Origin of the sequence: Aeromonas sp. A04 (assembly GCF_047780465.1) — a bacterium.
GTDB lineage: Bacteria > Pseudomonadota > Gammaproteobacteria > Enterobacterales > Aeromonadaceae > Aeromonas > Aeromonas bestiarum.
In genome coordinates, this window is the sequence record NZ_JBLNHP010000006.1 from 1 (window position 1) to 55827 (window position 55827).

At 59.5% G+C, this 55827-nt stretch carries 56 protein-coding genes, 3 tRNA genes and 2 pseudogenes (1 of these 61 only partly in view); 33 read left to right on the plus strand and 28 right to left on the minus strand.

Going from position 1 to position 55827, the window contains the following annotated elements:
• The 5 genes from ACM3N8_RS16810 to ACM3N8_RS16830 form a co-directional block, all read left to right on the plus strand.
• The coding region (locus ACM3N8_RS16810; RefSeq protein ID WP_416016397.1) for a bacteriophage T4 gp5 trimerisation domain-containing protein at positions 1-532 on the plus strand (532 nt) is incomplete at its 5' end.
• Positions 533-566: 34 nt separating this feature from the next.
• Positions 567-3110 (plus strand): hypothetical protein, encoded by a 2544-nt coding sequence (locus tag ACM3N8_RS16815; RefSeq protein ID WP_416016398.1) that lies wholly within the window; start codon positions 567-569, stop codon positions 3108-3110.
• Positions 3107-3475: a hypothetical protein gene (locus ACM3N8_RS16820; RefSeq protein WP_290019108.1), complete on the plus strand. Its 369-nt coding sequence runs from the start codon at positions 3107-3109 to the stop codon at positions 3473-3475. Before ACM3N8_RS16815 ends, ACM3N8_RS16820 begins: the two co-directional genes overlap by 4 nt.
• Positions 3476-3629: 154 nt before the next feature.
• Positions 3630-4034: a lysozyme inhibitor LprI family protein gene (locus ACM3N8_RS16825; RefSeq protein WP_290019109.1), complete on the plus strand. Its 405-nt coding sequence runs from the start codon at positions 3630-3632 to the stop codon at positions 4032-4034.
• A gap of 369 nt (positions 4035-4403) precedes the next feature.
• Positions 4404-4802, plus strand: coding sequence for a hypothetical protein (locus ACM3N8_RS16830; protein WP_348686520.1), 399 nt, complete (start codon positions 4404-4406; stop codon positions 4800-4802).
• 122 nt (positions 4803-4924) lie between these two features.
• On the opposite strand, the pseudogene ACM3N8_RS16835 reads toward ACM3N8_RS16830, so the two are convergent.
• Positions 4925-5062, minus strand: a pseudogene (locus ACM3N8_RS16835) (IS5/IS1182 family transposase); the annotation flags it as partial.
• A gap of 27 nt (positions 5063-5089) precedes the next feature.
• Between ACM3N8_RS16835 and ACM3N8_RS16840 the strand changes: the two are divergent.
• Positions 5090-5605, plus strand: a complete 516-nt coding sequence (locus ACM3N8_RS16840; RefSeq protein WP_290019111.1) for a hypothetical protein — start codon at positions 5090-5092, stop codon at positions 5603-5605.
• Between the two features lie 164 nt (positions 5606-5769).
• Here ACM3N8_RS16840 and ACM3N8_RS16845 read toward each other — a convergent pair.
• The 4 genes and pseudogenes from ACM3N8_RS16845 to ACM3N8_RS16860 all read right to left on the minus strand — a co-directional run.
• Positions 5770-6520 (minus strand): annotated as a pseudogene (locus ACM3N8_RS16845) (IS481 family transposase); the annotation flags it as partial.
• Between the two features lie 83 nt (positions 6521-6603).
• Positions 6604-6679: transfer RNA gene (locus tag ACM3N8_RS16850), tRNA-His, on the minus strand.
• A gap of 52 nt (positions 6680-6731) precedes the next feature.
• Positions 6732-6808, minus strand: a tRNA-Arg gene (locus ACM3N8_RS16855).
• 37 nt (positions 6809-6845) lie between these two features.
• Positions 6846-6922, minus strand: a tRNA-Pro gene (locus ACM3N8_RS16860).
• 203 nt (positions 6923-7125) lie between these two features.
• Here ACM3N8_RS16860 and folD point away from each other — a divergent pair.
• On the plus strand, positions 7126-7989 hold the full coding sequence (gene folD / locus ACM3N8_RS16865; RefSeq protein ID WP_098983861.1) for a bifunctional methylenetetrahydrofolate dehydrogenase/methenyltetrahydrofolate cyclohydrolase FolD: 864 nt from the start codon (positions 7126-7128) through the stop codon (positions 7987-7989).
• A 110-nt stretch (positions 7990-8099) separates the two neighbouring features.
• On the opposite strand, the gene cspD is transcribed toward folD, so the two are convergent.
• The gene (gene cspD, locus ACM3N8_RS16870) at positions 8100-8318 is read right to left on the minus strand and encodes a cold shock-like protein CspD (RefSeq protein ID WP_005300025.1); all 219 of its coding nucleotides are present in this window, start codon (positions 8316-8318) and stop codon (positions 8100-8102) included.
• A 229-nt stretch (positions 8319-8547) separates the two neighbouring features.
• Here cspD and clpS point away from each other — a divergent pair, with 229 nt between their 5' ends.
• Entirely contained in the window at positions 8548-8865 is a 318-nt protein-coding gene (gene clpS, locus ACM3N8_RS16875) for an ATP-dependent Clp protease adapter ClpS (RefSeq protein WP_005310725.1), read from the plus strand.
• A gap of 60 nt (positions 8866-8925) precedes the next feature.
• Positions 8926-11178: an ATP-dependent Clp protease ATP-binding subunit ClpA gene (gene clpA, locus ACM3N8_RS16880; protein ID WP_043556842.1), complete on the plus strand. Its 2253-nt coding sequence runs from the start codon at positions 8926-8928 to the stop codon at positions 11176-11178.
• A 67-nt stretch (positions 11179-11245) separates the two neighbouring features.
• On the opposite strand, the gene infA is transcribed toward clpA, so the two are convergent.
• The 3 genes from infA to aat all read right to left on the minus strand — a co-directional run bounded on the left by infA (position 11246) and on the right by aat (position 12953).
• Positions 11246-11464, minus strand: a complete 219-nt coding sequence (gene infA / locus ACM3N8_RS16885) for a translation initiation factor IF-1 (RefSeq protein ID WP_005300033.1) — start codon at positions 11462-11464, stop codon at positions 11246-11248.
• A gap of 68 nt (positions 11465-11532) precedes the next feature.
• On the minus strand, positions 11533-12249 hold the full coding sequence (locus ACM3N8_RS16890; protein ID WP_043135946.1) for an arginyltransferase: 717 nt from the start codon (positions 12247-12249) through the stop codon (positions 11533-11535).
• Entirely contained in the window at positions 12246-12953 is a 708-nt protein-coding gene (gene aat, locus ACM3N8_RS16895; RefSeq protein ID WP_241279052.1) for a leucyl/phenylalanyl-tRNA--protein transferase, read from the minus strand. Before aat ends, ACM3N8_RS16890 begins: the two co-directional genes overlap by 4 nt.
• Positions 12954-12972: 19 nt before the next feature.
• Here aat and ACM3N8_RS16900 point away from each other — a divergent pair, with 19 nt between their 5' ends.
• Complete coding sequence (locus ACM3N8_RS16900) at positions 12973-13443, plus strand: glycine zipper 2TM domain-containing protein (RefSeq protein WP_043135952.1); 471 nt, start codon at positions 12973-12975, stop codon at positions 13441-13443.
• A gap of 104 nt (positions 13444-13547) precedes the next feature.
• On the opposite strand, the gene ACM3N8_RS16905 is transcribed toward ACM3N8_RS16900, so the two are convergent.
• From ACM3N8_RS16905 to ald, 3 genes are all read right to left on the minus strand, one after another.
• Positions 13548-14795, minus strand: coding sequence for a diguanylate cyclase (locus ACM3N8_RS16905; protein WP_043135955.1), 1248 nt, complete (start codon positions 14793-14795; stop codon positions 13548-13550).
• Between the two features lie 57 nt (positions 14796-14852).
• Entirely contained in the window at positions 14853-15803 is a 951-nt protein-coding gene (gene trxB, locus ACM3N8_RS16910) for a thioredoxin-disulfide reductase (protein ID WP_043135959.1), read from the minus strand.
• A gap of 181 nt (positions 15804-15984) precedes the next feature.
• Positions 15985-17100, minus strand: coding sequence for an alanine dehydrogenase (ald, locus tag ACM3N8_RS16915; protein ID WP_290019112.1), 1116 nt, complete (start codon positions 17098-17100; stop codon positions 15985-15987).
• Between the two features lie 150 nt (positions 17101-17250).
• Here ald and lrp point away from each other — a divergent pair, with 150 nt between their 5' ends.
• The 8 genes from lrp to miaE all read left to right on the plus strand — a co-directional run bounded on the left by lrp (position 17251) and on the right by miaE (position 27422).
• Complete coding sequence (gene lrp, locus ACM3N8_RS16920; protein WP_005300047.1) at positions 17251-17742, plus strand: leucine-responsive transcriptional regulator Lrp; 492 nt, start codon at positions 17251-17253, stop codon at positions 17740-17742.
• Positions 17743-17943: 201 nt separating this feature from the next.
• Positions 17944-20466 carry a DNA translocase FtsK gene (locus tag ACM3N8_RS16925; RefSeq protein WP_290019113.1) on the plus strand — a complete coding sequence of 841 codons (2523 nt, stop codon included), beginning with the start codon at positions 17944-17946 and terminating at the stop codon, positions 20464-20466.
• Between the two features lie 73 nt (positions 20467-20539).
• The gene (lolA, locus tag ACM3N8_RS16930; RefSeq protein WP_290019114.1) at positions 20540-21148 is read left to right on the plus strand and encodes an outer membrane lipoprotein chaperone LolA; all 609 of its coding nucleotides are present in this window, start codon (positions 20540-20542) and stop codon (positions 21146-21148) included.
• A 76-nt stretch (positions 21149-21224) separates the two neighbouring features.
• Positions 21225-22562, plus strand: coding sequence for a replication-associated recombination protein A (locus ACM3N8_RS16935; RefSeq protein WP_290019115.1), 1338 nt, complete (start codon positions 21225-21227; stop codon positions 22560-22562).
• Between the two features lie 387 nt (positions 22563-22949).
• Positions 22950-24245 carry a serine--tRNA ligase gene (gene serS / locus ACM3N8_RS16940; protein ID WP_241279059.1) on the plus strand — a complete coding sequence of 432 codons (1296 nt, stop codon included), beginning with the start codon at positions 22950-22952 and terminating at the stop codon, positions 24243-24245.
• A gap of 187 nt (positions 24246-24432) precedes the next feature.
• Positions 24433-24921: a CvpA family protein gene (locus ACM3N8_RS16945; RefSeq protein WP_042869859.1), complete on the plus strand. Its 489-nt coding sequence runs from the start codon at positions 24433-24435 to the stop codon at positions 24919-24921.
• Positions 24922-24942: 21 nt separating this feature from the next.
• A complete protein-coding gene (gene purF, locus ACM3N8_RS16950) occupies positions 24943-26463 on the plus strand; it encodes an amidophosphoribosyltransferase (protein ID WP_042869861.1) in 1521 nt (506 codons plus the stop codon).
• Between the two features lie 200 nt (positions 26464-26663).
• Positions 26664-27422 carry a tRNA isopentenyl-2-thiomethyl-A-37 hydroxylase MiaE gene (miaE, locus tag ACM3N8_RS16955; RefSeq protein WP_378081944.1) on the plus strand — a complete coding sequence of 253 codons (759 nt, stop codon included), beginning with the start codon at positions 26664-26666 and terminating at the stop codon, positions 27420-27422.
• A 157-nt stretch (positions 27423-27579) separates the two neighbouring features.
• Here miaE and ACM3N8_RS16960 read toward each other — a convergent pair whose 3' ends face one another.
• The 8 genes from ACM3N8_RS16960 to pspF form a co-directional block, all read right to left on the minus strand.
• The gene (locus tag ACM3N8_RS16960) at positions 27580-28365 is read right to left on the minus strand and encodes an ATP-binding cassette domain-containing protein (protein WP_043556852.1); all 786 of its coding nucleotides are present in this window, start codon (positions 28363-28365) and stop codon (positions 27580-27582) included.
• A 55-nt stretch (positions 28366-28420) separates the two neighbouring features.
• The gene (locus ACM3N8_RS16965) at positions 28421-29419 is read right to left on the minus strand and encodes an oligopeptide/dipeptide ABC transporter ATP-binding protein (protein ID WP_043136052.1); all 999 of its coding nucleotides are present in this window, start codon (positions 29417-29419) and stop codon (positions 28421-28423) included.
• 82 nt (positions 29420-29501) lie between these two features.
• Entirely contained in the window at positions 29502-29630 is a 129-nt protein-coding gene (locus ACM3N8_RS16970; RefSeq protein WP_290065634.1) for a hypothetical protein, read from the minus strand.
• The gene (locus tag ACM3N8_RS16975) at positions 29630-29758 is read right to left on the minus strand and encodes a hypothetical protein (RefSeq protein ID WP_416016399.1); all 129 of its coding nucleotides are present in this window, start codon (positions 29756-29758) and stop codon (positions 29630-29632) included. Before ACM3N8_RS16975 ends, ACM3N8_RS16970 begins: the two co-directional genes overlap by 1 nt.
• The gene (locus ACM3N8_RS16980; protein WP_274454114.1) at positions 29758-30651 is read right to left on the minus strand and encodes an ABC transporter permease subunit; all 894 of its coding nucleotides are present in this window, start codon (positions 30649-30651) and stop codon (positions 29758-29760) included. Before ACM3N8_RS16980 ends, ACM3N8_RS16975 begins: the two co-directional genes overlap by 1 nt.
• Before the next feature lie 35 nt (positions 30652-30686).
• On the minus strand, positions 30687-31646 hold the full coding sequence (locus tag ACM3N8_RS16985) for an ABC transporter permease (RefSeq protein WP_043136056.1): 960 nt from the start codon (positions 31644-31646) through the stop codon (positions 30687-30689).
• Between the two features lie 2 nt (positions 31647-31648).
• Positions 31649-33244 (minus strand): ABC transporter substrate-binding protein SapA, encoded by a 1596-nt coding sequence (gene sapA / locus ACM3N8_RS16990; protein WP_274454364.1) that lies wholly within the window; start codon positions 33242-33244, stop codon positions 31649-31651.
• A gap of 209 nt (positions 33245-33453) precedes the next feature.
• On the minus strand, positions 33454-34485 hold the full coding sequence (pspF, locus tag ACM3N8_RS16995) for a phage shock protein operon transcriptional activator (protein WP_416016400.1): 1032 nt from the start codon (positions 34483-34485) through the stop codon (positions 33454-33456).
• Positions 34486-34680: 195 nt separating this feature from the next.
• Between pspF and pspA the strand changes: the two genes are divergently transcribed.
• The 11 genes from pspA (at position 34681) to ACM3N8_RS17050 (ending at position 44170) form a co-directional block, all read left to right on the plus strand.
• Positions 34681-35355, plus strand: a complete 675-nt coding sequence (gene pspA, locus ACM3N8_RS17000) for a phage shock protein PspA (RefSeq protein WP_042872202.1) — start codon at positions 34681-34683, stop codon at positions 35353-35355.
• Positions 35356-35358: 3 nt separating this feature from the next.
• On the plus strand, positions 35359-35595 hold the full coding sequence (gene pspB, locus ACM3N8_RS17005) for an envelope stress response membrane protein PspB (RefSeq protein ID WP_042872204.1): 237 nt from the start codon (positions 35359-35361) through the stop codon (positions 35593-35595).
• Positions 35592-35996, plus strand: coding sequence for an envelope stress response membrane protein PspC (gene pspC / locus ACM3N8_RS17010; protein WP_241325815.1), 405 nt, complete (start codon positions 35592-35594; stop codon positions 35994-35996). The genes pspB and pspC overlap by 4 nt, the downstream gene beginning before the upstream one ends.
• 114 nt (positions 35997-36110) lie before the next feature.
• Complete coding sequence (locus ACM3N8_RS17015; protein ID WP_416016401.1) at positions 36111-37517, plus strand: YcjX family protein; 1407 nt, start codon at positions 36111-36113, stop codon at positions 37515-37517.
• Between the two features lie 65 nt (positions 37518-37582).
• Positions 37583-38626, plus strand: a complete 1044-nt coding sequence (locus ACM3N8_RS17020; RefSeq protein ID WP_416016402.1) for a YcjF family protein — start codon at positions 37583-37585, stop codon at positions 38624-38626.
• Positions 38627-38795: 169 nt separating this feature from the next.
• Positions 38796-39590: a phenylalanine 4-monooxygenase gene (gene phhA, locus ACM3N8_RS17025; protein WP_241325818.1), complete on the plus strand. Its 795-nt coding sequence runs from the start codon at positions 38796-38798 to the stop codon at positions 39588-39590.
• Positions 39591-39644: 54 nt separating this feature from the next.
• Positions 39645-39983, plus strand: a complete 339-nt coding sequence (locus ACM3N8_RS17030) for a 4a-hydroxytetrahydrobiopterin dehydratase (RefSeq protein WP_290019120.1) — start codon at positions 39645-39647, stop codon at positions 39981-39983.
• Between the two features lie 134 nt (positions 39984-40117).
• Positions 40118-41665: a transcriptional regulator TyrR gene (tyrR, locus tag ACM3N8_RS17035; RefSeq protein WP_043136086.1), complete on the plus strand. Its 1548-nt coding sequence runs from the start codon at positions 40118-40120 to the stop codon at positions 41663-41665.
• 200 nt (positions 41666-41865) lie between these two features.
• Positions 41866-42414 carry a YfiR family protein gene (locus ACM3N8_RS17040; protein ID WP_290019121.1) on the plus strand — a complete coding sequence of 183 codons (549 nt, stop codon included), beginning with the start codon at positions 41866-41868 and terminating at the stop codon, positions 42412-42414.
• Positions 42411-43679, plus strand: a complete 1269-nt coding sequence (locus ACM3N8_RS17045; protein WP_416016403.1) for a diguanylate cyclase domain-containing protein — start codon at positions 42411-42413, stop codon at positions 43677-43679. Before ACM3N8_RS17040 ends, ACM3N8_RS17045 begins: the two co-directional genes overlap by 4 nt.
• Positions 43680-43681: 2 nt before the next feature.
• The gene (locus tag ACM3N8_RS17050; protein WP_098983874.1) at positions 43682-44170 is read left to right on the plus strand and encodes an OmpA family protein; all 489 of its coding nucleotides are present in this window, start codon (positions 43682-43684) and stop codon (positions 44168-44170) included.
• Positions 44171-44229: 59 nt separating this feature from the next.
• Here ACM3N8_RS17050 and ACM3N8_RS17055 read toward each other — a convergent pair whose 3' ends face one another.
• The gene (locus ACM3N8_RS17055; RefSeq protein WP_043136098.1) at positions 44230-44961 is read right to left on the minus strand and encodes a TerC family protein; all 732 of its coding nucleotides are present in this window, start codon (positions 44959-44961) and stop codon (positions 44230-44232) included.
• 108 nt (positions 44962-45069) lie between these two features.
• Between ACM3N8_RS17055 and ACM3N8_RS17060 the strand changes: the two genes are divergently transcribed.
• From ACM3N8_RS17060 to ACM3N8_RS17070, 3 genes are all read left to right on the plus strand, one after another.
• Positions 45070-46185 (plus strand): ATP-NAD kinase family protein, encoded by a 1116-nt coding sequence (locus ACM3N8_RS17060; protein WP_290019123.1) that lies wholly within the window; start codon positions 45070-45072, stop codon positions 46183-46185.
• Positions 46186-46308: 123 nt separating this feature from the next.
• Positions 46309-46587, plus strand: coding sequence for a YfcL family protein (locus ACM3N8_RS17065; protein ID WP_042872229.1), 279 nt, complete (start codon positions 46309-46311; stop codon positions 46585-46587).
• Positions 46588-46684: 97 nt separating this feature from the next.
• Positions 46685-48349 (plus strand): AMP-binding protein, encoded by a 1665-nt coding sequence (locus ACM3N8_RS17070; RefSeq protein WP_098983876.1) that lies wholly within the window; start codon positions 46685-46687, stop codon positions 48347-48349.
• Positions 48350-48416: 67 nt separating this feature from the next.
• Here the strand turns inward: ACM3N8_RS17070 and cdd are convergent, their stop codons facing one another.
• From cdd to ACM3N8_RS17085, 3 genes are all read right to left on the minus strand, one after another.
• On the minus strand, positions 48417-49310 hold the full coding sequence (gene cdd, locus ACM3N8_RS17075; RefSeq protein WP_416016404.1) for a cytidine deaminase: 894 nt from the start codon (positions 49308-49310) through the stop codon (positions 48417-48419).
• A 187-nt stretch (positions 49311-49497) separates the two neighbouring features.
• Entirely contained in the window at positions 49498-50184 is a 687-nt protein-coding gene (locus ACM3N8_RS17080) for an LrgB family protein (protein ID WP_378081955.1), read from the minus strand.
• Positions 50181-50537: a CidA/LrgA family protein gene (locus tag ACM3N8_RS17085; protein ID WP_042035460.1), complete on the minus strand. Its 357-nt coding sequence runs from the start codon at positions 50535-50537 to the stop codon at positions 50181-50183. Before ACM3N8_RS17085 ends, ACM3N8_RS17080 begins: the two co-directional genes overlap by 4 nt.
• 191 nt (positions 50538-50728) lie before the next feature.
• On the opposite strand from ACM3N8_RS17085, the gene ACM3N8_RS17090 reads away from it, so the two are divergent.
• Positions 50729-52438 (plus strand): glycoside hydrolase family 36 protein, encoded by a 1710-nt coding sequence (locus ACM3N8_RS17090; protein WP_416016405.1) that lies wholly within the window; start codon positions 50729-50731, stop codon positions 52436-52438.
• Between the two features lie 74 nt (positions 52439-52512).
• Here the strand turns inward: ACM3N8_RS17090 and ACM3N8_RS17095 are convergent, their stop codons facing one another.
• The 4 genes from ACM3N8_RS17095 to ACM3N8_RS17110 all read right to left on the minus strand — a co-directional run.
• Entirely contained in the window at positions 52513-53019 is a 507-nt protein-coding gene (locus tag ACM3N8_RS17095) for a hypothetical protein (protein ID WP_416016406.1), read from the minus strand.
• 152 nt (positions 53020-53171) lie between these two features.
• Positions 53172-54599 carry an exodeoxyribonuclease I gene (sbcB, locus tag ACM3N8_RS17100; protein WP_416016407.1) on the minus strand — a complete coding sequence of 476 codons (1428 nt, stop codon included), beginning with the start codon at positions 54597-54599 and terminating at the stop codon, positions 53172-53174.
• 200 nt (positions 54600-54799) lie between these two features.
• The gene (locus tag ACM3N8_RS17105; RefSeq protein ID WP_416016408.1) at positions 54800-55525 is read right to left on the minus strand and encodes a metallophosphoesterase; all 726 of its coding nucleotides are present in this window, start codon (positions 55523-55525) and stop codon (positions 54800-54802) included.
• Positions 55526-55787: 262 nt separating this feature from the next.
• Positions 55788-55827: the 3' end of a transporter substrate-binding domain-containing protein gene (locus ACM3N8_RS17110; RefSeq protein WP_416016409.1), read on the minus strand. 731 nt of this gene lie beyond the right edge of the window; the window shows 40 of its 771 coding nt (coding positions 732-771); the start codon falls outside the window, past its right edge — the gene reads right to left on this strand; it ends in the stop codon at positions 55788-55790.

A 55827-nucleotide genomic window follows, 5' to 3' on the forward strand; every position in this document is an offset into this window, starting at 1 on the left:
AGACCTGAACGTACTCATCGAGAACGATGCGGCCTGGCACATCAAGCACGACCAGCACACCGATATCGACAATGAGCGGGTGACTCGCATCAAGGCCAACGACCACCTGAGTGTTGAAGGGGAGAAGCGCGACCAGATCAAGGCGGACTATTCACTCACCGTCGATGCATCCATGCACCAGAAACTAGGGCAGTCCCTCCTGGTAGAGGTGGGCCAAGAGGTGCATATCAAGGTGGGCGACAAGCTGGTGCTGGAAGCCGGGGCTGAAATCACCCTCAAGGGCGGCGGCAGCTTTGTGAAAGTGGATCCGAGCGGCATCAAGCTGGTGGGTCCCGCCATCAAGCTCAATGCCGGCGGCAGCGCAGGTTCAGGCTCCGGCTGGGCGGGTCAGGCCCCCGTTGTGCCCAAGGGGGTAGAAGTGGTCAAGGCTCCCGAACTGGTCGAACTCATCATGGCCATCCCCACCGAGAAGGCGATGGAGGCGTTGCTCAAGGCGCTGGAGCCAGATAGCGATTATCAGCCCTCCGCTTGATGTTCGACGAATAACACAGGATTGAATAGCAAAGATGAAAATCGTCTATCCCATGCAGCTGGAAGGTGAGAACGGCCCTAGCGAGGTTCCATCCCTCGATGCCTTTATCGAGAAGATCAACAGTCTCAAGAGCGGCACCTTCTTGATTGGTCGCAACCGCATCTGGCACGGCGGCATCCACCTCAGTGAGAAAGGGGGCTGGCACCCGAGTGGCGCTGTACGCGCCATTACGGATGGGGAAATCGTGGCCTACCGGCTGGCGACCGAACCCGCCAAGGCGACCCGCAGCCCCGAAGCAGGAAAACCGGGGGAAGGCATTGACTTGTATACCTCCCCGTCGTTTTGTCTGGTACGCCATCACTACGAGGCGGGTGAGCAAAACAAGAACCGTCTGACCTTTTACTGCCTCTACATGCACATCGCGTGTGAGAACACTTACAACAGCCCAGAGGCGGCGCGAGTGACCGTCAAGGGGACAGGCGTGTCCACCTATGAACCGGTGGCGGGGGGGGATCCCCTCAAGCTGACACGCCGACTGTCGGGCAATAACCCTGTGCATGCGAAAACGGGGGCTGAGGTGAAGTTGCTCCAGCAAACCCCGAGCAATCTGCGAAACCACAGAGATGAGGTCCACAATTACTTCCTGGTGCACTACGTCGATGAACCGAACAGCCCGTTCTATATCGCACAAAGCCAGTTGCAGCAGGAATATCCGCAAAAGCCGAAGTGGATGACCCCACCAGAAGGCAAACCGGCCCGTCATAACATCCCCGGTAACACCTGGTTACGGCAAACGGCTGACACCACGGCGGGGAGCCTGGGGCTGCCTGCTGGCAGTGAGGTGGTGGTATCTGGTGAGTCACAGATGGTGACCGTCGGTGGCGGCCCGACCGAGTTTCGTAAAGTGCAGGTGTTCAAGGCGGGCAGCGGCTCCGTCAAAGACAGCGCCAATCGGGTGATGACCAATGCAGGCAAAGGGTCGCTTGGTTGGTTGGCAAAAAGCAAGATGGGTGCGGGACTGGCCGCCGAGCCGAGTGTCCCCGTCGAATTCAAAGAGGATGCGCCCGTTGTTGACCGAAGTGATAATCCGATAGCGGTGCAGGCCGGAGAGGTCATCGGTCACTGGGGCGAACATCAGATAGCCACTGCCGGTGCAAGCGGCTTCGTGAAAGACGCCGACAGTAAAACCGTGCACTTTGAGGTGTTTGTTGCAGACAGCGACAAGCAGGCGCTTGAAGATTGTATCAATAACAAGGCGCGGGTAAGCGGTGGCCAAGGCTACCTGCTATTGAACCAAGAGGTCACCACCTATCGTCTCACCAGCGATAGCCAGCATGGTTTTCACGATGTTGCCAAATTTGGGCCACTGGTCTTACCGTTGGCCGTGAAAGAGTCCGCTAAAGTCAGTCACGGTGCCAACAACTTTGTGAAGGTGCGTGAACGGACGGCGGCTGACGGGGAGCTGGCGGGCGAGTTTGTATTGCTGGCCGATGGTGTCGAAGTGGTCAGCCAGCATGACTGGCACAAGCTGGGCGTCAAGCTGGTCGATGGCAGCAGTGATGAAGATGGCTTTTTGGACAAGGCGGATACGGCCACTGACAGTGAAGAGTCCCTGCAGAAAGAGGCGAGCGAATTTTTCAGCACCATCTATGACAAACTGGTGACAGACAGGGACAACGATGGCACCCTGAGCGGCAACGATATCAAGGCCGCGCTGGCCGATGAGGAGTTGGCGGGCAAGTTGCGCATGTTGTTTATCAAGCACAAAAGCGAATGGGTACAGCCGGGGGATTGGCCGCGTCTCAAGCAGGAGTTGGCTGACCAGCCTGAACTCTATAAGTACGCGATGCAGGTCCATAACAATATGGCGTGGATGGAAGACGCCAGCGCGATATTGGGTGATACCAAGCCTTGGTTTATTCATCCTGCTGGGATGATGGGGTTGGTGAAAAGTTATCAGAAAGAAGCTCTATGGGTGTTGGGTAAAACTTCAGAAAGATATGAGTCAGGTGGAAGAGGTCCGGGCGTAGTGTCTACAGGAAAAGGAGACTATGGTGGGGCTTCATATGGTTGCTATCAACTGTCGTCGAATTTGGGGGTTGTGCAACTATATATTCAATCTTCAAAATACAAAGATTTTTTTGAAGGATTGCTCCCTGCAACGCCTCAGTTTAATTCGGCTTGGAAGAATGTTGCAGCTAATGATCCAGAGGGGTTTAGAGAAGAACAGCATCGTTTTATTAAAGAGACGCATTATTATATTCAAATTGAACGACTAAAATCAAAGGGGCTTTTAATAGAACATAATCGTGCAGCTGTTCATGATCTGGTATGGTCTACCGCAGTCCAATTTGGCGCTAAAACCAACTTAATTATCAATGCTTTAAGTAACTTTGACTTACAAAGAATTTCTGACAAGGAACTAATCGTTACAGTACAAAACTATAAGAAGAATAATACGGAAACGCTTTTCAAATCCTCCCCTACTTTGTGGAAAGATTTGAAAGACAGAGCAGATTCAGAAAAAAAAGCATTGTTAGAGCTGGAAAATAAAATGTTTGAGGTGGAGATAAAATGAAGAAGGTTTTATTTATTTGTTCATTCGTTTTTTGCAGCAGTTTTTTTGCTAGCCAATCTGCTGTTGCTAGTGATGATTGTAACAATTCGTCAGGAGTGCATCAGGAAATGGTTTCCTGTATCCAAAAACAAACCGCTAAATATGAAATAAATTTAAAAAACATCATTTCTTCAAAGTCTAGCGACTATGGCTTTTCGAAAAACTTTTACGATAAACAACGGCTTGCCATCCATGAAAAATGTATGCTTTATTCAAACGTTGGTGGTCAGCGTGGTGAGTTGTTAATGGTTCAATGTGAATTAGATGGTGTCAAACATTTAAATGAGTACATCAATCAATATATTGACGATGTGAACAATAGTTAACTCCTTGGTGTAAATCAAAGAGGGGCCTTTGAGAAAGGCTCCTCTGGTTTCTTCATCAGAGACAAAAATACTCCGATTACATCAAAAACAATCCCACATGGAGCCAATATGATCCAGGGCGTAAAAGAGCTAAATACCTAACTGGAGAATAACTGTGAAAAGACTATCTTTTGCCCTGTTTTTTATATCATTAAATGTGTTTTCAAACACAGATAGTAATTGTGATATCTCTGCGCCAGCTACCAATCTTGCTGCTTGTTATGAAAGTAAGTTAAAACAAGCTGATACTGAGTTAAACAAAACATTTAATAATTTAAAGTCTACATTGTCATCTAGTGGTTATGATAAACCATCTAAAGAAAAATACTGGAGTCAACTGGTTCAATCCCAACGGTATTGGATTAATCTCAAAGATGCTCAGTGTAACGCAAGGGGGGCTTTCTTTGAAGGCAGTTCTATCGCGCAACTGATAGAAATTAAAAAATGCCTTATGAATGTAACAAAGGAAAGAGTGTTTTTTTTGAATAATGAGATTCAGTTCATTCATGATTTACCTTGACAGGCAGGACTGATGGCCAAGGATGGCGCTGTATCAGCTTTGTGCCCATCAGATGGTTGTGTAGCATATTAGCTTTTTTTACAAAACAGCATATTAGGCAAAAAATATAGAAGGAAGTGGCCTATCCAAGCTGCTTCTCTTATTTGGTCGGTAGTTCGCCAGTAACAAATTCAGTCCAGGCATCCATCATGGGGATACGTTGATCCAGTAAGTCCGTGCGGTGGAAAAATCTGGGACACCCAAGATTTTTGACCTTGCTAGATGTACAACCATTTACTCAGCAGGAGACTGGTAAAAGTGGTATGGACGGTTTTGTCGAGATCGGCGAAAATTTGTTGAACAGCGAGTTGTAACTCTAGAGTAACTGAAATGAAAAAATGTTTAGCCTTATTTTTTATTATGCTGTCTTCTGTCTGCCATGCTGAAGATGTCGGCGTAGACTATCGATGCTTTGTTAGTCCCAATGGTAAAATTAAAATGAGAATGATGTGGGCCTCCACTGTAGGTTGGGTTGGAGGATATGTTCAATATGGGAAAAATAAAGATAAAATAACTATAGTCCAAGTGAATTATGAAGAAGAGACGAATGACGAAGGTCGACCATATGCTGTTAATAGTGACTGGGTTGAAATAGTTGATGGCAAGGTAAATGGACGGTATCACTTTGGTTACCAAGGTGCTAACTTTGACAATGTGTTTTATATAAATGTTAAAGGAAAGAAATTTGATTTCTCTCAGGCATTAGAAAATTATGAGGATTGTTTTTGATTACGGTGGTTGTGAAATACTGAGGCACCTCATTCATCGGGTGTACAGATCTAGTTATCACCTGACGGCGTTGTTGCCCAAATCAACCATCAAGTCATCACTTCCCCAGCCCCGGGTGACCGCTACACTCGGGGCTTTCTGACAGGTAGACCCAGGGTATTCAGTTTGTTTATGGCACCTACATACGCCATGACTTCTCCCACTTGGCCGTTGTAGTTACGCAGACAGATTTTCCCCGCCAGCAACTGCTTGAACCGATATCACCCAGTAGGTATTGATAATAGTGAGTGCAAATTCGTGAGGTTATAATGAGGAAGTATGGTTTTTTAATTTTCATTTTAAATTTAATTTCCCCCACTTTGTTTGTGAGCGCGGCTGATATTATTCAAGGGCCCTATAGGATAAGTAATGATACAGCGAGCGTTCAAATTGAGAAAAAAGATGACATAAATTGTCCATTATCTATGGTCATTTATGATAAATCATCACATTATGAGCTGGATAAAATATGTGAGAACGGCGATTACCCAAATCTTAGGAGCGTTTTTTTCTTTACTCTGAAAGGTGTGAATCATATAGGAACTATAGTTTCATGGCATAGTAAGCATCAGGCAGAAGGGATTGATGAGACAAATTTTGAAGTTAATATTTATAAAAAGAACGCTGGTGGAGAATATACTTTTGATAAAGCAAAGACTTTGGATCCAGTTTTAAGTGGCACAGAGGATGGTGCCGGTGATGGAACATATAAGTTTAACAATGCAATATCGATAAAGAAGTATATGAAAGAAAAATATGGTTAAGAGTTTGGTAAGGTGCAATAGACATCCAGTAAAAATATGGGGTGCACACCTTGTTCATAGCTGTTTAGCTGCATGTTAAAGATCATTGATGGCAGCTGATAAGCTGGTAGTAGTATGAACAAATATAGTTACCACCTGACACCGGCCTCAAACCGGTGTCTTGTTTACGTTACTTTAGTGCGCACTTCCTTCGGTATCAATTTCAGACCCTTCTTGAACATGGTATAGGGGGTCTGCCCCTCCATCATTCTGCCCTGATGTGGCTGCTGGTTGTGTCGAGTTCCAAATAGCTGTCCAGGTCTGACTACATCTGCTTCACCGACTCCTACCAAGTTGTTCTCCCTTTGATGCCCGCAAGGTGTGATGCGCTCGCTTGATAAAGCTGTTGCTCTGTGGCTTGCGCACCTTGGTGGTCTGTAGCTTAATCCCCTCCAGTTGCAGAAACAGCTCGTAGGATGATGGTCAGGGCATCCGCAGAACTCACACCCGTTATCCGGCAGGATGGTATAGACCCGCGCCTCGTGAGCCTCAAAGAACGGCAGTACCGTTTCGTTGAGCACATGGACTGAGGTAACTGGCAGCTTGCTGGTGTAGAGCCGTCCCCAGGCGTGGCGGTTGTAGCGGTCCAGCACGGTTTGCAGATACACCTTGCCAACCCCTTGAGCTTGCTGATGAAGAAGGTGTCGACCGTCACCAGTTCCTCGATGTAGTGGATTTCTAGCTGGCGTTCTCGAAACTACGGACTGAAGTGCTCAAGCAGGTGAATTTGCTCATCGTTAAGCCCAATCGCCTATTCTCGATGGTTTATGCGAGGTGTAACAAGCGGTTGAGTTTAGAGAGCAAATGCACGCCACAGAAATCGCCAGCACCAACGCTGATGCCTTTTAGGGTGAGTACCTGTGAGCCCCGCAGCGGGCATTTTTGCAGGCAACCGTCAGCACACAAGGAGGGGGTTTATTTCTACTGGATTTAAATAGGGTGTTTTTGAAAGGGGGAAATGGGGTGGCTGATGGGGCTCGAACCCACGACAACCGGAATCACAATCCGGGACTCTACCAACTGAGCTACAGCCACCACTGAAAATTTCCATTAATACCATCCATCCCGGGGAGGGAGGATTCATTAATGGTGCGCCCTGCAGGATTCGAACCTGCGACCCACGGCTTAGAAGGCCGTTGCTCTATCCGACTGAGCTAAGGGCGCTCTGTATCGATCAGCCAAGGTGGCTCATCGATGAACTTGGTCGGTGATAAAGGATTCGAACCTTTGACCCTCTGGTCCCAAACCAGATGCGCTACCGGGCTGCGCTAATCACCGATAATTTCGTGTCCAGCATACCGATAGCGGCGGTACTGGGCAACGGGCGGGCATCATACCCAAGCGGGAAAGGCAGCGTCAACGTATTTTTCCGCTAGTAAATTCAAGTGCCTACTTATTGCCCGCCCAGCGAGCGCTGCTAACACCCGCGCCAAAAAAATGCGACAATGCGCGGCAGTTGAACACATGGTGAGTGAAGAACGATGTCTGCCAAAATCATTGATGGAAAACAGGTTGCGCAAACGATTCGCAATCAGGTCGCAGCGCAAGTCCAACAGCGGTTGGCACAAGGGAAACGGGCGCCAGGTCTGGCGGTGATCCTGGTCGGAGTGGATCCGGCATCTCAGGTCTATGTCGGCAGCAAGCGCCGCGCCTGTGAAGAGGTGGGGTTTATCTCCCGCTCTTACGATCTGAGCGCGACGGCGAGCCAGCAAGAGCTGCTGGCTCTGATCGATCGGCTCAATGATGATGCGGACGTAGACGGCATTCTGGTGCAACTGCCGCTGCCGGCCCATTGTGATACGACTCAGGTGTTGGAGCGTATCCGTCCCGACAAGGATGTGGATGGCTTCCACCCGTACAACGTGGGCCGTCTGGCGCAACGTATTCCGGCGCTGCGCCCCTGTACGCCCAAGGGCATCATGACGCTGATTGAGGCTACGGGTGTCAAGACACACGGCCTGCATGCGGTAGTGGTCGGGGCATCCAATATTGTGGGGCGCCCGATGACGCTGGAGCTGCTGCTGGCCGGTTGTACCACGACCACTTGTCACCGCTTCACTCAGGATCTGGAAGATCAGGTGCGTCGCGCCGACTTGCTGGTCGTGGCCGTGGGCAAGCCGAACTTCATTCCGGGGGAGTGGATCAAGCCGGGGGCCCTGGTGATCGACGTGGGCATCAATCGTCTGGCCGACGGTTCTCTGGTGGGGGATGTGGAGTTCGAGACGGCGCGTAATCACGCCTCCTTCATCACACCGGTTCCGGGGGGGGTTGGTCCCATGACGGTGGCTAGCCTGATGGAAAACACTCTGAGTGCCTGCCAGGACTACCACGACCAAGCCCTGTGATGGTCGATGAAGCCCACGTCTGACGGGCTTCACGCTCGCAATCGCGCAGCGCAATAAAAAACCCGGCGACCTTGCGGTTAGCCGGGTTTTTTATTTATCCAGTTCGACTCTTACATGTTCTGTGCTTCGTTTGGCACGATGACAGAGGCGTGATTTCCTTTCGGCCCCTGCTGCAGTTCGAAGTTGACTGCCTGACCTGCTTTCAAGGTCTTGTAACCTTCCATTTGTATCGTGGAGTAGTGGGCGAAGATATCTTCACCACCCCCTTCCGGACAGATAAACCCAAATCCTTTTGCGTTGTTAAACCACTTGACTGTTCCGGTTGCCATACATCTACATCCTTTTATTGATTACCCTGAAGTCGTTGAGTAACCTGCGCCAGCCCTTTATAACTAGTAGCATAAGCCCATAGCAGACGGGCGCCGATTAGCAAGTAACCAATCTAGTCTAACTTTTGAGCGAGTCAAGGAGTTGTTAACAACTGATGTGATCTGGTTAACAAGTCTATTGACAATCTTGTGTTAGACGGTAGTAATCTAGAGGTACCGAAGCGCGATTATGAGCAAGCAGAAAGAACTCTTTGCTAATGAAGAGATTGCACAAGCAGAGAAAACGAAGCTGCAACCGCCACCCATGTACAAGGTCGTCCTGAACAACGACGACTACACACCGATGGAGTTTGTGGTGGAGGTGCTGCAAAAGTTCTTTGGTATGGATTTGGACAAGGCCACCCAGGTGATGCTGAGTGTGCATTATAGTGGTAAGGGAGTCTGTGGCACGTTTACCGCCGAGATTGCCGAAACCAAAGTGGTCCAGGTCAACACCTATTCACGTAACAACGAACATCCACTGCTGTGTACCATGGAAAAGGCTTGAATCTGATGACTTGATGGCGATGACGACACCACATTGTTGCTGTACTGAGGGGAGGTGCCTATGTTGAATAAAGATCTAGAAAAGACGCTGAACGAGGCTTTCAAACTGGCCCGTGACGAGCGCCACGAATTCATGACCGTCGAGCACCTGTTGTTAGCCCTGTTGGATAACAGCTCAGCCCATGAGGCGCTGAGTTCATGTGGTGCTGATGTGGAACTGATGCGCAAAGAGATCAGCGCATTCATCAGTCAAACAACCCCGCTTATTCCCCGCGATGATGAAGACAGAGAAACCCAACCCACGCTTGGCTTCCAACGGGTGCTGCAGCGTGCCGTGTTCCATGTCCAGTCTTCTGGCAATACCGAAGTCAGTGGTGCCAACGTGCTGGTCGCCATCTTCAGCGAGCAGGAGTCCCAGGCTGCCTATTTCCTGAAGAAAGCTGAGATCAGCCGGCTGGATGTGGTCAATTTTCTCTCCCACGGGGTGCGCAAAGACAGCAAGCCGGATAACAGCGGTAACAACGCCGAGTCCGATGACGATGTCTCTGCTGCCCAGATTGAGAGTTTTGCGACCAACCTGAACCAGCTGGTGCTGGAGGGGCGTATCGACCCGCTCATCGGCCGCGATCAGGAGCTGAGCCGCACCATCCAGGTACTGTGCCGTCGCCGCAAGAACAACCCGCTGTTGGTGGGGGAGGCTGGAGTAGGCAAGACCGCCATCGCCGAGGGGCTGGCCTATCGCATCGTCAAGGGTGATGTGCCCGAGGTGATTGCCGGCAGCACCATCTATTCACTCGACATGGGCTCCCTGCTGGCGGGCACCAAATACCGTGGTGACTTCGAGAAGCGCCTCAAGGTGCTGCTCAAACAGATTGAGCGCCAGGAAGGGGCCATTCTGTTCATCGACGAGATCCACACCATCATAGGGGCCGGGGCTGCCTCAGGTGGCCAGCTGGATGCGGCCAACCTCATCAAGCCGTTGCTCTCCAATGGTTTGCTGCGCTGTGTCGGGTCGACGACTTACCAGGAATATTCCCAGATCTTCGAGAAAGACCGTGCGCTGGCCCGTCGCTTCCAGAAGATCGATATCGTCGAGCCGAGTGTGGATGACACCACTCGCATCCTGATGGGGCTCAAGAGCCGCTACGAATCGCACCATGGCGTGCGTTACACCGTCAAGGCGATCCGGGCTGCGGTCGAGCTGTCGGCCAAGTACATCAATGACCGTCATCTGCCTGACAAGGCGATCGACGTGATCGACGAGGCGGGGGCAGGGCAGCGTCTGCTGCCGGTGAGCAAGCGCAAGAAAGTGATCAATGTGCCGGAAATCGAAGCCATAGTCGCCAAGATAGCCCGCATCCCGGAGAAATCCGTCTCTTCCTCCGACAAGGAAGTACTGAAGAACCTGGAGCGCAACCTCAAGATGGTGGTGTTTGGCCAGGACAAGGCAATCTCTGTGCTGACCGACTCAATCCGTCTGTCACGCTCGGGCCTTGGCAATGAACGACGCCCTGTGGGTTGCTTCCTGTTTGCCGGCCCGACAGGGGTGGGCAAGACAGAGGTCACACAGCAGCTTGGCAAGGCGCTCGGGGTCGAGGTGCTGCGCTTTGACATGTCCGAGTACATGGAGCGACACACAGTCTCACGTCTGATTGGCGCGCCTCCCGGTTATGTTGGTTTTGAACAGGGTGGTTTGTTGACCGATTCAGTACTCAAGCATCCGCACTCAGTGGTGCTGCTGGACGAGATCGAGAAGGCGCACCCGGATGTGTTCAACCTGCTGCTGCAGGTGATGGACAACGGGACCCTGACGGATAACAACGGACGCAAGGCAGATTTTCGCAACGTGATCCTGGTGATGACCACCAACGCCGGTGTGCAGGAGACCCAGCGCAAGTCCATCGGCTTCCAGCAACAGGACATGAGCCACGATGCCATGGCGGTGATTAACAAGACGTTCAGCCCGGAATTCCGCAACCGGCTCGATCACACCATCTGGTTCAACCATCTGGACATGACGGTGATCCATCAGGTGGTCGACAAGTTCATTGTCGAGTTGCAGGTACAACTGGATGCCAAGGGAGTGTCTCTTGAAGTGTCCGAGGGTGTCCGCCACTGGTTGGCCGAGAAGGGATATGACAGGGCCATGGGAGCCAGACCCATGGGACGGGTCATCCAGGAACACCTCAAGAAACCCTTGGCCAATGAGATCCTGTTCGGATCACTGGTTGATGGGGGGGTAGTGAAGGTTGAGTTGGTAAATGACAGCCTCAGCTTTGATTTTCAGGTCAATATTGAAGCTGTCTCCCACTAGGCACCATAGTTAGAAAGCGACAAAAAACCCCAACCGAGAGGTTGGGGTTTTTTGCTGAATTCCTGGCTTAGCGAGAGCGGAAAACAATACGTCCCTTGGAGAGATCGTACGGAGTCAGAGCTACCGTTACTTTGTCCCCAGTCAGGATACGGATGTAGTTTTTGCGCATCTTGCCGGAAATATGAGCGATAACCACGTGACCATTTTCCAGTTCCACACGGAACATGGTATTGGGCAGGGTTTCGAGAATGGTGCCCTGCATCTCAATACTGTCTTCTTTAGCCATTGAATCCTCTTGATAAGCCACAACAAAAATCCGCTGGATCATGCCGGATTTAAGGCTATGTGTAAAGTTTACTCGGGCTTGGTGTCGATATTTTTCCATTCCCCCTGGATCAGGCGCTCGTGGGGCAGGTATTGGCGCTTGTAATTCATCTTGCGACACTCCTCCACCAGATAGCCGAGATACAACCAGGTGCGACCCGTACGTCTGGCCAGTTCCAACTGACTCAGGATGGCGAAGGTGCCGAGGGAGCGATCGGCATGGGCCGGATCGAAGAAGGTATACATGGCACTCATGCTGTGGGGCAGCAGATCTGTGGTGGCGACCCCGATCAAGCGGTTGTCCTTGCGCATCTCCAGATAGAGGGGCGGCATCCAGTCACAGTGCAAAAAGCCCTTGTACTGGGTTCGGCTGGGGGGATACATGCTGCCATCATGGTGGCGCTGGCGAATGTAGCGCTCGTAGAGCTGATAATATTCAGGTTTGTCGTCGTAGCTGAGCACCAGTTCCAGGTCCTGATTCAACTGGCGGATCCGCTTCTGGCTGCGGCTCGGCACGAAACGCTCGCTGTGGATGCGCAGGGACTGGCAGGCACTGCAGGCGGGGCAGTGAGGTCGATAGATGTCGTTGCCGCTGCGCCGAAATCCTGCCGTCAGCAGCCGCTCATAGCCGCTGGCATTGAGCAGGTTGTGGTCCATCAATACCAGCAGTTGCTCCTGCTCATGGCCCAGATAGCTACATTGATGCTTGGGGGTCAGCCCTACCTTGAGGATCACTTCTTCTGTCATAGGATGATGCTCCCCGGTTGCCAGCAGTTCTCCGCCAATGGCTGTCGGCTCAGTTGGGCCAGGGCCGTCAAGAAGGTGGCCCTCGGCCATTCCTGGATCCCCATGGTGGCCAGGAAGTCATTTTGCATCTGACAGTCTATCAGCGCGCCGCCATGGCGGGCGAAGTGCTGGCAAAGCGCCATCATGGCCAGTTTGGCGCCGTTATCGATGCGACTGAACATGGACTCGCCACAGAAGAGGCGGCCGAGTGAGAGACCATAGAGACCGGCTTGCAGCTGGCCATCCTGCCAGATCTCGACTGAGTGGGCATGGCCAAGGCGGTGAAGTTGTCGATAGGCGTCGATCATGGGCGTGCTTATCCAGGTTCCACTGGCACTGCGACGGGGGGCGGCGCAGGCCGCTATTACCTCATTAAAGGCGCGATTGATGGAAATATCGAATGAGGTACGGCGGATAAATTTGCGCAGGCTGCGATTGACGTGCAACTGTTCCGGAATGATGACCCCTCTGGGATCCGGTGACCACCACAGCAGCGGCTGGTGGGGCTCATTCCACGGGAAGATCCCCTTGTGGTAAGCTGCCAGCAATCGGTCAGGGGAGAGATCCCCCCCGATCGCCAGCAGGCCGTTGGGTTCTTCCAGGGCGTGCTCGGGGTCGGGAAACCAGCACAGCTCATCATCCAATTGGGTAAGATAGCGAGACATAAGGCGAAGAGGTTCACAGATGAAGGCCATTATCCTGATAGTATCCAGCTTGTTCTGCTTTGTCACTGCGCCCGCCTGGGCCCAGGTCTACGAGCGCAACACGGCGCGGCCCGTGGATCAGGTGGTGTTTGGCCAGGTCGAGACGGTGCGCAATATCACCCAGCGTCAGATCCTGGAGTCCGAGCACTCCGGCTGGAAAACCCTGGGGGGCGCCGTATTGGGCGGCTTGCTTGGCAACCAGTTTGGCGGCGGCCACGGTCGTGAAATTGCCACAGCAGTCGGCGCGCTGGCCGGGGCGGCTGCGGCGCAGCAGTATCAGTCTGGCGGCACCGTGGTGGAGAACAAGCTGGTGGAGCTGCTCATTCGCAACGAGCAGAACGGGCTCATCAATGTCATTCAGGATTATGATCCGGCCATGGTATTCATGAACGGCGACAAGGTGCGCATCCTCTATTTCAACGATGGGGTGCGGGTCGACAAGACCTATTGAGTGGAACCAGGAAGGAAGTAGGGGGAGAGGGGGAGCAACCCGACGACATCCACAGTGAGGATCCGTCGGGCGGTACTACACGGTGCTCATCTGCCGAGATCTGCTCAGGCCGATGAGTCCTGAGACACTATCTTGTCGCGACCTGTGTTCTTCGCCTGATAGAGCAGGCGATCCGCCTCGCTCAGTGCCTCGTCCATGGAGACGCGCCCGACCTTGATCACCCCGAAACTGGCGCGAGCAAACAGCGGGATCTCCCGTGACAACGGCTGTTGACGCAGTTGCTGGCGCAGCCCCTCCAGCCGCTTGAGCAGCACAGGTACGGTGCAATGGGGCACCATCAGGGCAAACTCCTCGCCGCCAAAACGGGCGATCATGGCATCGGGGAAGAACTGGGTGAGCAACCGGGTCAGGTGACAAAGCAGCTGATCGCCGATGGCATGGCCCCAGTGATCGTTGACCTGCTTGAAGTGATCCACGTCGAGCACGCAGAGGGCGAGCGGCGTCTCCTGGCGCTGATGATCCTCAAACCACTTCTGTCCCTCATTGAACCAGTAGCGCCGGTTATAGAGCCCGGTCAGGTAGTCGCGGTTGGCCGACTCCTGAATGCTGTTGAACTGCTCAAGAGCCTCCAGGTTGTGGCTGACCCGGCACTGCAACTCTTCCGGTTCAAACGGCTGGTTGAGAAAGTCGTTGGCGCCCTGTTTGAGGTAGCGGGCGGAGAGGCCGCGCTTGTCTGACACCGAGATCCCTATGATGGCCAGCTGCTGCTTGCTGTAGCGTTCCCGCAGCATGCGCACCAGGCTGATGCCGTCGATCTCCGGCATGTAGTAGTCGACCAGCACCAACCGGATGGCCGGGTTCTGTTCAAGCTGGGCCAGGGCATCGCGGGCATGGCTCGCCTCATGGACCTGCAGCAACTGCTTGCGCAGCTGGGCCATGGTGCGATGACGGGAGGTGCGTGAATCATCGACCACCAAGACCTCAATTTTCTGATTGAGATAGAGGCGATGCACCAGACTGACCGCGTATTGCAGTGAGTGGCGTGAATCCTTCATCACGTAATCCAGCACCCCGGCCTCCAGCCAGGCTTCCCGCTTGTCTTCGCTGATGTCGGCGGTGAGGATCACCACCGGCAGGCCCAGTTCCAGCAGCACCTTGACGGCTTCACCGCTGGGGGCATCCGGCAGGGTGAGATCGACTAGGGCCACCACATACTCTTCCCCTTGGCAATGACGCGCGCCCTCCAGGGTATCGAACGCATCGATTTCCAGACCTGTTTGTTGTGCTATGGCCTGGATCAACATGCGGCGGATCGTCAGACTGTCTTCGACAATCAATATTTTCTGTTTCATCCGGCTCCTTAAAATAAAAAGGCATGCCTCACGGCATGCCTTTTATATCCCTTGCGCTTATTGCGCGTCCAGATATCGCTCGGCGTCGAGGGCCGCCATGCAGCCGGTGCCGGCAGAGGTGATGGCCTGACGGTAGGTGTGGTCGGCCACGTCCCCGGCGGCAAAGACCCCTTCGATGCTGGTCTGGGTGGCAAAGCCGTCCAGTCCGCCGCGTACCTTCAGGTAGCCGTTTTGCATCGCCAGCTGACCGTCGAAGATCTGGGTGTTGGGCTGGTGACCGATGGCGATGAAGACCCCCATCAGCGGCAGCTCTGAGGTGGTCTCATCCCGGGTGCTGCGCAGACGCACGCCAGTCACGCCCATCTGATCGCCCAGCACTTCGTCCAGGGTCTGGTGGGTGTGCAGCACTATGTTGCCACTCGCTACCTTGTCGTGCAGACGCTTGATCAGGATCTTCTCGGCGCGGAACTCGTCGCGGCGGTGAATGAGGTGCACCTTCTTGGCGATGTTGGCCAGATAGAGCGCCTCTTCCACGGCCGTGTTGCCGCCGCCGATCACGGCCACTTCCTGGTTGCGATAGAAGAAGCCGTCACAGGTGGCGCAGGCGGAGACGCCGCGGCCCTTGAAGGCCTCTTCGGAAGGCAGCCCCAGATACTTGGCGGAGGCACCGGTGGCGATGATCAGCGCATCACAGGTGTACTCGGCGCTGTCGCCCTTGAGGCGGAACGGACGCTGGGTCAGCTCCACTTCATTGATGTGATCAAACAGGATGCGGGTGTCGAACTTCTCCGCATGCTCTTTCATGCGATCCATCAGGGCCGGACCTGTCAGCCCCTCGGGATCACCGGGCCAGTTTTCCACTTCGGTGGTGGTGGTCAGCTGACCGCCTTGCTGCATGCCGGTGATGAGCAGGGGATTGAGGTTGGCGCGGGCCGCATAGACGGCGGCGGTGTAACCGGCCGGGCCTGATCCCAGGATCAGCAGTTTGCTGTGAGTGACTTGGCTCATGATGTGATTTCCGAGACGTGATGAGTTTGCGCGATTGTAGGTAATTCGAGATCCGGGGTCAAAGGCCAGTGAGTCGATTGTGGCAATCGGCCGTCGGTGCGGGTTGGCGTGCATTCGGGCATAAAAAAACCGCCCATCGCGGGCGGATTCTGACTCATCGACTCCCCGGGCGGGGCGGCGATCAGTGCAACAGGGTCAGCGGGTCGGCGCAGGCCAGGCCATGGGCCTCGGCCACCTCTTTACAGGTGACGTGACCGGCCATGATATTGAGTCCGTGGCGCAGGTGGGCATCCTTGAGCAGTGCCTCCCGATAGCCTTGCTCCGCCAGCTTGATGATGAAGGGGAGGGTGGCGTTGTTGAGGGCCACGGTTGAGGTACGGGCTACCGCCCCCGGCATGTTGGCGACACAGTAGTGCACCACCTCGTCGACCAGGTAGGTGGGATCTTCATGGGTGGTCGGGTGGGAGGTCTCCACGCAGCCGCCCTGATCGATGGCCACATCGACGATGGCAGAACCCGGTTTCATGCGGGCAATGTGGTCACGGCTGACAAGTTTTGGCGCAGTGGCGCCGGGCACCAGCACGCCACCGATGACCAGATCCGCCGCCAGCAGATGGCGCTCCAGGGTCTCGCGGTTGGAGTAGACCACCTTGGCGGCTCCCTGGAACTCGCTGTCGAGGCGGCGCAGGGTGTCGACATTGTTGTCGAGTATGGTCACATCGGCACGCAGGCCAATGGCCATGCGGGCTGCGTTCGAACCCACCACGCCACCCCCTATGATCACCACCTTGGCCGGCTCGACCCCGGGTACGCCGCCGAGCAGCATGCCGCTCCCGCCACGGGATTTTTCCAGCGCCTGGGCACCCGCCTGAATAGACATGCGTCCCGCCACTTCCGACATGGGGGCCAGCAGGGGCAGGCCGCCACGGCCGTCGGTGACGGTTTCGTAGGCGATACAGATGGCTCCGCTCTTGATCAGCTCCAGGGTCTGGGGCAGATCGGGCGCCAGATGCAGGTAAGTAAAGAGGGTCTGGCCCGGGCGCAGCATGGCGCGTTCGACGGCCTGGGGCTCCTTCACCTTGACGATCATCTCGGCTTTGGCGAAAACCTCTGCGGCGGAGGCCAAAATTTCGGCACCGGCAGCGCGATAATCTGCATCACCGAAGCCAATGCCGTTTCCGGCGCCGCTTTGGACGAAAACAGTATGGTTTCGTGCTGTTAGTTCACGTACACTGGCCGGAACCATGCCTACGCGATATTCATGGTTTTTTATTTCTTTAGGTACACCGATAATCATGCTATCCCTCGTCTATCGATTGGTGTTTTATGTTGCAAAAATGTTAAGCAACATTTGCGCCTAGTATATTCAGGTATTGACAGGATTTGTGACCATAATTATAAAATGACTGGTGATTCTTACCAAAAAATAGCCAAAGGATGGAATAAAATGATGGAAGCTAAGAGTCGGCTAAAGGATTTGGACAGGATTGACCGCAACATTCTGAATGAGCTGCAAAAGGATGGCAGGATTTCGAACGTTGAGTTGTCCAAACGAGTTGGCCTGAGTCCTACACCGTGTCTGGAACGGGTTCGTCGCCTCGAGCGACAAGGTTATATCGAGGGATATGCCGCTATTCTGAACCCTCATTATCTGGACGCGTCTCTGCTGGTGTTCGTGGAAATTACCCTCAATCGCGGTGCACCGGATGTGTTTGAACAGTTCAACAAGGCTGTTCAGGTGCTCGAAGAGATCCAGGAGTGCCATCTGGTCTCCGGCGATTTCGACTATCTGCTCAAGACCCGCGTCAGCGACATGTCGGCCTATCGTCGCCTGCTGGGGGAAACCCTGCTGCGACTGCCCGGTGTCAATGACACCCGCACCTACGTGGTGATGGAAGAGGTCAAACAGAGCAGTCGTCTGGTGATCAGCACCCGTTGAGTTGGGTTATGCTGTGGCTTGCCAGGCTTATGACAAGTCACGACAGTCAGAAACGAGCGGCCGGTCCGCTCGTTTCTTCTTATCGCGTTGGTTGTGAATATGGCCCAGCCCATCAGGCACTGGCTGACAATCGGTGGGCTTTTCAGGGATACTAGGCCCCCTTATCCCCTGCATTACATGTTTTCAGAAAGGAGCCGGAGTTTGGCCGATAAAAAGCTGTTTACTCCTTTATCAGGTACACAACGGATCTTCGAAGCCGTCTTGATCGCCATCACCCTGATGGCTGCCTATCTCTTGCTTGCCCTGTTGTCCTATCACCCGGCCGATCCCGGTTGGTCCCAGACCTCCTGGCAAGGGGAGGTGAAGAACCTCGCCGGTAGCGCGGGGGCCTGGCTCGCCGACATCACCATGTTCACCTTTGGGGCCTTCTCCTATCTGGTTCCCCCCCTGGTCGTCCTGCTGGGCTGGAGCCTGTTCTGGCGCCCGAGCCGGCTGCTGGACGTGGACTACCTTACCCTGTCGGTACGGATAGTGGGTTTCGTGCTGACCGTGCTCGGCATGTCCGCCATCGCCAGCATGAACTTCAACGACATGCAGAATTTTTCCGCCGGCGGCCTGGTGGGAGATGTGATCTCCTCCGCCGTGGTGCCGCTGTTTGGTGGCGTCGGGGCCAACCTGATGCTGCTCTGCTTCGTGGCCACCGGCATCACACTGTTCACCGGCTGGTCCTGGCTCACCATAGTCGAGCGGATCGGTGCCACCTGCACTGGCTCGGTCAGCGCGGTTTACCACTTCCCCACCACCCTGGGTCGCTGGTTGACCGGCGGCTGGCGTCAACCCCGTTTTGAGGGACCGGATCCCCTGCTGGAAGGGGGCCTGGGTGCCATCGAGCTGGAAGAAGATGAAGAGGACGATCCTCACACCAGCTGGACCCGCAATCCCAAGGGCAAGGCGGGCAAGGGCCAGAAGGCCAAGTCCGATGAGTGGCTGCCCGAGCTCGATGACGACACCTTCCAGTTCGAGCCGCAATTTGATGATGAAGACGACGAGCCGGCGCCCGTGGCCAAGCCCAAGCGCGCCGCTGCTGCCACTGCCCGTCGCCAGCCGGCCCTGACTACGGCCGATGACGAGGATGAAGAGTTCGATCTGCCCTGGGCCGAGGGTGACGACGACGTGGCCGCACCGGTCGCCGTTGCGCCGAGCAAGCCCAAGCGTCGTCCACAGCCAGGCATGGCGCCCTTGCCGAGCCTGGAGCTGCTGGACAGGCCGCCTGCCAAGACCCAGATGATGAGCAAGGACGAGCTGGACCGCATGGGCCGTCTGGTAGAGGCAAAACTCGCCGACTACAACGTGCAGGCCAAGGTGGTCGGTGTCTATCCGGGCCCCGTCATCACCCGTTTCGAACTGGATCTGGCGCCTGGCATGAAGGCGAGCAAGATCACCAACCTGTCGCGCGATCTGGCTCGCTCTCTGTCGGCCAGCAGCGTGCGGGTGGTGGAAGTCATTCCGGGCAAGACCTTCGTCGGCATCGAGCTGCCCAACCGGGTGCGCCAGACCGTCTACCTGCGCGAGACTCTCGACTGCGAGGCCTTCCGTGACAGTCGCAACCCGCTCACCATGGGCCTGGGCCAGGACATAGCCGGCGAGCCGGTGGTGGTGAATCTGGCCAAGATGCCGCACCTGCTGGTGGCCGGTACCACAGGTTCGGGCAAGTCGGTGGGGGTGAACACCATGATCATCTCCATGCTCTACAAGTCATCGCCGGACGATCTGCGCTTCATCATGATCGACCCCAAGATGCTGGAACTCTCGGTCTACGAAGGGATCCCCCATCTGCTGACCGAGGTGGTCACCGACATGAAGGATGCCGCCAACGCGCTGCGCTGGTGCGTGGGCGAGATGGAGCGTCGCTACAAGCTGATGTCGGCGGTCGGGGTACGCAACCTCAAGGGTTACAACGACAAGGTGCTGGCCGCGGCTGCCGAGGGCGAGCCCCTGCGGGATCCGCTGTGGCGTCCGGGTGACTCCATGGATCAGATGCCACCAGAGCTGGAGAAGCTGCCCCATATAGTGGTGGTGGTGGACGAATTTGCCGACATGATGATGATCGTCGGCAAGAAGGTGGAGGAGCTGATCGCCCGGATCGCCCAGAAGGCGCGGGCCGCCGGTATTCACCTCATTCTGGCGACCCAGCGTCCCTCGGTGGATGTGATCACCGGCCTCATCAAGGCCAACATTCCGACCCGCATCTCCTTCCAGGTGTCGAGCAAGATCGACTCGCGCACCATTCTGGATCAGGGCGGCGCCGAATCCCTGCTCGGCATGGGCGACATGCTCTACATGCCGGCCGGTACCTCCAACCCGACCCGGGTACACGGCGCCTTCGTCGATGACCACGAGGTGCACAAGGTGGTGGCGGACTGGAAACTGCGCGGCGAGCCGAACTACATAGAGGAGATCCTCTCCGGCGAGTCGGGCGGCGAGGGTGGCAGCGGCGAATTTGGCGGGGGCGGCGATGAAGAGCTGGATCCCCTGTTCGACGAGGCGGTGGCCTTCGTGGTGGAGTCCCGCCGTGGTTCCACCTCCAGCGTGCAGCGCAAGTTCAAGATTGGTTACAACCGGGCCGCTCGTCTCATCGAGCAGATGGAAAACCAGGGCATCGTCAGTTCGCCAGGTGGCAATGGTCAGCGCGACGTGCTGGCACCGCCCCCGGTACGAGACTAAGCCTCATCCCACTATCCTGGCCATGCCCTCAGCGGCGTGGCCTTTTATCGAGATCGTCGTTATGAAAAGCATGATGAAAAAACAACTGTTGATGGGAACCGTGCTGCTGGTCGCCAGCAGCCAGGTGTGGGCCGATGCGGCCAGCGACCTCAAGCAGAAGCTGGCGGGTGTCAGCCTCTTCTCCGCCAAGTTTGCCCAGACCGTCTATGACAGCAAGGGCAAGGAGCTGCAAAAGGCAGGTGGCGACCTGCTGGTGCAGCGTCCCAATCGCTTCAACTGGCACACCACCTCGCCGGACGAGAGCCTGATCGTGGCCGATGGCAAGGACGTCTGGGTCTACGATCCCTTCGTCGAGCAGGTGACCGCCCTCAAACTCAAGGATGCGGTGCTCAACACCCCCTTCATCCTGATCGCCGGCAACGACGACAAGTTCTGGAAAAACTATGACGTGACCCAGCAGGGGGACGTCTACACAGTCACCAGCCGCAACAAGGATGAGCTGATCGCCTCCTTCCGCGTCACCTTCGATCGCGACAACAACATCAGCCGCTTCGATGTGAAAGAGGCCCAGGGGCAGTGGAGCGAATTCACCCTGAGCCAGTTCAATCGCAAGCCGGTGCTCAAGGGCAATGAGTTTGTCTTCAAGATCCCGAAGGGGGTCGAGCTGGACGACCAGCGCTGATGAGCCATCTCTCTTTGGATTTATCGTCGAACCGTCTTCCACTGGCGAGCGACGTGGTACGGGATGGTCACCACAGATGAGCAACTTGTCGCTGGATTTCTCGTCGGATTTTCGCCCGCTGGCGGCCCGGATGCGGCCGCAAAACCTCGACCAGTACATAGGTCAGCAGCATATCCTGGGGCCTGACAAGCCCCTGCGCAAAGCCATACTGGCCGGCCACTGCCACTCGATGATTTTGTGGGGCCCGCCCGGTACCGGCAAAACTACCCTGGCCGAGCTGATGGCGCACTACTGCCAGGCCGAGGTGGAGCGCCTCTCTGCGGTCACCTCCGGCATCAAGGAGATCCGCGCCGCCATCGACAAGGCGAAGGAGAACAGCTGGCGCGGGGTGCGCACCATCCTCTTCGTGGATGAGGTACACCGCTTCAACAAGAGCCAGCAGGATGTGTTCCTGCCTCACATCGAAGACGGCACCATCACCTTCATCGGCGCCACCACCGAAAACCCCTCGTTCGAACTCAACAACGCACTGCTCTCCCGGGCCCGTGTCTATCTGCTCAAGCGGCTGGAAGAGGAGGACATACTCGCCATGATCGATCAGGCGATGCAGGATCCGCGCGGTCTCAATGATCCGACCCTGGCCTTCGCCCCCGGGGTGAAGGCGGCGCTGGCCAAAGCCGTGGATGGCGACGGGCGCAAATCCCTCAACTATCTGGAGCTGTTGGCCGACATGGCCGAGACCAATGGCGAAGGGAAGAGAGTGATCGACAGCGCCCTGCTCGCCGCCGTGGTGGGGGAGCACGTGGCGCGCTTCGACAAGGGTGGCGATCACTTCTACGACCTCATCTCGGCGGTGCACAAATCGATTCGCGGCTCAGCCCCCGATGCGGCCCTCTACTGGTATGCCCGCATGGTGAGCGCCGGTTGCGATCCCTTGTATATCGCCCGCCGCTTGCTGGCCATCGCCTCGGAAGACGTGGGCAACGCCGATCCGCGCGCCATGCAGGTGGCGCTGTCGGCCTGGGATTGCTTCCACCGCATCGGCCCGGCCGAAGGGGAGCGCGCCATCGCCCAGGCCATCGTCTATCTTGCCTGCGCCCCCAAGAGCAATGCGGTCTACACCGCCTGGAAGGCGGCGCTCAACGATGCCAAAAACCTGCCCGACTTCGAGGTGCCACCGCACCTTCGCAACGCCCCCACCAAGCTGATGAGCGAGTTGGGCTATGGCGCCGAGTATCGCTATGCCCACGACGAGCCGGGCGCCTATGCCGCCGGCGAGGCGTATTTGCCGCCGGAGTTGGCGGGCAAGCAGTACTACCAGCCCACGGATCGCGGTCTTGAGAAGCAGATAGCCCAGAAGCTTGACTACCTCCATGAGCTGGACCGGCAGAGCCCGCAGCAAAGGGGCAAGTAGCAGGCCGTCGCCTGCCCCCTCACCAGCCCTGCCGGCAGACCTGTGGCCCCTGAACGCACTTGTTCAAATGAGGCAGTTCAGGTACCGGTTTGTCGCTGTGGTCAGGAATGGGGTTCGAGGGCGGATCCGCGAACCTTGCCGACCGGCAGGGTCCGTGAAAACGACACAAATAGTCCCTGTTCGGGCGGGGGGGCGGTCTGATACACTGGCCCTCTGACCCCGCTTGTCTCGGCCTTGCGCCATCTTCTTGATTTCGAAGGCCTGTTTTTGAAGGCTCGATCCTGAAGACGATAGGGGTGCGCCAACCGATGTTAACTTCCGGATCTGTTCTCTCGCCCGGTCATGATGACCCAGGCCCAGATCCCATTTTAAAAAAGTAGGTAAACCATGCTGGATCCCAAATATCTGCGTAGCGAGATTGACGAAGCTGCCGCTCGTCTGGCGACACGTGGCTACGTTCTGGACGTAGCGGCTGTCAATGCTCTGGAAGAGAAACGCAAGGATCTGCAGTCCCGTACCCAGGAGCTGCAGGCCGAGCGCAACGCCCGCTCCAAGTCCATCGGTGAGGCTGCCCGTCGTGGTGAAGATGTGGCTCCGCTCAAGGCCGAGGTGACCAAGATCAACGACGAGCTTGAAACCAGCAAGGTTGAGCTCGAGGCGCTGCTGCGCGATCTCAAATCCATCTCCGACGCCATCCCCAACCTGCCGAGCGAGACCACGCCGGTGGGCCGCGACGAGAACGACAACGTGGAAGTGCGCCGCTGGGGTACCCCGCGCGCGTTCGACTTCCCGGTGCGCGATCACATCGATCTGGGTGAAGCGGCCAAGGGCGTGGATTTCAAGAACGGCGTCAAGCTGTCCGGTGCCCGTTTCGTGGTGATGAAGGGCCAGATTGCCCGCCTGCACCGCGCCCTGGCGCAGTTCATGCTGGACCTGCACACCCTGCAGCACGGCTACACCGAATGCTATGTGCCTTATCTGGTGAACCCGGACAGCCTGTACGGCACAGGTCAGCTGCCGAAATTCTCCGAAGACCTGTTCAACACGGGGATCGAGGGTGAAGGGGAAGAAGAGGGCAAGCTGCGCAAGTTCTCCCTGATCCCGACCTCCGAAGTGCCGCTCACCAACATGGCCCGCGACGAGATCTTCGACGAGCAGGAGCTGCCCATCAAGATGACGGCCCACAGCCCCTGCTTCCGTTCCGAAGCCGGTTCCTACGGTCGTGACACCCGCGGTCTCATCCGCATGCACCAGTTCGACAAGGTCGAGATGGTGCAGCTGGTTCACCCGGAAAAATCCTGGGAAGCGCTGGAAGAGATGGCCGGTCACGCCGAGAAGGTGCTGCAACTGCTGGAGCTGCCGTATCGCGTGATGGCGCTGGCCACCGGTGACATGGGCTTCTGCGCCGCCAAGACCTACGATCTGGAAGTCTGGCTGCCGGCCCAGAACACCTACCGCGAGATCTCCTCCGTCTCCAACTGCACCGATTTCCAGGCGCGCCGCATGCAGGCTCGCGTGCGTATCGACGGCAAGCCCCAGCTGCTGCACACCCTGAACGGCTCCGGCCTGGCAGTGGGTCGCACCCTGGTGGCCGTGATGGAGAACTACCAGCAGGAAGATGGCCGCATCGCCATCCCGGCTGCGCTGCAATCCTACATGGGTGGCCTGACCCACATAGGTTAAGCACACTCGCATCAACACAACGCCATGGCCATGCCATGGCGTTGTGCGTTTGGGCGCCGAATCCTCGTGCTGGCGCCGAAAAAAGTGCTTCATCCGGCCCCCGGCTGAACATTTAACACATTTTTATCAAGCATTGCGCAATCGTTTTTGTTAGACTGCGCCGCAATTTCGCAGGACACTTTTTCCTATGGTCTGGATTGATTACGCCATCATCGGCATCGTCGGTTTCTCCGCCCTCATCAGCCTGGTGCGCGGCTTCGTCAAGGAAGCCATGTCGCTCGTCACCTGGTTTATCGCCTTCTTCATCGCCAGCCATTTCTATCCCGATCTCGCCATCTACTTCACCTCGTTCAGCGACCCTCTGGTGCGCAACGGCCTGGCCATCGCAGCCCTGTTCGTGGCGACCCTGATCCTGGGCGGTGTGGTGAACTACGTGGTGGGTCTGCTGGTGGAAAAGACCGGCCTGTCAGGAACGGATCGGGTGCTCGGCATCTGCTTCGGCGCCATTCGCGGGGTACTGATCGTCAGTGCCCTGCTGTTTTTTATGGATACCTTCACCAGCCTCTCCCAGAGCGACTGGTGGGTGGCGTCCAAACTGGTTCCCGAGTTCAAGCCGGTGATCCAGTGGTTTTTCGGGTTCATGTTGAACTCGTCCAGTTTTCTTAAACAGGTATAGTGACTTCGAGGTAGCAAAGACATGTGTGGTATTGTCGGTATAGTTGGCACCACCCCCGTCAATCAGGCCCTCTACGACGCCTTGACGGTGTTGCAGCACAGGGGACAGGATGCCGCCGGGATCGTGACCATAGAGAGTGGAAACTTCCGGCAACGCAAGGCCAACGGCCTGGTGAAGGACGTGTTTGAAGTGCGCCACATGCAGCGTCTGCAAGGGAACATCGGCATAGGTCATGTCAGATATCCCACCGCAGGCAGCTCAAGTGCCGCTGAAGCCCAACCTTTTTACGTGAACTCCCCCTACGGCATGGTGCTGGCCCACAACGGCAACCTCACCAACGCCAAGGAGCTCAAGGAGCAGCAGTTCAAAGTGGCCCGTCGCCACATCAACACCACTTCCGATTCGGAAGTGTTGCTGAACGTGCTGGCCCACGAACTGGATCTGTGCGACAAGATGGCGCTGCGGCCGGAAGACATCTTCTCGGCGGTGCGCAAGGTGCACCAGCAGATCCGCGGTGCCTATGCCGTGGTCTCGCTGGTGATCGGTCACGGCCTCATCGGCTTTCGCGATCCCAACGGCATTCGTCCGCTGATCCTGGGGCGTCGGGCCGATGAACAGGGCCAGGTGGAGTACATGCTCGCCTCCGAGAGCGTGGCGCTGGACGCCATCGGTTTCGAGACGGTGCGTGACGTCGCCCCCGGTGAAGCCATCTACATCACAGAGCAGGGCCAGCTCTTCTCCGAGCAGTGTGCGGAAAACCCGCAGATGAGCTCCTGCATCTTCGAATACGTCTACTTCGCCCGTCCCGATTCGTGCATCGACAAGGTCTCCGTCTACGCAGCCCGCCTCAACATGGGTCGCAAGCTGGGCCGAAAGATTGCACGGGAGTGGGAAGATCTCGACGTGGATGTGGTCATCCCCATCCCGGAGACCTCCTGTGACGTGGCGCTGGAGATAGCCCACACCCTGGACCTGCCGTACCGTCAGGGCTTCGTGAAGAACCGCTACATAGGCCGTACCTTCATCATGCCGGGCCAGACCCAGCGCAAGAAGTCGGTGCGTCGCAAGCTCAATGCCATCAGCTCCGAATTCAAGGGCAAGAAGGTGTTGCTGGTAGATGACTCCATAGTGCGCGGCACCACCTCCGAGCAGATCATCCAGATGGCCCGTGAGGCAGGGGCGGCCAAGGTCTACTTCGCCTCGGCGGCACCGGAAATTCGCTTCCCCAACGTCTACGGCATCGACATGCCCACCGCCAACGAGCTGATCGCCCACGGTCGGGAAGTGGAAGAGGTGTGCAAGCTGATCGGTGCCGATGGCCTGATTTTCCAGGATCTGGAAGATCTGGAAGAGGCGGTGCGGGAGATCAACCCCGAGCTGCGTCACTTCGAGACCTCGGTGTTCAACGGTCACTACGTCACCTCGGACGTGGATCAATCCTATCTGGATCACCTCAACGCCCTGCGCAGCGACGACAACAAGGCGGTGCGTGAGTGGCAGGAAGGCACCAGCAATCTGGAAATTTTTAACGAAGGCAGTTAAACGTTTTCGCTTGATATGACAGATATGAGATGGGGGCCCCGGCCCCCATTGTCGTGTCCGGGCGGCGGGGCAGGGCTGTTATCTGCTTTAAAAATAAGCACTTATACCGCCAGGTGTGGGCAGTGGCGGCGGGATCCGCTAGCATGGGCAGCCGCGCGCCAATTGCGCCGCCGTATCAACCAGAACAGACGAGAATTCAGATGGATGACCTGCTAGCCCCCGTGCGCCAGTTTTTGCAGTGTGAGACCCCGGATGCCTGGGTGGAGATGGCGCGGGATCCCGCCTGGTTGCCGACTCTGCTCATCGATCACGCCAACTGTGAGAACAAGGCCGCCCTCACCGCCCACAGCCTGGTGCGGCGCTACTGCCTGCCCAAGGGCAAGCGCCATCTGTTGCCCAAGCTGGAATTTTATCGGGAGCTGGATGCCATCCCGGAGAAGGCGGAGATCCTGGGCAAGCGCAGCATGGGGGAGTCCGATCGCACCGTGTTCGAGGAGCTGGCCCGCAACCCGCTGCTGTTTCCCATGGTGCGGCTCATCCAGGAGGAGCTACACCACTTCGAGCAGGTACTGGAACTGATGGCCGCGCGCGGCATTCCCTATGGCCCCGTGACCGCCTCCCGCTATGCCCGCAACCTGATGCAGCATGTGCGTACCCACGAGCCTGCCACCCTGGTCGACAAGCTGATCATCGGTGCCTACATAGAGGCGCGCTCCTGCGAGCGCTTTGCCAGGCTGGCGCCTCATCTGGACGAGGAGCTGGGTCGCTTCTATGTCTCCCTGCTGCGCTCGGAGGCGCGCCACTATCAGGACTATCTGGCGCTGGCCGAGCAATACGCGGGGGAGGATATCAGCGAGCGGGTGGCTTATTTTGGCAAACTCGAAGCCGAGCTTATCCGCTCGCCGGATCCGCAGTTCAGGTTCCATAGCGGGCTGCCTGTCAGATCTGACAGTTGTTGACGCAAGAGGCTCTGCCTACCATGGCCATGTTCCTATTACGAGCGACGCATTCACTTTTGAGCGCAATTCCCGGCCCCTGAGCCGGGATTTTTTTACGCTTTTTCCAGCAGATGACGAAGAGGGCTGGCCGGTGCCGGGGTCGGCACCGGCCCGGGGATCAGCGGCGGTATTCGTTGTTGTAGTTCTGGATCAGACGGCGAGTCACCTCGTGCTGGGGATCGGCAAACACCTTGAGGGTCTTGCCACGCTCCACCACCCGTCCTTCGTGCATCACCAGCACCTCGTCGCTGATGTGGCTCACCACTCCCAGATCGTTGGCCACCAGCACATAGCTCAGCCCCATGGTCTCCTGCATCTCCAGCAGCAGGTTGATGATCTGGGAGCGCACCGAGATGTCCAGGGTGGAGAGTGCCTCGTCGGCTACCACTATTTTGGGGTTGAGAATGAGCGCACGGGCCAGCGCCACCCGTTGCTGCTGACCGGCGGAGAGCATCTGCGGATAGAAGAGGGCGTGATCCGGCAGCATGCCCACCATGCGCAGAGTCTGCACCACCTTGTCGTGACGCTCCTCGTCGCTCATCTCGGTGTTGAGCCGCAGCGGCGTCTCCAGGATCTGGCCGACCCGGATCTTGCGATTGAGCGAGGAGTTGGGGTCCTGGAAGATCATCCGCAGCAGCTTGCAGCGGGTCTGATAGTCGCCGTGGATCAGGGTCTGACCCTCGATGGCGATATCGCCACCGCTCGGCTCTATCATGCCCGCCAGGATCCGCGCCAGCGTGCTCTTGCCGGAGCCGGCCTCGCCGACGATGGCCAGGGTCTGGCCGACCTCGAGGTCAAACGAGAGCGGCTTGATGGCTTCGACCGCCTGACGCCGAAACAGGCCGGTGCGGTTCTGATAGGTCTTGCACAGGCCCCTGACCTGCAGCAGGGAGGGTTCGATCACTGTCCTGGCTCCTTGGTGGCAGAGCATGCGGCCACGGGCTGATAACGTCTTGGATTCATTTCTTCGGCTCTTCCATGTTCAGCGGGAAGTGGCAGCTGAACTGGTGACCCTTGACCTTGCTCATCAGCGGCGTCTGTACGCACTGCTTCTGGGCATAGGGACAGCGGGGGCCGAGCCGGCAACCAATGGGCAGGTGCTGCAGCGGCGGTATCACCCCGGGCAGGGTCTCGAGCCGCGACTTGTGGCGCACCAGCTTGTCAAAATCGGGAATGGACTTGAGCAGGGCATCGGTATAGGGGTGATGGGGAGAGGTCAGGATCTGCTCCCGGGTGCCCACCTCCACCATCTGGCCGCAGTACATCACGTTGATGGTGTCGGTCAGGTTGGCGATGGCCGCTATGTCGTTGCTGATGATGAGGATGGTGGTGTTGCCCAGCTTGTTCATCTTGTCCAGCAGCCGCAGGATCTGGGAGTGGGTGGTGGACTCCATGGCGCTGGTGGGTTCATCGGCGACCAGCAGGCGCGGCTTGTTGGCAATGGCCATGGCGATCATCACCTTCTGGCACATGCCGTCCGACAGCTCGTGGGGATAGGCGCGCATCACCTTGCGGTGATCCTTGACGCCGACTCTGTGCAGCAGGGCGATGGCCTTCTTCTTGCGCCACTGGAAGCGCTGCCAGAACTGGCCCTCGAACGAATCGGTCGGGATCGCCTCTTCCAGCTGGGTGCCTATCTCTTCGGAAGGGTCCAGACAGCTGATGGGGTCCTGGAAGATCATGGCGATCTCGCGACCCATGATCCGGCGTCGCTCCTTGGGGGCCATGGTCAGCAGATCCATGTCGTTGAAGCGCATCCGGTCGGCACGCACAGTCCAGTTGTCCTTCTGGATGCCGACGATCACCTTGGCCACCAGGCTCTTGCCCGAGCCCGACTCACCCACCAGGCCGCGGATCTCCCCCTCGGTCAGGGTCAGGCTCACCCTGTCCACCGCCTTGACCTTGCCCTGGGGCGTGTCGATCTCGATGGTGAGGTTGCGAATATCGAGCAAGGGCATCAGTTGCGCTCCTCATGAGGGTGTGGCACGGCGTGCTGCATCGGGGATATGCCGTCCTTGATGGTATAGAGCAACAAGATCATCAATCGTTCCCCTCTTTGAGTACTTCATGAATGCCTTCACCCACCAGCGATGGGTTGACCAGCACGCCGTACAGGAATGGACAGGGGCCAAGGGTGAACATGTCAATCTTGGGCAGAGAGCGCTGCATCAGTCGTTCCCCTCTTTGAGTGCTTCGCGAATGCCTTCACCCACCAGCGATGGGTTGACCAGCACGCCGTACAGGAATGGACAGGGGCCAAGGGTGAATATGTCAATCTTCGGCAGAGAGCGGTGCATCAGTCGTTCCCCTCTTTGAGTGCTTCGCGAATGCCTTCACCCACTAAATTGGTGACCAGCACGCTGAACAATATGGCCATGCCTGGCAGGGTCACTGTCCAGGGGGCGAGATAGATGAGATCGCTCGAATCGGCCAGCATGGCGCCCCATTCCGGCTGGGGCGACTGGGCGCCGAGGCCGAGAAAACCCACCGCCGAGATATCGAGAATGGCGGCGGAGAGGGTGCGGGTGGTCTGGGCGACCAGGGTCTCCACTATGTTCGGCAAAATGGCCAGACGCATGATCCGCAGCGGCGGCGAGCCGTCGAGGCGGCTGGCGATGATGTACTCCTTCTGCATCTCGGTATGGACCGCGTTGTAGGTCGCCCGGATGAAGGGAGGGATCAGCGCCAGCGTGATGGCGATCAGGGTATTGAACAGGCCAGGTCCCAGGATGGCGACCATGATGATGGCCAGCAACAGGGAGGGGATGGAGAGCAGGGTATCGAGCAGGTGGTGCAGTACGCTCGATTTCAGCCCCTTGCTCATGCCGCCCAGGATGCCGATGGTGGTACCGGCCACCATGGCGATCATCACCACCAGCAGGGCGTTGCCGAAGGTGAGCCGTGCCCCCGCCACCAGACGGGAGAGGATGTCGCGGCCCAGATCGTCGGTGCCGAGGAAGTAGTCGATGTTGCCGCTGTTGGCCCAGGAGGGGGCCAGCAGCAGACGGCCGCTGTGCTGCTCGTCGATGCCGTAGGGCACCACCAGGGGGCCGAACAGGGTGATGAGCAGCAGGATCACGAAGCACCAGAGTCCGCCCATGGCCAGCGGATTGCGGCGATAGGAGGCCCAGGTCTGCTCCAGCGGGGAGAGGATCTTGAGCTCGGGGTAGAGGTTATTCTTGTCTTGCATAGGATTCCTGGCTCCAGGTCATGCCATGAGCACGTTCAGTCTTGTTTTGCATAGAGTTCTTTGCGCCGCGCCGGATAGATGAGGGTGGTGAGCAGCTCGGTGCTGACGCTGATGAAGATGACGAAGCCGGCGACCACCAGGGTGGCCCCCCGGATGGCGGCGTAGTCCTGCAGGGCAATGCTGTTGATGAGCCAGCGGCCGATCCCGTGCCACTCGAACACCACCTCGGTGATCATGGCGGAGGTGAGCACGCTGCCCAGCTGCAGGCCGAGCAGCGGCAATACCGGCGGCAGGGCGTTCTTGAGACCATGGCGCCAGACGATCTGGCGGCGGGAGAGGCCACGGCTCGCCGCGGCCTTGATGTAGTTCTGCTTCATCACGTCGATCAGCGAACTGCGCACGTGACGGATCACCTCTGTGGTGGGCACCACAGCCAGCACCAGGGAGGGCAGGATCAGGTGGCGCAGGGCATCGTGCAGCGCCGCCTGGCGCCATGGCTCGTGGCTCATCAGCACGTCGAACACGGCTATGCCGGTGATGGAGGGCACGTCATAGAGCAGGCTGATCTGGCCAGAGGCGGGCAGCCAGCCCAGATCCAGCGAGAAGAACATCACCACCAGCAGCGCCAGCCAGAAGACGGGCACCGCATAACCGATGAGGCCGGCGGTCATGATGGAGAGATCCAGCGGCTTGCCCTGATAGAGCGCCGCCAGGGTGCCGAGCGGAATGCCCACCAGCAGCGAGATGGCAAAGGCGGCCAGACAGAGGATCAGGGTGGCCGGGAAGTAGTGGCGGATCTCCTCCAGCACCGGCAGGCCCGAGACGCTGGAGAGCCCCAGATCCCCATCCAGAATGCGGCGCAGGAAATCGGGATAACCACTCCAGAAGCTGGCCTGCTGACCGATGAGACGAAAGTCCAGCAGGTAGGCGACGAAGGTCAGCGCCAGCAGGGTAATGAGCAGCAGGTTGATGCGACGCAATATATAGAGAAACATGCTTACTCCCTGTGGGCTTGGTTGAAGACGGTGCCGCCAAAGGGCATCAGGGAGAGCCCCTGAATGTCGCTGCGACTGACCTGGGTGCGCAGGGCATGGGCCAGCGGGATGAGCGGCACCTGCTCGTTGAGCAGGCTCTGGGCGTAATAGTAGTTGCGCAGCCGGAACGCCAGCTGGGGCGTGGTGACCGCATCGTCCAGCAGTTGATCGAAGGCCGGGCTGCACCAGCGGCTGTAGTTGTTGCCGCGTTCGACGGCGGCGCAGCTCAGCAGCTGGCGAAAGAAGTTGTCCGGATCTGCGTTGTCGGCAATCCAGCCAGAGAGCAGGCTGTCATATTGGCCCTGAGCGAGGCGGGCCTCGATGACGGGCCACTCCTGCTGCACGATTTTCAGCTTGATGCCTATCCTGGCCAGATCGTTTCGCATCAGCTGGGCTGTCTTGAGGGCATCCGGGTTGTAGGGGCGTGAGCCTGGCTGCACCAGCACCTGCATCTCGAACCCCTGCTCGAACCCCGCCTCCTTGAGCAGCTGGCGCGCCCGCTTCAGATCAGGCTGGCGCATCGGCAGGGAGGGATTGTAGCCCCAGGAGAGGGGCGGCAGCAGGCTGTTGGCGGCCTGGCCCGTCTCGAAATAGACCGCCTGCAGCAGGTTGTCTATGTTGATGGCGCTGGCGATGGCCTGACGCACCTGTACCTTGTTGAACGGCGGCTTGCGGGTGTTGAGGGCCAGGAAAGCAACGTTCATGCCGGATTGCACCGACAGGCTGAGATCCGGGTCCGTGTCGATCACCGACAGCTGGCTGGCGGACGGGGTGCTCATCACGTCGCACTCGCCGGTCAGCAGCTTGGCGAGCCGCTTGGAAGACTTGGGGGTGATGTCGTAGATGAGCTGCTCTATCTTGGCCTCGCCGCCCCAGTAACCGGGATGGCGCAAGTAGCGCACGTACTCGTTGTGGCGATACTCCTTGAAGCTGAACGGGCCTGTGCCGATGGGACGGCTGTCGAGCAGGGCCGGGGTGCCGGCTTTTTGCAGCTGGCCGGCATACTCGGCGGAGAGCACTATGGCGTAGTCGCTGGCCAGGGTGGCGAGGAAGGAGGCATCCGGTCGATTCAGCTCGAACACCACCTGCTCTGGCCCCTTCTTGTAGACCCGCTTGATCAGCTGATCCAGCCCCAGGCTGTAGAAATAGGGATACTCGCCGCCGGAGACGTCGTGATAGGGGTGCTGCTTGTCCAGCAGGCGCTGCCAGGTGAACAGCACGTCATCGGCGTTGAAGGTGCGCGAGGGGTTGAACCAGGAGGTGTGATGAAAGGTCACGCCCTTGCGCAGGGTCAGGGTGTAGAAGAGGCCATCCTCGCTCAGGGTCCAGCGGGTGGCGAGTCCCCCCTCCAGCGCCAGTGTGTTGGGGTTCACTTCCAGCAGGCGATCGTAGAGCGGGCGCGAGCTGGCATCCAGGGTCACCCCCGAATTGGACACCTGGGGATTGAAAGTCTGGGGCGAGCCTTCCGCACAATAGATGAGACCCGTCCTGGAAGCGTCGTCCTGTTTCTGACAACCGGTAACCAGCACCAGCAATCCAAGCAGCAAGGGTTTGAACATTCTCATTGTAGAACCATGTTTTTATACGAATGTGCCAGCGTCAAGGCTGGCGAGTTGCGGGAGTCGGTCTGAACCTGGCTGCCCCGGGTATTAATCTGCATCGTTGTCACTGTCCAGCAACCGGTATTGGCGCAGCCTGCCACGAAACGGGCGATAGCGCAGGGCCGGCACCCGAGCTGGTATCGGCCTGAACCTGGCTGCTCCGGGCATTAATCTGCATCGTTGTCACTGTCCAGCAACTGGTATTTGCGCAGCATGCCGCGAAACTGGTGATAGCTCAGGGCCAGCAATTGAGCGGCTTTGCGCTGATTATACTGGGATTGCTGCATGGCTTGCTTGAGTAAATTTATCTCGTACTCCGCCACCGCGTGTTTGAGATCCAGCGGCAGGGCGGGAGGGGCCTGGGTGGTCAGCTGGGTGGGCTCCTCGAGGGTCGCGGCCAGACTTGCCTGGGGACGGGGGCGCCAGGGGGAGTCGAACGGATTTAGCACCAGCTCGGACAGCGGCAACTGGGGGTTGCCCTGGCGGTAGATGCTGCGCTCCACCACGTTTTTCAGCTCCCGCACGTTGCCGGGCCAGGGGTAATCTTGCAGCAACTGGGTCGCCTTGCGGGAGAAACCGGCAAACAGCGGATAACCCAGCTCCCGGGTCATGCTGTGGGCAAAATGCTCCGCCAGCATCAAGATATCCTCCCGCCGCTCCCGCAAGGGGGGCAGGGTAATGACATCGAAGGCCAGCCTGTCCAGCAGGTCGTGGCGAAAGTCCCCTCTGTCGGCCAGTGCCGGCAGATCCTCGTTGGTGGCGCACACCAGCCGCACATCCACCTTGAGAGCCTTGGCCCCGCCCACCCGCTCAAACTCGCCGTATTCGATGACCCGCAGCAACTTCTCCTGCACTCGGGCGCTGGTGGTGGCCAGCTCGTCGAGGAAGAGGGTGCCGCCATCGGCGCGCTCGAAGCGGCCCTGATGGCGCTTGGCGGCGCCGGTGAAGGATCCCGCCTCGTGACCAAACAGCTCTGTCTCCAGCAGGCTCTCGCTCAGGGTGGCGCAGTTGATGGTGACAAAGCTTTGATCCCAGCGCGCCGAGAGATAATGTAGGCGATGGGCGATCAGCTCCTTACCGGTCCCGCGCTCGCCGATGATCAGCACGGGTTTGCGCAGCGGGGCGAGCCGTGAGGCCTGCTCAATGATCTCGAGAAATGCGTTGGATTCCCCCAACAGGCTTTCCGTGGCCGTGGTCATAGTGATCCCTGTCCGTTGTAAAAGCTGGTCAATCTTACCAAAAGTTGGTGATTCTTATCATCATTTGTGTGGGCTGTCTTGAAACTCGATGCATGAGCCCCATATAAATCAACAAGTTAAATTCTGTTCCAGATTGGCACACAAGTTGCCATTGTCAATGGAGAAACAACGTATGCCAACCACAGGAGTTCTATCATGAGTATTTTTTCCCGTCTGGCCGACATCATCAATTCCAACCTGACGGCCCTGCTCGACAAGGCAGAAGATCCCCAGAAGATGGTGCGCCTGATCATCCAGGAGATGGAAGACGAACTGGTGAAGGAGCGCTCCAATCTGGCCCGCTTCCTCGCCAGCCAGAAAGAGATCGGCCGTCAGGTCAACCGTCATCAGGAGCGGGTTGACGAGTGGCAGGGCAAGGCCGAACTGGCGCTGGCCAAGGGCCGTGAAGATCTGGCCCGCGCGGCTCTTATCGAGAAGAAGAAGCAGACCGAGCTGGCCGAGACGCTCTATCGCGAGCAGCAGGCGGTGGACAGCGGCATCGACAAGCTGGGTGACGAAATACGTCAGCTGGAAGCCAAGCTGGAAGATGCCCGTAGCCGTCAAAAGGCGATGGCCATTCGCACCGAAGCGGCCAGCAGCCGCCTCAATGTGCAGAGTCAGGTCGCCCGTGGCGACAGTCAGGCGGTGGTCAGCAAGTTCGAGCGCATGGAGCGTCGCATCGACGAGATGGAGGCCCGCGCCGATCTGGGGCAGTCCGACAAGGCACTGGCCCAGCAGTTTGCCGAGCTGGAAGTCGACGATCAGATAAGCAAAGAGCTCGAGGCCATGCGTCAGAAGCTGGGCCAGGGCGAAGGCAAACAGGGAGAGTAATAGATGGAAGATCTGCTGGGCGTATTGATGGTCCCCATGGTGGTTTTCATGGTGGTGGTAGCCCCCATCTGGCTGGTGCTGCACTACAGAGCCAAGGGGCGGATAGGCGTCGGCCTGGCCGATAGCGAGCGGGAACAGTTGCAAGGGCTGCTGGTGCGGGCCGAGAAGATGCAGGAGCGGGTTGGGGCGCTGGAGTCCATTCTGGACGCGGAAGTGCCGGGCTGGAGGAACAAGGTATGAGTCCATCGAATCGGGAGGGGCGCAATCTCTATCGCGACCCTCAGCGTGGCAAGATAGCGGGCGTCTGCGCCGGCCTTGCCGACTACTTCGGGGTGGAGACCTGGATAGTGCGGTTGCTGGCCATCAGCGGCCTCATCTTCGCCGGCTTCATTACCTTCACCGCTTATATTGCCGCCTGGTTTCTGCTCGACAAGCGGCCGGTCACTCTCTATGAAAACGAAGAGGGAGAGTTTGCCGATGTGCGGATGAAGGCGCGCAGCTGGCAGGCTGGTGTCACCCCTCATCAGGCGCTGGGCCGCATCGCACAGGAGCTAGATACCCTGGAGCCGAGATTGCAGCGCATCGAGAAGCTGGTGACCTCCAAGGAGTTCACCCTGCAGCGGGAGTTCAGCAAGCTGTGACCTCTGGCCCGGGCCTCGCCGATTGAGCTAGGCCCCTCTCTTGAACGGGATCCCAAGACCCGACATGGCGGGCACACCTGAAACCGACGATCGAATTGAGGGATTGAACAAGCCTTGATACGCAACACACTGGAACAAAAGTGGTCGCTCTTGCAGCACAGGGCCACAGACGTGGTGAACCGGGTACGGGATCGCCATCTGCGGCTGGCAGTGACCGGCCTCTCCCGCAGTGGCAAGACCGCCTTTATCACGGCGCTGGTCAACCAGCTGGAACACGCGGCCATCGATGGCCGTTTGCCGTTGTGGGATGCCCTGCGTCAGGGGCGCATTCTCGGCGCCCGCCGGGTGCCACAGCAAAATGCCCATATTCCCACCTTTGCCTACGAGCGCGGCCTCGACGCCCTGTTCGGTGATCCGCCCGCCTGGCCCGAGCCCACCCGCGGGGTGGCCGAGGTGCGCCTCGAAATTCGCTATCGCACCCGCCATCCCCTGCGCAAGCACCTGGGTGAGATCTCCACCCTCTATGTGGATCTGGTAGATTACCCGGGGGAGTGGTTGCTGGACTTGCCGCTACTGGAACTCAGTTACGAGCAGTGGAGCGAGCAGGTGCGCGACCAGTTGCGCCGCCCCGAGCTGCAGGCGCTTGCCGCTGGCTGGCTGGCCCCGGAATGGCAGGCTATGCAGCCTTTTGAAGAGCGACCGGTCGCACAGCTTGCCGAGCGCTACACCGACTACCTGCACGCCTGCAAGCGGGAGCTGGGGCTGCACCTCATCCAGCCTGGTCGCTTCGTGCTGCCGGGGGAGTATGCCGGTGCGCCCCTGCTGCAGTTCGTGCCCTGGGTGTGGGAGCCGCCAGTTGGCGAGCCCGCCGATGGCACCCTCTACGCCACCCTCAAGCAGCGCTTCGAGCAGTACAAGCAACACCTGGTACAGGGCTTTTATGAGCAGCATTTTGCGGGGTTCGATCGCCAGATAGTACTGGTGGACTGCCTGCAGCCCCTCAACGCCGGCGCGGCCAGTTTTGGCGACATGCAGCAGGCCATCGCCCGCATCATGGAGAGCTTCGCCTATGGCAAGAGCAACTGGTGGCGCCGGCTCTTCTCGCCGCGTATCGACAAGCTGCTGTTTGTGGCGAGCAAGGCCGATCATGTCACCCCAGAGCAGCACGGCCCCCTGGTCTCTTTGCTCCAGCATCTGGTGCGCAGCGGTCGGGGTCAGGCGCGCTTTGAGGGGATCACCACTGAGTGTCTGGCGCTCGCCGCCATCAAGGCGACCGAGGTGGGCAAGGGGGTGGCCAATGGCCGTGAGTTTCCCGCCATCCGTGGTACCAGCCTCGCCGGCGAGCCGTTGCTGCTGTTTCCGGGAGAGGTGCCGCCCCATATCCCGCCCGCGCAATGGTGGAACAATCAGGGCTTCGATTTTCAGGCGTTTCGCCCCCTGCCCATGAGCGCCCATCAGGCGCTGCCCCATATCCGGCTCGACGCGGCGCTGGAGTTTCTGCTCGGGGATCACCTCGAATAACCCAGGCTGTGCGGCAATGCAGGCAAGGCATAGCTGCACGGCCGCGTAGAGGAGCAAGCAAAAAGATGAACGATCAGAAAAAACCGACGGTGGCCGAACCGGCCCCGCTGCAGGGCAAGGTGATCCTGGAGCCCGCCTTGACGGTGGCCAGCGACGAGCGACCGCCTGCACCTGCCCAGCGGCTGGAAGAGGCGAGTTTCGAGCGCCTCGACGAGCTGGAGGCATTCACCGAGGTGGAGCCCGCCCTCACCATCAAGCCGCGCCGGCGGCACCGGCTGCTTGGCTGGGGACTGGGGGCGGTTGGCCTGTTGTCGCTGGGCCAGTATGGCGCCTTTCTCTACGACCAGTTGCTCACCACCCCGCTCTGGGGCAGCGCCTGGTTGCTGGCCTCCGGTCTGGTGGCCGTGGGCACGGCAGGTGTGGTGGGGCGCGAGTGGCTGCGGCTGCGCACCCTCAAGCGGCGCCAGGATGTGCGCTCCCGGGCCGACGATCTGCTGGCCCGTCAGGGCGTCGGGCAGGGGCAGGCTTTTTGCGAGGCGCTCGCCGAGAAGAGTGGCGACAAGGGGCGGGAGGGGTATCGCAATTGGCTGTCCCAGCTCGACGAGAGTCACAGCGATCGGGAAGTGCTGACCCTCTACAGTCAGCTGGTGCTGACCGAGCGGGACAAGCTGGCCCAGGCGCGGGTGGCCAAATGGTCGGGGGAGGCCGCCGTGCTGGTGGCCCTGAGCCCGCTCGCCACCGTCGACATGATGCTGATGCTGTGGCGCAACCTGCGGATGATCGAGGACATCGCCGACGTCTACGCCATCGAGCTCGGCTACTGGAGCCGCATCCGCCTCATTCGGCAGGTGTTTCGCAACATGCTCTATGCCGGGGCCACCGAGCTGGTGACCGAGGTGGGGATGGATCTGCTGGGGGCAGAGTTCGCCGCCAAGCTCTCCGCCCGCGCCGCGCAAGGGGTGGGGGCGGGTCTGCTCACCGCCAGACTCGGGTTGCGCACCATGGAGGCGTGCCGCCCGCTGCCCTGGTGCGCGGACGAGAAGCCCAGGCTCGGCGAGCTGCGCAAGCGGCTGATCGGCCAGCTGGCTGGCTATCTCAACAAGGGGTGACGGGCCGGGCCTCGATTGTGGTTGTCACAAATTATTTACAATTGTCAACCGCAGCCGACCCAGGGGTCGGCTGCTTTTTTAGGGGACAAACCGTTACAGTGATCCCATCAGTCAAACGTGAGTCGCCGCTGCTTGGGTTACCGGGCGGGCAGACAGGATGGAACCCTTAATGGCAAGTCTCTACACAGCACACCAGCCGGACCCTCAGGGCCTCATCCAGTACACGGATGAGGAGCACGGCACCTGGCAGATCCTGATCGAGCGTCAGCTCGCGGCGCTGGAAGGCAAGGCGTGTGACGACTATCTGGCTGGCTTGACCCGCCTCAATCTGCCCCTGGATCGCATCCCCCAGCTGGCCCAGATCAACGCCGTGTTGCAACCCGCCACCGGCTGGTCGGTGGCCGCCGTGCCTGCGCTTATCTCGTTCGATCGCTTCTTTGCCCTGCTGGCCAACCGCCAGTTTCCAGTGGCCACCTTCATTCGCCGCCGGGACGAGCTCGACTATCTGCAAGAGCCCGACATTTTTCACGAGATCTTCGGCCACTGCGCCATGCTGACCAACCCGGCTTTTGCTCACTTCACCCATGTCTATGGCCAGCTCGGCCTGCAGGCGGGCAAGGAGGATCGCGTCTTTCTGGCGCGGCTCTACTGGTTCACCGTGGAGTTTGGCCTGCTCAATACCCCTGCCGGGCTGCGCATCTACGGCGGCGGCATTCTCTCCTCCATCGGCGAGACCGCCTATGCCCTCGGCGGTCAGCCGGTGCTGCAACCCTTCGACCCCATAGAAGTGCTGCGCACCCCGTATCGCATCGACATCATGCAGCCCACCTATTTCGTGCTGCCCGAGCTGGCCGATCTCTACCGTCTGGCGGAGCAGGACATCATGGCCATGGTGTCCGATGCCCGCCGGCTGGGGTTGCGTCCGCCCCGCTTTGCCCCCGCCGGCGGCAAACAGGCGAGCTGAATTGAACAGACCTATTTCGTTATCCGATCCCCATTGATGAACAAGGAGAAACCCATGTCCGAACTGGCAAGCCAGCAGTGTGAAGCGTGCCGCGCCGATGCCCCCAAGGTGAGCGAACAGGAACTCGCCGAGTTGATGCAGCTTATCCCCGACTGGCAGCCGCTGGTGGTGAAAGGGGAGCTGCAGCTGAGGCGCGAATTCACCTTTCGCAACTTCAAGGAGGCGCTGGCCTTCACCAACCGCCTGGGCGAGCTGGCGGAGGCGGAATTCCATCACCCCGCCATTCTGACTGAGTGGGGCAAGGTGACCGTCAGCTGGTGGACCCACAAGATAGGCGGCTTGCATCGCAACGACTTCATCATGGCGGCGCGCACCGATCAGCTGATCAAATAAACGCCAGAAGATGACTCGGGCCTGTCCGGCGAAAGCGGGGCGGGCCCGCATTTTTATGGGCTGGCGCTCGCACTGGCGGGATCGAGTCTGTATTATCCGGTCATTCATAGAGTTAGCTAGGAAGTGTGTCCCGAATGCGTCTTGAAGTTAGCTGTGAAGACCGCCTGGGCCTGACCCGGGAACTGCTCGACCGTCTGGTGGAGCACAACATCGATCTGCGCGGCATCGAAATCGATACCTCAGGCATCATCTATCTCAACTTTCCCGAGCTGGAGTTTCGTGATTTCCAGCACCTGATGCCGGAGATCCGCCGCATTCCCGGCGTCTATGACGTCAAGACCATCCCCTACATGCCCTCCGAGCGCGAGCACCACGAGATTGAGGCCCTGCTCAAGGCGCTGCCGGATCTGGTCTTCTCCCTCGATGCCAAGGGCAAGGTGACCCAGGCCAACCAGTCAGCCCTCACTACCCTGGCCCTGCCGGTGGAGGAGATACGCGGCGTGGCGCTCGGTTCACTGGTCAAGGGTTTCTCTTTCAGCCGCTGGCTGGAGGCGAGCGAGATCAAGCCGCAGACCTGCAAGCTCAGCTTCAATGGCGAAGAGTATCTGGCGGACCTGATGCCGCTGTTCGTGGCCGAAGAGAAGGGCCGTCAGGCCCTGGCCGGCGCCGTGGTGGTTCTCAAATCTGCCCGTCGGGTCGGCATGCACTTCAGCGCGCTGCACGCGGTGGAAGTGGGGGGCTTCGAGCACCTGCAGGCCGAGAGCCAGAAGATGAAGCAGGTACTGACGGAGGCGAGCAAGCTGGCGATGCAGGACGCACCGCTGCTCATCGTCGGCGAGACCGGCACCGGCAAGGAGCTGCTGGCCCGCGCCTGCCACGGCGCCAGCCTGCGCTCCAGCCACCCCTTCATGGCCCTCAACTGCGCCGCCATGCCGGACAACGTGGCCGAGAGCGAGCTGTTTGGCTACGCCCCCGGCGCCTTTGGCAACAACACCGAAGGCAAGCGCGGCGTGCTGGAGCTGGCCAGCGGCGGCACCCTGATGCTGGACGAGATCGGCGACATGTCACCCCATCTGCAGACCAAGTTCCTGCGGGTGTTGCAGGACGGGGTGTTCCGCCGGGTGGGTGACGAGCAGGAGGTGAAGGTCAATGTGCGCTTCATCTGCACCACCCAGAAGCAGTTGCTGGATCTGGTGCACGACGGCAAGTTCCGCGAAGATCTCTACTATCGCCTCAACGTGCTGAGCCTCGCGTTGCCACCCCTGCGCGAGCGCAAGGCGGACATCATGGCGCTGGCCCAGCAGTTCGTCTCCCGCTTCGCCAGCGAATTGCAGCGGCCGCGCCCGCGCTTTACCCGCAACATGGCCGAGTACCTGACCGCCTACCGCTGGCCCGGCAACGTGCGCCAGCTGCGCAACTGCCTCTACCGGGCCATGACCTTGCTGGAAGGGGACGAGATTGGGCCGGAGCACGTCGACTTGCCGGTGGCGGCCGATGCCATGCCGCTGATCGACGAGTGGTTCGAAGGGGGTCTGGACGAGGCGGTGAAGCGCTTCGAGAGCCGGCTGCTGGAGCGGCTCTATCCGGCCTTCCCCTCCACCCGTCAGCTGGCCAAACGGCTGGGGGTGTCGCACACCGCCATCGCCAACAAGTTGCGCGAATACGGGATCAGCAAGAAGTAAGTCGATGAATGCAGGTAGGATCTTGGGGCTCACACCAGGGTGGGCCCCTGCCATTGTTGCGACATTTAGTGACGTATGTGCTTGTTCTGTTGGCGGTGCCTTGTCATGCTGCTGATAAGCTCAATACTACTCCTATCCGGCTCACCCTTCCTGGGCGTCAGGCCTTCGCGGGCGCTGGCGTGGGCATAAGCGCAGGCACGATGCACTCTCTTTCACTGGTTCGAATCCTGGCGTGGTTGACGCCGCTGATCTGTTCGCTGGCCTTCGCCACCGAGCCTGTTCTCCCCACCTCTGCCGAGGTGCGTGCCGAGCAGGTACGCCAGACGGTCCTCGACATACTGAGCTATACCCGCTGGCCGACCGAGCCCGCTGAGCTGCGCCTGTGCATCACGGCGCCGACCGAATATGCCACCGCCCTCTTTTCCATCAAGCAGCAAGCCAATGGCCGGCCGGTCAGCGTCCATCGCTACGACGTGGATGATGAGGCGCTGGGGCGGCGCTGTGACGTGCTCTACCTGGGGATATTGGCGCCGGAGCGGCGGCTGCCCCTGTTCCAGCGGCTGCGGGAACACCCCATTCTCAGCATCAGCGAGCAGAGCGCCGAGTGTGTCGCCGACGCCGTGTTCTGCCTGCGGGTCGGGCTGGATCGCGTGCGGTTCCGGGTCAATCTGGATGCCCTGGCCAGGAGCGGGGTGCGGGTGCATCCTGCCGTGCTCAAGCTGGCCAAGGCGGATGAGGAGACACCATGATAGGGCTCTTTCGTCCACCGACCCAGCGGCTCACCTTGCGACAGAGTCTGGGACGCACCCACCTGGTGACGTCCCTGACCGCTGTCTGTATGGCCGGTGTGCTGCTGACCGGTATCGCTCTGCTGGCCTTGCGCCTCTACGCGGATCACAACCTGGAGCTGGTGGCCCGCGCCATCAGTTACACCAGTGAAGCGGCCGTGGTGTTCCATGACGAAGAGGCCGCCAAGGAGGCGCTGCAAGCCATAGTCATCCATGAGGATGTGGCGCAGGCCAGCATCTATCTGCCCACGGGTCAGCCGCTGGCAAGCTGGCGTCGGGCCATGAGCACCCCCTGGTCTGGGCTGGAGCAGTATCTGGCCAGGCTCATACTGCCGGGCCCGGTCGATCAGCCCATGATGCGGGGCGGGGTGGAGATAGCCCGCATCCATCTGGTCGGCCACGGCCAATATCTGCTGCTGTTCCTGCTGCAAACCCTGCTGGCCATGCTGGTCTGTCTCATCCTCAGTGCGCTGGGGGCGCTCTACGTGGCGCGCTGGATGCAAAACTCCCTGACTGTGCCACTCAAGGAGCTGGCGCAGGTGGCCCACAGTGTAAGCCGTCGACGCATCCTGGCCATGCGGGTCCCCGAGGCGCATATCGCCGAGCTGCACGAGCTCGGTCAGGACTTCAACTCTCTGCTCGACGAGCTGGAAGCCTGGCAGGCTCATCAGCGGCGGGAGAACGCCAGCCTGCTGCACCGGGCCACCCACGATGCCTTGACCGGCCTGCCCAATCGTGCTCTTTTTGAGGCTCGTCTGGATCAAGCCGTGACCACGGGTCGCTTGCATGAAGAGCGTTTCGCACTGCTCTACCTCGATTGTGATCGCTTCAAGCAGATCAACGATACCCTGGGCCATGCCGCCGGGGATGACGTGCTGATCGCCTTGGCCAGACGGGTACAACATCAGCTCAGGCCGATGGATCTGGTATGTCGGCTGGGGGGAGACGAGTTCGCCATCCTGTTGACTCCTGTGTTGCAAGAGAGCGAGGCGCAGGATGTGGTATCCCGCATCCAGCAGGCCATGGCCGACCCCGTGGTGCTGGGGGATGGTCGCCAGCTGGTGGCGGCCATCAGCATAGGCACGGCCCTCTATCCGGAGCAGGGGCTGACCGCTGGCGAGCTGTTGCAGCAGGCCGACAACGCCATGTACCAATCCAAGCGGCTGCGTCGGGAGCTTGCACTCCATGACCAGCTGGAATTCGATGTTTCTGCAGAGGAAAAATAACAATGAAGATCCATGTCCTGATGAAAACCGGCCTGATCGGCCTGCTGTTGAGCGTGCTGGTGGGCTGTCAAAGCGCCCCCCACGGCCTGACGGCAGAGCAGATCGCCGTACTCAAGGAGCAGGGCTTTCGCCTGACCGATGAGGGTTGGACTCTGGACTTCTCCAACCGGGTGCTGTTTGCCAACAACGTGGAGGCCCTCAACCCCAAGACCCGTGTCCTGGTGGAAAAGCTGGGCAAGACCTTGCTGGGTGTCGGCCTGAACAAGGCGCGCATCGACGGTCACACCGACTCCAACGGGCCTGAGCTCTACAACGATCAGCTCTCCCTGAAACGGGCGAAATCGGTGGCCGAGGTGCTGGTGTCGGTCGGCATGCAGCCGGCCAACCTGGACATCCGTGGTCGCGGTGAGCGGGATCCGGTGGCAGACAACAAGACCGCTGCCGGGCGGGCCGAGAACCGCCGTGTTGCCATCGTCATCAGCAACGAATAAGCCGGTTGTGTGGATAAAAAAAGAGCGCCTGATGGCGCTCTTTTTTGTGGCTCTGGCATTTACTGCTCGAGCTTCTCGCGGTCGTGGTGACTGCGCAGGCGGATGTTGATCATCTCCACCGTCAGCGAGAAGGCCATGGCGAAGTAGATGTAACCCTTAGGAATGTGCAGATCCATGCCCTCGGCCATCAGCGCGAAGCCGACCAGGGTGAGGAAGGAGAGGGCCAGCATCTTGATGGTGGGGTGATGATCGACGAAGTCACCTATGGCCTTGGCGGCGAACATCATGATGAAGACGGCGATCATGATGGCCAGCACCATGACGGGCACGTGATCCGCCATGCCTACGGCTGTGATGACAGAATCCAGGCTGAAGACGATGTCGAGGATGGCGATCTGGATCAGGGTGCTGACGAAGCCGGACGCAACCGCGATTGAGCCTTCTGGCTCCGCCGCCCCTTCCAGGGTGGCGTGGATCTCGTGGGCACTCTTGCCGATGAGGAACAGGCCCCCCAGCAGCAGGATGAGATCGCGACCCGAGATGGCCTCACCCAGCACGGTGAACAGCGGCTCGGTCAGGCGCATCACCCAGGCGAGCGACAGCAGCAGCAGGATGCGGGTGCCCATGGCGAGGCCCAGACCCAGGATCCGCGCCTTCTGGCGTTGCGCCTCCGGCAGGCGGGCGACCAGGATGGAGATAAAGATAATGTTGTCTATGCCCAGCACGATTTCGAGCAGGGTCAGGGTCGCGAGCGCAACCCAGGCAGAGGGATCAAGAACCCATTCCAGCATGATTGAACCTTGGTTAAAAAATTGAAGCAGCGCATTCTAGCAGGCGCAACATGGCTTGTCCCAGCGCCTTGAAAAGATAAAATGGTGGGCGATTTGAGGGAGAAATCTATGTTTCGTTTAGGACTCATCATTAACCCGGTTGCCGGCATTGGCGGCGCGGTCGGTCTCAAGGGCAGCGATGGCGTGGTCGCCGAGGCGATGGCGCTGGGCGCCGTGCCCAGGGCGCAGGAGCGGGCACGGCAAGCCCTGCTGCCCCTGTGCGATCTCGCCGACTCATTCGAGTTGCTGACGGTCGCAGGCGAGATGGGCGCCGATCTCGCGAAATCGCTCCAGCTGCCTTGCCGCATCGTCTATCGGCCAGCAGCCGGCACCACCACGGCGGCCGATACCCGCGCCGCCGTCGAGCGGATGCGCGAGGCGGGTGTCGACCTGTTGCTGTTCGCCGGTGGCGATGGCACGGCGCGCGACATCTGCGCGGCAGTGGGGGAGTCGTGCCATGTGCTCGGCATCCCGGCGGGCTGCAAAATTCACTCCGGCGTGTATGGCGTCACCCCGGCCGCCAGCGGTCGGGTGGTGGCGCGGATGATCGCCGGCGAATTGCTGAGCCTGGTGGATGCCGAGGTGATGGACATAGACGAGGAGGCGTTTCGGGCTGGCAAGGTGCGGGCTCGCCATTACGGCCAGATGCTGGTGCCCGGCGATCTGCGCTATGTGCAGGCGGTCAAGCAGGGAGGGCGGGAGTCCGAGGAGCTGGTGCTGGCGGATCTTGCCGCCGGTGTGGTCGAGCAGATGGAGCCCGACACCCTCTACCTGATGGGGTCGGGCAGCACGGTCGCCGCCTGCATGGCAGAGCTAGGCCTGGAAAATACCTTGCTCGGTGTGGATCTGGTGGAAAACGGCCGGCTTATCGGGCAGGATCTGTCCGCCGCCGAGATCCTGACCCGGATCCGCGGTCGTCACTGCCGGCTGATCATTACCCTGATCGGCGGACAGGGACATCTGTTCGGGCGCGGAAATCAGCAATTGAGTCCAGAGGTGATCCGGGCTGTCGGGCGGGACCAGATCCAGGTCCTGGCCACCAAGGCCAAGTTGGCAGCCCTCGCGGGCAGGCCGCTGCTGGTGGACACCGACGACCCGGCACTGAACCGGTCGTTAAGTGGTTATCTGCGCATAACCACGGGATACAAGGATCAGGTCATCTACCCGGTGGCCAACCCGGAATAGGGCATCAAGGATGCGGCTGGCCTGGCGCCAGAGAGCCGTGATCAACCGGATCGCGGTTCCACTCCCCCGAATTATTTTGCCGGCAATTTTTTGCCAGCCACTCTGAAAATGAGGCTGCGTTACATGACGATTCATGATTTTGAGCACAAGTTGTTGGGACTGATAGACAGCATGGTGGCCACGGCGACCGAAGATGAGCTGTTTGCGGGGGGCTATCTGCGCGGCCACATCTCGCTGGCGGTGGCGCGCGCCGAGCTGGAGGGCAAGAACCTGGTGCGGGATGTGAAGAGCTATGTGCTGCGCAGCCTGAACGAGGCCATTCTGGAGGGTGAGCTCTCCGAAGAAGATGAGAAGCTGGTACAGGCAATGTGGATTCGTTTGCAGCAACAAGCAGAAGCTTGATCGGATACACATTTCAAACAGAAGTTTGAGTTTATTCTTCCCTGAAGTTAGTGAAAGGTTAATAATAAGTTTCGCCTTTTGTTTCAGGGATTAAACTATGGCCTCCTCATCACGTATTGCCAACAAACTGCCGCTCGAGATGCTCTATCACTGGGAGCGGCAGTGTCCTGACCGAGTCTACCTTCGTCAAACCATCAACCGCGAATACGTCGACTTCACCTGGGGTGAAGTCGCCGACGAGGCGCGCCGCATGGTGACGGCACTGCGTCATCTGGGGCTGGTGCCCGGTGACAAGGTGGCCCTGCTCTCCAAGAACTGCGCCCAGTGGTTCATCGCCGATCTGGCCATGCAGATGGGGCAGTATGTGAGCGTGCCCATCTACCCGACCGCCAACGTCGACACCATCGAATATGTGCTGCGCCACAGCGAGGCCAAGGCGATCTTCGTCGGCAAGCTGGATGACTGGAAGAGCCAGGAGGCCGGCGTGCCCGCCGATCTGCTGCGCATCGCCTTGCCCTATGAGACCATGCCCGCCAGCCATCAGTGGGACGATCTGCTGGAGGCGCACGAGCCCATTGCTGACAGCCCGGCGCAGGTGCCGGACGCCCTGCTGAGCCTGGTCTACACCTCGGGCAGTACAGGCAAGCCCAAGGGCGCCATGCTGAGCGTCGAGCGTTATGCCTGGTCGTGCGAGAAGCTGGTGGAGGCGGTGGGGCTGACCGCCGCCGATCGCGGCTTCTCCTATCTGCCGCTCGCCCACATCACTGAGCGGGTCTACATCTATGGTGGCAGCCTGTTCAGCGGCGCCACCATCGCCTTCCCCGAATCCCTCGACACCTTTATCGATGACGTCAAGCGTTGCCGTCCTACCGTCTTTATCTCTGTGCCCCGGCTGTGGGCCATGTTCCGCATCAAGATCCACGAGAAGTTGCCCCAGAAAAAGCTCGAGCTGCTGCTCAAGATCCCGTTTGTCTCGGGTCTCATCAAACGCAAGTTGCAAAAGGGGCTGGGGCTGGATCAGGCGCGGGTGCTGGGCTGCGGCTCGGCGCCAGTGTCGCCGGCCCTGCTGCAGTGGTACTACAGCATAGGTGTCAATATCACCGAAGCCTGGGGCATGACCGAGAACCACGCCTTCTCCACCCTCAACTGTCCGTTTCGCGCCGACAAGATAGGCACGGTCGGCAAGGCGGGGCCCGGGGTCGAGATCCGCATCTCGGATGAGGGGGAGATCCTCTGCCGTTGCAACGGCATGATGCTGGGTTACTACAAGGATCCCGAGCACAGCGCCGAGGCCATCGACGGTGATGGCTGGCTCCACACCGGCGACATGGGCAAGCTGGACAGGGAGGGTTACCTCACCATCACTGGCCGGATGAAGGACGTGTTCAAGACCGCCAAGGGCAAGTACGTGGCGCCTGTGCCCATCGAGGGACTGCTGGGGCAGGAGCCCATCATAGAGCAGCTGTGCGTGATAGGTTACGGCATGCCCCAGCCGGTGGCGCTGGTGCAACTGGCCGAGAGTGCCATGAAGGGCAACCGGGACGCCATCAACGCCCAGCTGGAGGCGGCGCGCAACCGGGTCAACGAGCAGCTGGAATCCCACGCCAGAATTCGCGGTATCCTGGTGGTGAAGAGCCCCTGGAACATAGAGAACGGCGTGCTCACCCCCACCATGAAGATCCGCCGCCACCTGCTGGAGCAGAAATACGCGGACCTCGGTGAGGCCTGGTCCTCCTCCCAGAGCATCATCTGGGAATCCTGAGCTTCAGCTAGCAGCAGAAACAACAAGGGGAGCCGGTGGCTCCCCTTGTTGTTGGGCATTTTTGACCTCAGACGGCCTGGTATTCCAGCCCGACCGACCCCAGCGCCTTGAGGGTGGACTGGGCGGAGTCCCGCTGGCTGATCTGGCCGTTTTTGTTCTCCAGCAGCACGGCGCGGCGGATGGTGGCGAGATCTTCACCGTTCAGCACCGCATGGGCACAGGCCATCTGCATCGGCGGCAGGCTGGGGTTGAAGGCGGCGTTCTCGGCGTAGCGGCCGCAGAAGAGGCGACCATCGGCAAACTGCAGCGCCACCGCGGCATAGCCCTGACTGTAGGGGGCATAGCTTTGGCGGGCGGCGGCCAGCGCGGCTTGCCACAGCGGATCCTCGCTCTCGAGCGTCAGCTCGTCATGGGCTTGCGGACTCATCAGGGCATCCGTGATGTCGAGATCCGCCGGGCCAAAGGAGTGGGGCAGGAAGGATTGCAGGGCGCTCAGGTCGTCCGGCAGAGAGACTTTCAGGATCTTGGCGGTGCTCAGCTCGTTCATGAACTGGCGGCAGTGGCCGCAGGGGGTGTAGTTGACGGTGATTTCAGAGATCCCTGTCTCACCGCCCAGCCAGGCGTTGGAGATGGCGGACTGCTCGGCATGGACCGAGTGGAACAGCCCTTGTCCCGCGAACTCCATGTTGGCGCCGAAATACCAGGTGCCGCTCAGGCCGCAGGCGATGGCGCCGACGAAGAACTTGGAGATGGGGGCCACAGAGCAGGCCGCGGCCAGTGGCAGCAGGGCCAGGCGCAGGGAGCGATCATCGAGACCTGTGGCGGCTTTCAGGGTCGCCACTTGTTCAGGGGTAAAACGGGCATTGAATTCGCCGCCCTGTTCGGGATCCAGCATGGGCAGCAGCGCCGCTTTGAGCGGGGCGGGCAGGGTATCGAGTGGCTTGGCAAAACGGGGATGCATAGTGTGTCCTCAAAGGCCAATTGGGGGGCCATTGTAGGGAGCAAGCTCGGCAAAATGTGTGAGCGCGCTCACGCCCTGACGGGCAAAAGGAGGGGGATGGTAAAGGAAACGTTTGTCTTGCGCAAACTGTGCGTCAGCTCGCACTGTGGCGGGCCACCCGGCCCGCACAACCGAAAATCGGTACGACTCAGTTCAACCAGTGGTAAATGGCAAACAGCAGGGGGGCCACGGCGGCGGTGAGGATGCCGCACACCACCATGGCGAGCGACGAGAAGGCCCCCTGGGTAATGCCCTTCTCAGCGGAGGTGGCGGTGCCGATGGCGTGGGCGCAGGCCCCCATGGCCAGCCCCTGGGCCTCGGGGTCGGTCACCCGCATCAGTTTGAGCAGCGGGTAGCCGATGAGGGCGCCTACAATCCCGACCACCACCACCACGGCCGCCGCGATGGCCGGAATGCCGCCGATGGACTGGCTGACGCTCATGGCGAGCGGGGTTGTGATGGACTTGGTGGCGAGCGAGGCCAGCAATGCCGGATCGGCGCCCATAAAATGACCGATCAGCAGGGTTGTGCAGACCGAGATCAAGACGGAGGCCAGAGTACAGATTAGGATGGGCTTGAGCCTGGCCTGGATCTGGCGGGCCTGCTGGTAGAGCGGCAGGGCCAGCGCCACCACGGCGGGTTCCAGCAGGGCCGTGATGGGACGGGTGCCGCTCTCGTACTGATCCAGCGGCAGATCCAGCCAGAGCAGCAGGCCTATGATGACGGCGGTGGGCACCAGCACGGGATTGATGATGGGCCAGGGCAGGCGGCGATAGAGGGCCCGGGTGGCGAAGTAGAGCGCCAGGGTCAGGGGGATGGCAAGCCAGAAGATCATCGGTTCATCCTCTGGTAGAGCCGGCCGACGGTGCCGAGGATCAAGACTATCCCCAGCACTATGCAGAGCATGATGAGGCCGAACGACTGGCGCAGCGGCTCTAGCCAGGCCACCAGCCCGACCGCCACCGGCACGAACAGCACGCCCATGTGGCGCAGCAGCAGGCCGGCGCCGAGTTCGACCCAGTGCAATTTCACCAGTTGCAAGGAGAGCAGCACGAACAGCAGCAGCATGCCGATGATGCTGCCGGGGAAGGCGAACGGCAGTATGGCTGCCAGGGTTTTGCCCGCCAGCAGGCAGGCGACTATGACCATGAAGTCACGAAGGTACAGCAAGGCACGTTGCGCGATCACGTGAGCCCCAACTTGGTAACTGTGAATGAACGGGCAGTTTACCAGAGAGGCCGGGGCGCGGCATTAAAACAATAACAGCTGAAATCAGTTCGTTTGAAGCTGATTTGATTGAAGATTTTCTGACTCGATGCACTTTTCGAACGACCAGGTTCTGAACTGTTTGTTTTGTTTATGAATTACAAGGAGTAGCCATGACATCCCTCTTGTCCCGCGTGCGTCACCTGGCAGCCGATAGCAGCCTGCCCCCGGATTTGTTGCAAACCCGTCAGTGGGACGGGTCTGCGTGCCGGGTCAGGCTCGACAACACAGGCCCTGAGGCTGCGCCGGTCGGCCGCTGGGTGCTGTTTGACGGCAAGCTCGGCCTCTCGCCTGCGTGCGCTATCTATGGCGAAGGATTCCAGATGCTGGCCCAGACCATGGGCAGTTGGCAGGCCCCGCAGCCGGTGGGCCGTTGTCCCGATGCCGGCGTCTATCGCATCAGCGGCGACGACGGCTATCACACGGTCCACAACCTGTTGCTGGTGGAACACGGCAAGGGCTGGCTGCTGCTCGCCTTTGCCAGTTGCCACCGTTTTGGCGGTGAGTTCCGCCTCTATCCCGATGGTCGTCTGCAAATCCTGATGAACTGCGAAGAGCGTTTGTTGCCTGCCGGCCAGCACTGGCAGAGCGAGGCGCTGATCTGTCTGGAGGGGGCAGATCGCGAGGCGTTGCTGGCCGAACTGGCGAGCATGATCGAGGCCGAACACGGCAGCCTGATCGCCGAGGTGGCGAGCCGCCCCAGCGGCTGGTGTTCCTGGTATCACTACTATGCACAGGTGAGCGCCGCCGATATTCGCGAGAATCTGGCGGTGCGGGCCGAGCGTTTTCCGGCCCTGCGCTACGTGCAGATCGACGATGGCTATCAGGCGAAGATGGGGGACTGGCTCACCCCTTCGCCCAAGTTCGAACAGGGCGTGGCGGCCCTGGCGGCGGAGATCCGCAGTGCCGGCTGCGAGCCCGCCCTCTGGGTCGCCCCCTTTATTGCCGAGCCGACCTCACAGGTGTTTCAGGATCACCCCGACTGGTTCGTGAAGGGGGATGACGGTCTGCCGCTCCCCTCCGAGCGGGTCACCTATGGTGGCTGGCGCTGCACCCCCTGGTATGTGCTGGACGGCACCCACCCCGAGGTGCAGGCGCACCTCGCGCAGGTGTTTGGCACCCTGCGCCAGCAGTGGGGCATTCACTACTTCAAGCTGGATGCCAACTTCTGGGGCGCCATCCACGGCGGCCGCTTCCATGACTCTTCCGCCACCCGGGTCGAAGCCTATCGGCGCGGCATGGCCGCCATCTTGCGCGGGGCGGGCGAGGGCGCCTTCCTGCTCGGCTGCAACGCCCCCATCTGGCCAAGCCTGGGGCTGGTGCACGGCATGCGGGTGAGCGATGACGTGGAGCGCAATGGCCACCGTTTTCGCCAGATTGCTCGCGAGGCCTTCTGCCGCGCCTGGCAAAACGACCGGTTGTGGGCGCTGGATCCCGACTGCATTTGCCTGCGGGATCTGCCGAGTCAGCAGGCCAGCCCGGCAGAATACCGCTTTCATCTGGCTGCGCTGGTGGCGAGCGGCGGCATGATGCTGGCCGGTGACCGGCTGCAGGATCTCGATGCAGCACAGACGGCGCAGTTGCACAAATTGCTGGCCCTGTGCGCGGCCCGTACTCCGTCCGCCCGCTTTGAGTCGATGGAGTTTGCCTGTGGGGAAGTGAGCCTGCCACAAGGCGGTACCCTGCTCTGCCTCTTCAACTGGGAGGGGCAGCCCCAGGAGTTCCTGTTGCCGGCGGGCGGCCAGGATTTCTGGGATGAGGGTGCGGTCGGCACCGCGCTCACCCTGCAAGGGGGCGAGGGGCGGGTGATCCGCTACCGCTGAGCACGCTGGCGATCATGATTCAGGCTCCCATGGGAGCCTGAATTATTCGTATAGGGGGAAAATATGCCGGGGGATCAGTAACGCCACTCGAAGCCGATGGCGTAGTTGGCGGCGCCATAGCCCGGGATCTCATTGCTGGAAAGTAGCGCCTTGAAGGTGAGCTGCGGGCTGAGGGGAATGCCGAGCCCCATGCCGAGGGCGACCTCGTCATTGGTGTTGCCCATCATGTCGGCCCGGATCATCCGATAGAGCGACATGTCCTGGCTCATGTGTACATAGCTCTGGGAGGCGCGATTGAAGAGCTGACCGAACACTTCCAGCTGAAAACCCGCCTGGGGGGTGATGGCCAGCGGCACGCCGACGAAGTTGTAGAGATCGGATCGGTTGAAATAGCTGTTGGTGATCTGGGGAGTGAAGTCGGTCTGCTGATAGAGGCGGCTGAAGTTGCTCTCGATCAGCTGATAAGTCTGCTGCGGCAATTGCAGCAAATAGTCGGGGACATCAAAACGCACGCCCGCCATGCCGGCCGAAGGCAGCAGGGAGCAGACGAGCAAACCGAAACCGGATAATCCTGAACGCATCAGATGAGGCATCCCCAAGGGTCGATAGCCAAAGGCCGTTAATGCAATGTTAGCGCACAAATAATTGAAACTTCAGGAGTCTTTGCTCCCCTTCCCATTATGTCTTGGGCGAGGGGAGCATACCGACATTTAACTGTGAAACCGATCACATCTCACAGATCTTCGAGGTAGTGATAGAGGCTCTTGAGAATCGCAAAGTTCCGTTCGTTACCCTGATTCTGCTCGGCCAGCGCCTCGAGGCGAGGGGCGTAGTCCGGCAGTCGGCGGCTGAAGTAGTCGCTGCAGTGCAGGCGCCAGCGCTTCTGCTCCGCCTCGCTCAGAGTGTGGGGCCAGTTGCGGGCGCGGTAGCGGAACAGCATCTGGGGCAAACGCGCGTCTGTGAAGGCAAATTCCCGCTCCCCCAGCAGTTCGGCAGGGGTGGCACGCACCAGATCCATGGTGGCCTTGTCGCCGTGACCGAAGAAGCCGGCGTAGAGCTGGGTATCCGGATCCGAGTCGTTGTTGCCCGCGAACTCCTGATTGAACACCTCCACCAGTTTTTCCCGCACCTCGGGGTGAGCCCGCAGCAGGTTCAGGCTCTTGCGGCACTGTTCCCTGTCTATGCCAAGCTCGTCGGCGCGCTCGGAGGTCAGGGTGGCCGCCGGCGCCAGCACCGGGCACTTGTTGATGTGCACCAGCTTGACCGGAATGGCCGCCAGATCCCCCAGCTCGTCCTTGCGGGTATAGAGTCGTTCGCGGATTTCGTCGCTCGTGAGCTCGATGAGCGGGGTGGGGTCGCGGGTCAGATCCACCATGATTACCGCGTTCTGGTTGCTGGGATGCCAGGCGAGCGGCGACACCCAGCTCACGCACCCCTGCCAAGGGGAGAACATGCCGGAGACATGAGTCAGCGGCTTCATGGTTACCACGTCGATCAGTGCCTTGACCTTGTTCTTGTTGCGAAGGTCAAACAGATAGCCAAACAGCTTGGGCTGGGCTTTTTTCACCAGCTTGGCCATCTCTATGGTGGCCAGCACGTCCGAGAGCGCATCGTGGGCATTGGCGTGGGCCACGCCGTTGGCCACCGTCAGCTTCTCCAGCCTGAAACTCGGCTTGCCCTCCTCGTCAAAGGCCCACTCGAACCCCTCCGGGCGCAGGGCATAGCAGGCCCGCAGCATGTCGAGTATGTCCCAGCGGGAGTTGCCGTTCTGCCAGCTGTAGGCGTAGGGGTCGTAGAAGTTGCGATAGAGGGTGTAGCGGGTCACCTCGTCATCGAAGCGGATGCTGTTGTAGCCCAGCACGCAGGTATTCGGGGTGGCAAACTGCTCGTGGATCTGGGCAATGAAATCCGCCTCGCACAGCCCGTCCTTCATCGCCTTTTGCGGCGTGATGCCGGTGATGAGGCAGGCCTCCGGCTCCGGCAGATAGTCCGCCGGCGGCTTGCAATAGATGACCAGCGGCTCGCCGATGAGATTGAAATCCGCATCGGTACGAATGCCGGCGAACTGCGCCGGCCTGTCTTTGGCCGGGCTGATGCCGAAGGTCTCGTAATCGTGGAAATAGAAGGTGGGCGCTGTGCCGGATTGTGCTGTTTTGCTCATAAGTTCCGAGATGGGTGTCCGATGCGGTGGTGCCACGCACCTGAGTGGGCGGTGCCATGCACCACAATTGCCTGCATGGTAAACCATAGCGCAGACAGAACGAAGGGCAGGCAGCCCGGCTGCCGGTTTATTGAACGCTCAAGGGTGCCGGATCAAGGGGCCGAGCATGATCGCGGATTGCATGGTGAAACATTGCACAATCAGGTGGATCGTCGGGATGCCTCCAGAGCCACCGGCATCAGGGTATGCAGGTCCAGCAGGGTGAAAAAGCCGCCTTCGTCGGGATACCAGCCGCCTGTGTCTATGTAGTACACATTGCCAAGGCGGGCCGGGCGGCCCACCGGGGTGTGCCCCACCACCAGGGCGACAAGATCCTCGACCCCGCTCTCGTCCAGCCGTTCGATACGGCGCCTTGACCAGAGGCAGACGTTCTTGATGGCCCTAAGCTGGCCGCCGCTCACCCCCGCATCCAGTTTGTCCAGCAGACCCTGCCAGGAGGAGAAGGGGCAATCGGCGTGGAGCAGCCCGACCGGGCCGGCCGGGGTGGCCACCTCGATGGCGATGGGCAGGGTGCGGTAGTGGGTGGAGAGCGCACCCTGCTCACCTGGAGTCAGCAGCTGAAACCAGCCGCCGCCGTTCTGGATCCAGTTCTCCCGATCGCAGCTCTCGTAACGGCAGACGTAGTCGTCGTGATTGCCGCAGATAGGGTGGAACCAGGGCCTGGCCAGCCACTCGAGCACCGCTGTGCAGTCGGGGCCGCGATCCGTCAGATCCCCCACGGAGAAGAGGCGATCCCGAGCGGGATCGAATCCCGCCTGATCCAGAGCCTGTTCCAGCTGCGAAAAATAGCCGTGGATATCGCCGACGGCGAGATCCCGCCCCAGAGTGTTGCGGGCGAAGCGTCTGATCAGCGGTGACGGGTTCATGGCTTGCCTCCTTGTCTGGTGTGACCGGCTCGCGCCGCCGGATGGCCGATGGGATGATCGGGGGCCCGTGGACAAGTGCAGCATGGCATGCTCTGCCTCGCCATTGTAGAGGCTGATGGGGGCTCTTTCGCGTCGAAGTGACAGGCGGCCGCATAAAGGAGGGCGGTTTGCCGCCTTGCCGGCAGATCCCGGAAAGAATGCCAGTCGCAGCTGACTGGCATTGTGGGCTCAGGGATCGCTTCCTGCGACGGGCCAACCGGCTTTAGAGCAGGTCTTCGAGCTGATACTTCTTGAGCAGTTGA

Bases quoted from the DNA above. Each gene is read 5' to 3' on its own strand.
- ACM3N8_RS16815 (WP_416016398.1), top strand. From the start codon at position 567: ATGAAAATCGTCTATCCCATGCAGCTGGAAGGTGAGAACGGCCCTAGC.
- ACM3N8_RS16820 (WP_290019108.1), top strand. From the start codon at position 3,107: ATGAAGAAGGTTTTATTTATTTGTTCATTCGTTTTTTGCAGCAGTTTT.
- ACM3N8_RS16830 (WP_348686520.1), top strand. From the start codon at position 4,404: ATGAAAAAATGTTTAGCCTTATTTTTTATTATGCTGTCTTCTGTCTGC.
- folD (WP_098983861.1), top strand. From the start codon at position 7,126: ATGTCTGCCAAAATCATTGATGGAAAACAGGTTGCGCAAACGATTCGC.
- cspD (WP_005300025.1), bottom strand. From the start codon at position 8,318: ATGGCAACCGGAACAGTCAAGTGGTTTAACAACGCAAAAGGATTTGGG.
- clpS (WP_005310725.1), top strand. From the start codon at position 8,548: ATGAGCAAGCAGAAAGAACTCTTTGCTAATGAAGAGATTGCACAAGCA.
- clpA (WP_043556842.1), top strand. From the start codon at position 8,926: ATGTTGAATAAAGATCTAGAAAAGACGCTGAACGAGGCTTTCAAACTG.
- infA (WP_005300033.1), bottom strand. From the start codon at position 11,464: ATGGCTAAAGAAGACAGTATTGAGATGCAGGGCACCATTCTCGAAACC.
- ACM3N8_RS16890 (WP_043135946.1), bottom strand. From the start codon at position 12,249: ATGACAGAAGAAGTGATCCTCAAGGTAGGGCTGACCCCCAAGCATCAA.
- aat (WP_241279052.1), bottom strand. From the start codon at position 12,953: ATGTCTCGCTATCTTACCCAATTGGATGATGAGCTGTGCTGGTTTCCC.
- ACM3N8_RS16900 (WP_043135952.1), top strand. From the start codon at position 12,973: ATGAAGGCCATTATCCTGATAGTATCCAGCTTGTTCTGCTTTGTCACT.
- ACM3N8_RS16905 (WP_043135955.1), bottom strand. From the start codon at position 14,795: ATGAAACAGAAAATATTGATTGTCGAAGACAGTCTGACGATCCGCCGC.
- trxB (WP_043135959.1), bottom strand. From the start codon at position 15,803: ATGAGCCAAGTCACTCACAGCAAACTGCTGATCCTGGGATCAGGCCCG.
- ald (WP_290019112.1), bottom strand. From the start codon at position 17,100: ATGATTATCGGTGTACCTAAAGAAATAAAAAACCATGAATATCGCGTA.
- lrp (WP_005300047.1), top strand. From the start codon at position 17,251: ATGATGGAAGCTAAGAGTCGGCTAAAGGATTTGGACAGGATTGACCGC.
- lolA (WP_290019114.1), top strand. From the start codon at position 20,540: ATGAAAAAACAACTGTTGATGGGAACCGTGCTGCTGGTCGCCAGCAGC.
- ACM3N8_RS16935 (WP_290019115.1), top strand. From the start codon at position 21,225: ATGAGCAACTTGTCGCTGGATTTCTCGTCGGATTTTCGCCCGCTGGCG.
- serS (WP_241279059.1), top strand. From the start codon at position 22,950: ATGCTGGATCCCAAATATCTGCGTAGCGAGATTGACGAAGCTGCCGCT.
- ACM3N8_RS16945 (WP_042869859.1), top strand. From the start codon at position 24,433: ATGGTCTGGATTGATTACGCCATCATCGGCATCGTCGGTTTCTCCGCC.
- purF (WP_042869861.1), top strand. From the start codon at position 24,943: ATGTGTGGTATTGTCGGTATAGTTGGCACCACCCCCGTCAATCAGGCC.
- miaE (WP_378081944.1), top strand. From the start codon at position 26,664: ATGGATGACCTGCTAGCCCCCGTGCGCCAGTTTTTGCAGTGTGAGACC.
- ACM3N8_RS16965 (WP_043136052.1), bottom strand. From the start codon at position 29,419: ATGCCCTTGCTCGATATTCGCAACCTCACCATCGAGATCGACACGCCC.
- ACM3N8_RS16970 (WP_290065634.1), bottom strand. From the start codon at position 29,630: ATGCAGCGCTCTCTGCCCAAGATTGACATGTTCACCCTTGGCCCCTGT.
- ACM3N8_RS16975 (WP_416016399.1), bottom strand. From the start codon at position 29,758: ATGCACCGCTCTCTGCCGAAGATTGACATATTCACCCTTGGCCCCTGT.
- ACM3N8_RS16980 (WP_274454114.1), bottom strand. From the start codon at position 30,651: ATGCAAGACAAGAATAACCTCTACCCCGAGCTCAAGATCCTCTCCCCG.
- ACM3N8_RS16985 (WP_043136056.1), bottom strand. From the start codon at position 31,646: ATGTTTCTCTATATATTGCGTCGCATCAACCTGCTGCTCATTACCCTG.
- sapA (WP_274454364.1), bottom strand. From the start codon at position 33,244: ATGTTCAAACCCTTGCTGCTTGGATTGCTGGTGCTGGTTACCGGTTGT.
- pspF (WP_416016400.1), bottom strand. From the start codon at position 34,485: ATGACCACGGCCACGGAAAGCCTGTTGGGGGAATCCAACGCATTTCTC.
- pspA (WP_042872202.1), top strand. From the start codon at position 34,681: ATGAGTATTTTTTCCCGTCTGGCCGACATCATCAATTCCAACCTGACG.
- pspB (WP_042872204.1), top strand. From the start codon at position 35,359: ATGGAAGATCTGCTGGGCGTATTGATGGTCCCCATGGTGGTTTTCATG.
- pspC (WP_241325815.1), top strand. From the start codon at position 35,592: ATGAGTCCATCGAATCGGGAGGGGCGCAATCTCTATCGCGACCCTCAG.
- ACM3N8_RS17020 (WP_416016402.1), top strand. From the start codon at position 37,583: ATGAACGATCAGAAAAAACCGACGGTGGCCGAACCGGCCCCGCTGCAG.
- phhA (WP_241325818.1), top strand. From the start codon at position 38,796: ATGGCAAGTCTCTACACAGCACACCAGCCGGACCCTCAGGGCCTCATC.
- ACM3N8_RS17030 (WP_290019120.1), top strand. From the start codon at position 39,645: ATGTCCGAACTGGCAAGCCAGCAGTGTGAAGCGTGCCGCGCCGATGCC.
- tyrR (WP_043136086.1), top strand. From the start codon at position 40,118: ATGCGTCTTGAAGTTAGCTGTGAAGACCGCCTGGGCCTGACCCGGGAA.
- ACM3N8_RS17040 (WP_290019121.1), top strand. From the start codon at position 41,866: ATGCACTCTCTTTCACTGGTTCGAATCCTGGCGTGGTTGACGCCGCTG.
- ACM3N8_RS17045 (WP_416016403.1), top strand. From the start codon at position 42,411: ATGATAGGGCTCTTTCGTCCACCGACCCAGCGGCTCACCTTGCGACAG.
- ACM3N8_RS17050 (WP_098983874.1), top strand. From the start codon at position 43,682: ATGAAGATCCATGTCCTGATGAAAACCGGCCTGATCGGCCTGCTGTTG.
- ACM3N8_RS17055 (WP_043136098.1), bottom strand. From the start codon at position 44,961: ATGCTGGAATGGGTTCTTGATCCCTCTGCCTGGGTTGCGCTCGCGACC.
- ACM3N8_RS17060 (WP_290019123.1), top strand. From the start codon at position 45,070: ATGTTTCGTTTAGGACTCATCATTAACCCGGTTGCCGGCATTGGCGGC.
- ACM3N8_RS17065 (WP_042872229.1), top strand. From the start codon at position 46,309: ATGACGATTCATGATTTTGAGCACAAGTTGTTGGGACTGATAGACAGC.
- ACM3N8_RS17070 (WP_098983876.1), top strand. From the start codon at position 46,685: ATGGCCTCCTCATCACGTATTGCCAACAAACTGCCGCTCGAGATGCTC.
- cdd (WP_416016404.1), bottom strand. From the start codon at position 49,310: ATGCATCCCCGTTTTGCCAAGCCACTCGATACCCTGCCCGCCCCGCTC.
- ACM3N8_RS17080 (WP_378081955.1), bottom strand. From the start codon at position 50,184: ATGATCTTCTGGCTTGCCATCCCCCTGACCCTGGCGCTCTACTTCGCC.
- ACM3N8_RS17090 (WP_416016405.1), top strand. From the start codon at position 50,729: ATGACATCCCTCTTGTCCCGCGTGCGTCACCTGGCAGCCGATAGCAGC.
- ACM3N8_RS17095 (WP_416016406.1), bottom strand. From the start codon at position 53,019: ATGCGTTCAGGATTATCCGGTTTCGGTTTGCTCGTCTGCTCCCTGCTG.
- sbcB (WP_416016407.1), bottom strand. From the start codon at position 54,599: ATGAGCAAAACAGCACAATCCGGCACAGCGCCCACCTTCTATTTCCAC.
- ACM3N8_RS17105 (WP_416016408.1), bottom strand. From the start codon at position 55,525: ATGAACCCGTCACCGCTGATCAGACGCTTCGCCCGCAACACTCTGGGG.